57 protein-coding genes (1 of these 57 running past the window's edge) are annotated in these 56891 nt (G+C 68.6%); 40 read left to right on the forward strand and 17 right to left on the reverse strand.

The features are described 5' to 3' along the window. Window positions 1-112: 112 nt before the first annotated feature. On the reverse strand, window positions 113-1030 hold the full coding sequence (locus NA8_RS24155) for a universal stress protein (protein WP_245663976.1): 918 nt from the start codon (window positions 1028-1030) through the stop codon (window positions 113-115). A 301-nt stretch (window positions 1031-1331) separates the two neighbouring features. Here NA8_RS24155 and NA8_RS24160 point away from each other — a divergent pair, with 301 nt between their 5' ends. Then, window positions 1332-2198, forward strand: a complete 867-nt coding sequence (locus NA8_RS24160) for a universal stress protein (RefSeq protein ID WP_063052646.1) — start codon at window positions 1332-1334, stop codon at window positions 2196-2198. A gap of 144 nt (window positions 2199-2342) precedes the next feature. Here NA8_RS24160 and NA8_RS24165 read toward each other — a convergent pair whose 3' ends face one another. Then, the gene (locus NA8_RS24165) at window positions 2343-3383 is read right to left on the reverse strand and encodes a fatty acid desaturase family protein (RefSeq protein ID WP_245663977.1); all 1041 of its coding nucleotides are present in this window, start codon (window positions 3381-3383) and stop codon (window positions 2343-2345) included. Window positions 3384-3633: 250 nt separating this feature from the next. Here NA8_RS24165 and NA8_RS24170 point away from each other — a divergent pair, with 250 nt between their 5' ends. The 7 genes from NA8_RS24170 (at window position 3634) to lipB (ending at window position 9239) form a co-directional block, all read left to right on the forward strand. Beyond that, entirely contained in the window at window positions 3634-4389 is a 756-nt protein-coding gene (locus NA8_RS24170) for a ZIP family metal transporter (protein ID WP_157106886.1), read from the forward strand. 85 nt (window positions 4390-4474) lie between these two features. Continuing rightward, the gene (locus tag NA8_RS24175; protein WP_063052714.1) at window positions 4475-5185 is read left to right on the forward strand and encodes an SDR family NAD(P)-dependent oxidoreductase; all 711 of its coding nucleotides are present in this window, start codon (window positions 4475-4477) and stop codon (window positions 5183-5185) included. Beyond that, entirely contained in the window at window positions 5182-5529 is a 348-nt protein-coding gene (locus NA8_RS34015; protein WP_157106887.1) for a hypothetical protein, read from the forward strand. Before NA8_RS24175 ends, NA8_RS34015 begins: the two co-directional genes overlap by 4 nt. Before the next feature lie 20 nt (window positions 5530-5549). Then, window positions 5550-6008, forward strand: a complete 459-nt coding sequence (locus NA8_RS34020) for a hypothetical protein (protein WP_157106888.1) — start codon at window positions 5550-5552, stop codon at window positions 6006-6008. Window positions 6009-6138: 130 nt separating this feature from the next. Beyond that, complete coding sequence (locus NA8_RS24185; protein WP_245663978.1) at window positions 6139-7545, forward strand: MFS transporter; 1407 nt, start codon at window positions 6139-6141, stop codon at window positions 7543-7545. 9 nt (window positions 7546-7554) lie between these two features. Beyond that, a complete protein-coding gene (locus NA8_RS24190) occupies window positions 7555-8520 on the forward strand; it encodes a sigma-70 family RNA polymerase sigma factor (RefSeq protein WP_063052648.1) in 966 nt (321 codons plus the stop codon). 83 nt (window positions 8521-8603) lie between these two features. Next, complete coding sequence (gene lipB / locus NA8_RS24195; protein WP_063052649.1) at window positions 8604-9239, forward strand: lipoyl(octanoyl) transferase LipB; 636 nt, start codon at window positions 8604-8606, stop codon at window positions 9237-9239. Here the strand turns inward: lipB and NA8_RS35300 are convergent. Continuing rightward, window positions 9187-9828, reverse strand: coding sequence for an oxygenase MpaB family protein (locus tag NA8_RS35300; protein WP_063052650.1), 642 nt, complete (start codon window positions 9826-9828; stop codon window positions 9187-9189). The genes lipB and NA8_RS35300 overlap by 53 nt on opposite strands. A gap of 651 nt (window positions 9829-10479) precedes the next feature. Between NA8_RS35300 and NA8_RS24205 the strand changes: the two genes are divergently transcribed. Both NA8_RS24205 and NA8_RS24210 read left to right on the forward strand, forming a co-directional pair. Then, the gene (locus NA8_RS24205; protein WP_063052651.1) at window positions 10480-11415 is read left to right on the forward strand and encodes a DUF5996 family protein; all 936 of its coding nucleotides are present in this window, start codon (window positions 10480-10482) and stop codon (window positions 11413-11415) included. 413 nt (window positions 11416-11828) lie between these two features. Further along, window positions 11829-12071, forward strand: coding sequence for a hypothetical protein (locus NA8_RS24210; protein WP_157106889.1), 243 nt, complete (start codon window positions 11829-11831; stop codon window positions 12069-12071). 74 nt (window positions 12072-12145) lie between these two features. Here NA8_RS24210 and NA8_RS24215 read toward each other — a convergent pair whose 3' ends face one another. Both NA8_RS24215 and NA8_RS24220 read right to left on the reverse strand, forming a co-directional pair. Beyond that, window positions 12146-12697 (reverse strand): dihydrofolate reductase family protein, encoded by a 552-nt coding sequence (locus NA8_RS24215; RefSeq protein ID WP_063052653.1) that lies wholly within the window; start codon window positions 12695-12697, stop codon window positions 12146-12148. 546 nt (window positions 12698-13243) lie between these two features. After that, complete coding sequence (locus tag NA8_RS24220; protein WP_063052654.1) at window positions 13244-13531, reverse strand: hypothetical protein; 288 nt, start codon at window positions 13529-13531, stop codon at window positions 13244-13246. Window positions 13532-13908: 377 nt separating this feature from the next. Between NA8_RS24220 and NA8_RS34025 the strand changes: the two genes are divergently transcribed. The 3 genes from NA8_RS34025 to NA8_RS24230 all read left to right on the forward strand — a co-directional run bounded on the left by NA8_RS34025 (window position 13909) and on the right by NA8_RS24230 (window position 15749). After that, a complete protein-coding gene (locus tag NA8_RS34025) occupies window positions 13909-14064 on the forward strand; it encodes a hypothetical protein (RefSeq protein ID WP_157106890.1) in 156 nt (51 codons plus the stop codon). A gap of 427 nt (window positions 14065-14491) precedes the next feature. Further along, the gene (locus NA8_RS24225; protein ID WP_063052655.1) at window positions 14492-15319 is read left to right on the forward strand and encodes an SAM-dependent methyltransferase; all 828 of its coding nucleotides are present in this window, start codon (window positions 14492-14494) and stop codon (window positions 15317-15319) included. A 76-nt stretch (window positions 15320-15395) separates the two neighbouring features. Next, the gene (locus NA8_RS24230) at window positions 15396-15749 is read left to right on the forward strand and encodes a hypothetical protein (protein ID WP_063052717.1); all 354 of its coding nucleotides are present in this window, start codon (window positions 15396-15398) and stop codon (window positions 15747-15749) included. On the opposite strand, the gene curA is transcribed toward NA8_RS24230, so the two are convergent. Together curA and NA8_RS24240 are read right to left on the reverse strand one after the other, a co-directional pair. After that, window positions 15750-16766, reverse strand: a complete 1017-nt coding sequence (gene curA / locus NA8_RS24235) for an NADPH-dependent curcumin/dihydrocurcumin reductase (RefSeq protein ID WP_063052656.1) — start codon at window positions 16764-16766, stop codon at window positions 15750-15752. A gap of 59 nt (window positions 16767-16825) precedes the next feature. Continuing rightward, window positions 16826-17599: an SDR family NAD(P)-dependent oxidoreductase gene (locus NA8_RS24240; RefSeq protein ID WP_063052657.1), complete on the reverse strand. Its 774-nt coding sequence runs from the start codon at window positions 17597-17599 to the stop codon at window positions 16826-16828. 66 nt (window positions 17600-17665) lie between these two features. Here NA8_RS24240 and NA8_RS24245 point away from each other — a divergent pair, with 66 nt between their 5' ends. The 4 genes from NA8_RS24245 (at window position 17666) to NA8_RS34030 (ending at window position 20540) form a co-directional block, all read left to right on the forward strand. Next, window positions 17666-18256: a TetR/AcrR family transcriptional regulator gene (locus NA8_RS24245; protein ID WP_063052658.1), complete on the forward strand. Its 591-nt coding sequence runs from the start codon at window positions 17666-17668 to the stop codon at window positions 18254-18256. 69 nt (window positions 18257-18325) lie between these two features. Next, window positions 18326-19132: an LLM class flavin-dependent oxidoreductase gene (locus NA8_RS24250; RefSeq protein WP_063052718.1), complete on the forward strand. Its 807-nt coding sequence runs from the start codon at window positions 18326-18328 to the stop codon at window positions 19130-19132. Between the two features lie 310 nt (window positions 19133-19442). Next, window positions 19443-20192, forward strand: coding sequence for an LGFP repeat-containing protein (locus NA8_RS24255; RefSeq protein WP_369690268.1), 750 nt, complete (start codon window positions 19443-19445; stop codon window positions 20190-20192). A 210-nt stretch (window positions 20193-20402) separates the two neighbouring features. Further along, window positions 20403-20540 carry a hypothetical protein gene (locus NA8_RS34030; RefSeq protein ID WP_157106891.1) on the forward strand — a complete coding sequence of 46 codons (138 nt, stop codon included), beginning with the start codon at window positions 20403-20405 and terminating at the stop codon, window positions 20538-20540. A 557-nt stretch (window positions 20541-21097) separates the two neighbouring features. On the opposite strand, the gene NA8_RS24260 is transcribed toward NA8_RS34030, so the two are convergent. Continuing rightward, the gene (locus NA8_RS24260; RefSeq protein ID WP_063052659.1) at window positions 21098-21994 is read right to left on the reverse strand and encodes a Sco1979 family transcriptional regulator; all 897 of its coding nucleotides are present in this window, start codon (window positions 21992-21994) and stop codon (window positions 21098-21100) included. Between the two features lie 255 nt (window positions 21995-22249). Between NA8_RS24260 and NA8_RS24265 the strand changes: the two genes are divergently transcribed. From NA8_RS24265 to NA8_RS24275, 3 genes are all read left to right on the forward strand, one after another. Beyond that, window positions 22250-23083 (forward strand): SAM-dependent methyltransferase, encoded by an 834-nt coding sequence (locus NA8_RS24265; RefSeq protein WP_063052660.1) that lies wholly within the window; start codon window positions 22250-22252, stop codon window positions 23081-23083. A gap of 318 nt (window positions 23084-23401) precedes the next feature. Beyond that, on the forward strand, window positions 23402-24325 hold the full coding sequence (locus tag NA8_RS24270; RefSeq protein WP_084467056.1) for an SAM-dependent methyltransferase: 924 nt from the start codon (window positions 23402-23404) through the stop codon (window positions 24323-24325). A 15-nt stretch (window positions 24326-24340) separates the two neighbouring features. Continuing rightward, window positions 24341-25045 (forward strand): DUF6081 family protein, encoded by a 705-nt coding sequence (locus NA8_RS24275; RefSeq protein ID WP_063052661.1) that lies wholly within the window; start codon window positions 24341-24343, stop codon window positions 25043-25045. 106 nt (window positions 25046-25151) lie between these two features. Here NA8_RS24275 and NA8_RS24280 read toward each other — a convergent pair whose 3' ends face one another. Continuing rightward, window positions 25152-25403 carry a DUF1634 domain-containing protein gene (locus tag NA8_RS24280; RefSeq protein ID WP_157106892.1) on the reverse strand — a complete coding sequence of 84 codons (252 nt, stop codon included), beginning with the start codon at window positions 25401-25403 and terminating at the stop codon, window positions 25152-25154. Between the two features lie 352 nt (window positions 25404-25755). On the opposite strand from NA8_RS24280, the gene NA8_RS24285 reads away from it, so the two are divergent. Together NA8_RS24285 and NA8_RS24290 are read left to right on the forward strand one after the other, a co-directional pair. Continuing rightward, a complete protein-coding gene (locus tag NA8_RS24285) occupies window positions 25756-26052 on the forward strand; it encodes a hypothetical protein (protein WP_063052663.1) in 297 nt (98 codons plus the stop codon). A 372-nt stretch (window positions 26053-26424) separates the two neighbouring features. Continuing rightward, window positions 26425-27894 carry an AIM24 family protein gene (locus NA8_RS24290; protein WP_063052664.1) on the forward strand — a complete coding sequence of 490 codons (1470 nt, stop codon included), beginning with the start codon at window positions 26425-26427 and terminating at the stop codon, window positions 27892-27894. A gap of 15 nt (window positions 27895-27909) precedes the next feature. Here the strand turns inward: NA8_RS24290 and NA8_RS24295 are convergent, their stop codons facing one another. Together NA8_RS24295 and NA8_RS24300 are read right to left on the reverse strand one after the other, a co-directional pair. After that, a complete protein-coding gene (locus NA8_RS24295; protein ID WP_245663979.1) occupies window positions 27910-29241 on the reverse strand; it encodes a metallophosphoesterase in 1332 nt (443 codons plus the stop codon). A gap of 90 nt (window positions 29242-29331) precedes the next feature. Then, a complete protein-coding gene (locus NA8_RS24300) occupies window positions 29332-29844 on the reverse strand; it encodes a mycothiol transferase (RefSeq protein ID WP_063052666.1) in 513 nt (170 codons plus the stop codon). A 217-nt stretch (window positions 29845-30061) separates the two neighbouring features. On the opposite strand from NA8_RS24300, the gene NA8_RS34625 reads away from it, so the two are divergent. The 7 genes from NA8_RS34625 to NA8_RS24335 all read left to right on the forward strand — a co-directional run bounded on the left by NA8_RS34625 (window position 30062) and on the right by NA8_RS24335 (window position 37099). Then, complete coding sequence (locus NA8_RS34625) at window positions 30062-30403, forward strand: hypothetical protein (protein WP_176579702.1); 342 nt, start codon at window positions 30062-30064, stop codon at window positions 30401-30403. 600 nt (window positions 30404-31003) lie between these two features. Continuing rightward, entirely contained in the window at window positions 31004-31558 is a 555-nt protein-coding gene (locus NA8_RS24310) for a DUF8020 domain-containing protein (protein ID WP_063052720.1), read from the forward strand. A gap of 236 nt (window positions 31559-31794) precedes the next feature. Next, complete coding sequence (locus NA8_RS24315; RefSeq protein WP_084467057.1) at window positions 31795-32997, forward strand: helix-turn-helix domain-containing protein; 1203 nt, start codon at window positions 31795-31797, stop codon at window positions 32995-32997. Between the two features lie 106 nt (window positions 32998-33103). Next, a complete protein-coding gene (gene exaC / locus NA8_RS24320) occupies window positions 33104-34621 on the forward strand; it encodes an acetaldehyde dehydrogenase ExaC (RefSeq protein WP_063052668.1) in 1518 nt (505 codons plus the stop codon). Then, the gene (locus NA8_RS24325; protein ID WP_063052669.1) at window positions 34621-35022 is read left to right on the forward strand and encodes a DUF779 domain-containing protein; all 402 of its coding nucleotides are present in this window, start codon (window positions 34621-34623) and stop codon (window positions 35020-35022) included. The genes exaC and NA8_RS24325 overlap by 1 nt, the downstream gene beginning before the upstream one ends. Before the next feature lie 173 nt (window positions 35023-35195). Then, window positions 35196-36605, forward strand: a complete 1410-nt coding sequence (locus NA8_RS24330) for an MDR family MFS transporter (RefSeq protein ID WP_063052670.1) — start codon at window positions 35196-35198, stop codon at window positions 36603-36605. 128 nt (window positions 36606-36733) lie between these two features. Beyond that, complete coding sequence (locus NA8_RS24335) at window positions 36734-37099, forward strand: DUF4345 family protein (protein WP_084467063.1); 366 nt, start codon at window positions 36734-36736, stop codon at window positions 37097-37099. Window positions 37100-37112: 13 nt separating this feature from the next. Here NA8_RS24335 and NA8_RS24340 read toward each other — a convergent pair whose 3' ends face one another. Beyond that, on the reverse strand, window positions 37113-38549 hold the full coding sequence (locus NA8_RS24340; protein ID WP_063052672.1) for an amino acid permease: 1437 nt from the start codon (window positions 38547-38549) through the stop codon (window positions 37113-37115). Window positions 38550-38763: 214 nt separating this feature from the next. Here NA8_RS24340 and NA8_RS24345 point away from each other — a divergent pair, with 214 nt between their 5' ends. Both NA8_RS24345 and NA8_RS24350 read left to right on the forward strand, forming a co-directional pair. Beyond that, window positions 38764-39951: a serine hydrolase domain-containing protein gene (locus NA8_RS24345; RefSeq protein ID WP_063052673.1), complete on the forward strand. Its 1188-nt coding sequence runs from the start codon at window positions 38764-38766 to the stop codon at window positions 39949-39951. Between the two features lie 67 nt (window positions 39952-40018). Next, window positions 40019-41011, forward strand: a complete 993-nt coding sequence (locus tag NA8_RS24350) for an LLM class flavin-dependent oxidoreductase (RefSeq protein ID WP_063052674.1) — start codon at window positions 40019-40021, stop codon at window positions 41009-41011. A gap of 6 nt (window positions 41012-41017) precedes the next feature. Here the strand turns inward: NA8_RS24350 and NA8_RS24355 are convergent, their stop codons facing one another. Then, entirely contained in the window at window positions 41018-41845 is an 828-nt protein-coding gene (locus NA8_RS24355; protein ID WP_084467064.1) for an NADPH-dependent oxidoreductase, read from the reverse strand. 110 nt (window positions 41846-41955) lie between these two features. On the opposite strand from NA8_RS24355, the gene NA8_RS24360 reads away from it, so the two are divergent. Continuing rightward, window positions 41956-42711, forward strand: a complete 756-nt coding sequence (locus tag NA8_RS24360) for a siderophore-interacting protein (protein ID WP_063052675.1) — start codon at window positions 41956-41958, stop codon at window positions 42709-42711. Between the two features lie 686 nt (window positions 42712-43397). Further along, on the forward strand, window positions 43398-44507 hold the full coding sequence (locus NA8_RS24365; protein ID WP_169810552.1) for a fatty acid desaturase family protein: 1110 nt from the start codon (window positions 43398-43400) through the stop codon (window positions 44505-44507). Window positions 44508-44536: 29 nt separating this feature from the next. Here the strand turns inward: NA8_RS24365 and NA8_RS24370 are convergent, their stop codons facing one another. From NA8_RS24370 to NA8_RS24385, 4 genes are all read right to left on the reverse strand, one after another. Then, the gene (locus NA8_RS24370; RefSeq protein WP_063052723.1) at window positions 44537-45748 is read right to left on the reverse strand and encodes a NupC/NupG family nucleoside CNT transporter; all 1212 of its coding nucleotides are present in this window, start codon (window positions 45746-45748) and stop codon (window positions 44537-44539) included. 252 nt (window positions 45749-46000) lie between these two features. Next, a complete protein-coding gene (locus tag NA8_RS24375; protein ID WP_063052724.1) occupies window positions 46001-47050 on the reverse strand; it encodes an ABC transporter substrate-binding protein in 1050 nt (349 codons plus the stop codon). A 2-nt stretch (window positions 47051-47052) separates the two neighbouring features. Then, window positions 47053-47937, reverse strand: a complete 885-nt coding sequence (locus tag NA8_RS24380; RefSeq protein WP_063052677.1) for an ABC transporter permease — start codon at window positions 47935-47937, stop codon at window positions 47053-47055. Beyond that, window positions 47927-48733 carry an ABC transporter ATP-binding protein gene (locus NA8_RS24385; RefSeq protein ID WP_063052678.1) on the reverse strand — a complete coding sequence of 269 codons (807 nt, stop codon included), beginning with the start codon at window positions 48731-48733 and terminating at the stop codon, window positions 47927-47929. The genes NA8_RS24380 and NA8_RS24385 overlap by 11 nt, the downstream gene beginning before the upstream one ends. A gap of 156 nt (window positions 48734-48889) precedes the next feature. Here NA8_RS24385 and NA8_RS24390 point away from each other — a divergent pair, with 156 nt between their 5' ends. The 7 genes from NA8_RS24390 to NA8_RS24420 all read left to right on the forward strand — a co-directional run. Continuing rightward, complete coding sequence (locus NA8_RS24390) at window positions 48890-50578, forward strand: ATP-binding protein (RefSeq protein ID WP_174550132.1); 1689 nt, start codon at window positions 48890-48892, stop codon at window positions 50576-50578. Then, window positions 50560-51231, forward strand: a complete 672-nt coding sequence (locus NA8_RS24395) for a response regulator transcription factor (RefSeq protein WP_063052679.1) — start codon at window positions 50560-50562, stop codon at window positions 51229-51231. The genes NA8_RS24390 and NA8_RS24395 overlap by 19 nt, the downstream gene beginning before the upstream one ends. A gap of 34 nt (window positions 51232-51265) precedes the next feature. Then, entirely contained in the window at window positions 51266-52318 is a 1053-nt protein-coding gene (locus tag NA8_RS24400) for a Gfo/Idh/MocA family protein (protein WP_063052680.1), read from the forward strand. Window positions 52319-52403: 85 nt separating this feature from the next. Continuing rightward, window positions 52404-53294: a bile acid:sodium symporter family protein gene (locus tag NA8_RS24405; RefSeq protein ID WP_063052681.1), complete on the forward strand. Its 891-nt coding sequence runs from the start codon at window positions 52404-52406 to the stop codon at window positions 53292-53294. A gap of 87 nt (window positions 53295-53381) precedes the next feature. Further along, window positions 53382-55055 carry a serine/threonine-protein kinase gene (locus NA8_RS24410; RefSeq protein WP_063052682.1) on the forward strand — a complete coding sequence of 558 codons (1674 nt, stop codon included), beginning with the start codon at window positions 53382-53384 and terminating at the stop codon, window positions 55053-55055. A 124-nt stretch (window positions 55056-55179) separates the two neighbouring features. Beyond that, window positions 55180-55974: a M50 family metallopeptidase gene (locus NA8_RS24415; RefSeq protein ID WP_063052683.1), complete on the forward strand. Its 795-nt coding sequence runs from the start codon at window positions 55180-55182 to the stop codon at window positions 55972-55974. Between the two features lie 134 nt (window positions 55975-56108). After that, window positions 56109-56891: the 5' portion of a DUF5995 family protein gene (locus NA8_RS24420; RefSeq protein WP_063052684.1), read on the forward strand. It continues 144 nt past the right edge of the window; 783 of the gene's 927 nt are visible here — the first part of the coding sequence; it begins with the start codon at window positions 56109-56111; its stop codon lies off the right edge, out of view.

Raw genomic sequence — 56891 nt, forward strand, 5'->3', positions numbered from 1 at the left:
TGGGCGCGAATGCGGCTGATGGTCCACAGGATTCGGGCCGAAAGACCTCGAGTGACGAGGCCGTGGACAGGACGCGACTGCGCACCCCGCCCGAACGTCGATCGCATCTACCTCACCGCGAACGGACGACGATCATCGGCACCTCCACCGAGTGCAGCAACGCGTTGCTGGTCGACCCCAGCACGGTGCTCACGAATCCGCCTCGACCGCGCGTACCCACGATCAACAATTGCGCATCTGCTGACTGCTCCAGCAGGGACCGCACCGGCCGATCCGCGGTGACGACGCGCCGCACGGTGACATCCGGATAGCGCTCCCCCCAGCCCACCAGGCTCTCGGCCAAGACGGCCTCCGCCGACTCGCGGGCAGCGTCCCACCCCCGGGCAGGCATGTCCGTACCGCTGGTGTCGCTCCATGCGTGCAGCGCGACCAAGTCGACCTTCCGCCGCGATGCCTCCTCGAATGCGAGTTCGACGGCGGGCACGCTGTTGCCGGTGCCGTCGACGCCGACGAGCACCGGTTGGCGGGCCGACACCGCGTCGATCGCGGAGATGCCATGGATCACCGCGACCGGGCAGTGCGCGTGATGGGTGGTCGCGATACTCACCGAACCGAGCAGGCCACGCTGGAACGCCCCGCGTCCACGGCTGCCGACCACCAGCATCCGCGCCTGCGCGGACCGTTCGATGAGCAGCGGGATGGCCAGTTCGAAGCTCACTTCGGTGGTGATCGGGAGCTCCTCGCCGGGCGCGGCTGTCCGCGCCACCCGTGCGGCCTCGGTGAGGATGCGGTCGCCGTCCCTGCGCAGCCACTCCAGGTCGGCCTCCCCCAGCGAGATGCCCGGCCCGAAACCGGTGGGTATGGCCATGGAGGTGATGATGTGCAGCGCGCGACGGTGCAGCGCCGCTTCGGCGGCCGCCCAGGCCACCGCTTGATACGAACTGGCCGATCCGTCCACCGCCGCCAGGATCGGAGAGTTCGATTGTGTTGCGCGCGAGATCTTGTCGGTGACCATGCCGTCTTCGACCATGCCGTCTTCCTTTCCACTCCGCGTGTACCGCGGCCACTTCGAGCATCGAGCCTCGGGCGGGTCATCGGCAGAGACGAAGGTCCTTCCCCGGAGGGGGCCTCGGACCCTGGATCACGGTTCTCGTGGTGGGTCGGCAGCGCCGGATACCGCTGCTCCTCTCCGGCCGGGTCCCACTGCCGAAGGACCTTCGCATCCGGGACCAACGCCAGGCGTGGGCGGCCTCTCCGATCCCTACTCTTCGAATACACAACATGCCCACTGCCCGGTCACGGCCGCCAACCAGGTTCAGAAAGCGAAAGTCATGTCTGCCGACCTCGAGAATCCCCCCGTCCTCGTCGGCGTCGACGGGTCGGAGTCCGCGCTCGCCGCCGTACGCTTCGCAGCGGCCGCCGCGGCCCACCGCCACGCACCGCTGCACATCATCGACTCGATTCCCGCGCCGGCCGATTTCGGACCCGGCGTCGCACTGGAGCAGATCGACTACGACAGCTACCGCGCGCAAGCAACCACGGCACTCGAGGCCGCGCGGGAAGCCGCCGCGACAGCGGCCGCCCCGATCGACGCAATCGACATCACCACGGAATTGGCCGAAGCACCGCCGATCCCGGTTTTACGCGACCGATCCAAGAACGCGCGGCTGCTCGTGGTCGGCACCCATGGGCTGGGCGTCTTCAGCCGCAGCATTCTCGGTTCGGTGAGCACCGCGCTGGCCAGGCACGCCGCATGCCCGGTCGCCGTGGTACCCGTCGATGTCGAGCATGCGGACGGGCCGGTGGTAGTGGGCGTGGACGGCTCGCCGTGCAGTGTGCGCGCCGTCGAGATCGCCTTCGACGAAGCCGCCCACCGTGGCGCCGAGCTGGTCGCGGTCCACACCTGGTCGGAGTTCTTCCGCTACGACTCGCGCGCCGAGATGCAGCAGGAGGCGGAGGAATTGCTGGCCGAGAGCCTGGCCGGGTACGGCGAGCAATATCCGGAGGTGCCGGTGCGACGAGTGGTAGTCGAAGACCGCCCCGCCAGGCGACTGCTCGAAGTGGGCGCGAACGCGCGGCTGATCGTCGTAGGCAGCCACGGGCGCGGCGGTTTCGCCGGAATGACCCTCGGTTCGGTAAGTCAGGCGGTGCTGCACGGGGCTACGGTGCCCGTGATCATCGCCAGGTCGCAGAGCTGACCGACGCGTTCCACGCGACCGGGTCATCCCGCGGAGGCAGGAGTCGGCGACGTGCCCTGATCAGAGCTGATCTTCACGCCGTCGCCGCTGGAGCGCACGGTCACTCGGCGTAGCCGCGGCGAAAACGTCGGTGCGGCGCGGGGTTCACCCGACCCGATCGGTTTCCGAGTGCTCGATCGGACCAACAGTGGTGAGCGGCCGAGCGCGACCGACGCTGTGCAGGTGGCGCAGCGCGTGAAGGTAGGAATTCAGAAGGCTGGTCTGGCAATAGGGCAGCCCGAGTTCGGCACAGAAGTCCGTGACCAGCGGCTGGGCTCGGCGCAGGTTGGGCCGGGGCATGGACGGGAACAGGTGATGCTCGATCTGATAGTTCAGGCCACCCAGAGCCGTATCGATGAGCAGGCTGCCGCGGACGTTGCGGGAGGTGAGCACTTGACGTCGCAGAAAGTCCTTCGAGTCGTCGGCCGTCAGCACTTCCATCCCTTTGTGGTTGGGCGCGAAGGTGCAGCCCATGTACAGCCCGAACAGGCCCTGCTGCACGAGGATGAAAACCACGGCCTTGGCTGGGGACAGGACCAGGAAAACCGCGCAGAGGTACCCGGCGGCGTGCGCGGCGAGCAACAGTCCCTCCCAGGCGCGGTGCGGGATCTCCCAGCGCAGCACCGCACGGGCACTCGCGTAGTGCAGGCTCCAGCCCTCCAGCAGCAGCATCGGAAAGAACAGCCAGGCCTGGTTCCGGAAAATCAGCCGCCGCAAGCCCCGGCCCGCGCGTGCTCGATCGCGGGAATGCGCCAGCACACCCATGACGTCGGGGTCGGCGCCCTCGGTGTTCGGGTGCGCGTGGTGCCGGTTGTGATTGCTGGTCCACCAGCCGATGCTCACCCCGATACCGAGGTTGCCGAACAGCACGCCGTACAGGTAGTCGGCGCGCCGGGTGCCGAAGATCTGCCGGTGTCCGGCATCGTGGCCCAGGAAGGCGATCTGGGCGAACACCGCGGCTAGGAACGCGGCGACGCCCAGCTGCCACCAGGAGTCGCCGACCACCACGAATACCGTCCACCCGGCCGCGAAGGACACGGCGGTGAGCGCACTCTTCCAGACGTAATAGCGCCGCCGCCGTCCCAGCAGTCCTGCGCCCCGCACCCGGCGCAGCAACACCGCGTACTCGCTGCCGCGCGCAGACACAGCACCTTCCATCACCACGGGCCGCCTACCGTCCTGCTCTCGTCGTTGTCCGCCGGACCTCATCCGCCCATTGGTGTTCGATCGCAAGTCAAGCACAGAACAGCTCGACCTCTCGGGAGAACAGGATGCCGCGCTCACAGGCGCACCGGCGGCGCCTCGTTTCCGACCTCGGCAGTGCGGGTAGCTCGGACAGGAAGTCAGCGATGATCCGCGCTGGTTTCCGCGGTTCGAGCAGTGAGGAGGCGGTCGGGTGGCAGGGTTGTGGGCTGCGGGCGGGTGGGGGTTGCTGGCCGGATCCGCGCTGTTGATAGGGGCTTTGGTGGGATTCTTGGCGCGGGTCCCGAGGAAGATCGTGGCGAGCGTGATGGGGTTCGGCAGCGGGGTGTTGCTGTCGGCGGTGTCGTTCGAGTTGATCACCGACGCGCACGAACGTGCCGGGTTGCCGCCGACCGCCGTCGGCGCGGTGGCCGGTGCGGTGATCTATACCCTGGCCAACCTCGCTCTGGCCCGCCGCGGCGCTCGCCACCGCAAGCGTTCGGGAGACCAGCAACCCAGCGAGGCCGAACAGTCCGGCTCCGGCACGGCCATCGCCTTGGGCGCGCTACTGGACGGTGTGCCCGAGTCCATCGTTATCGGGACCACCTTGCTCGGCGGCAAGGCCGTCAGCGCCGTCACCGTGGCCGCGGTGTTCATCAGCAACATTCCCGAAGGCCTGTCCAGCGCGGCCGGTATGCGCCGCGCCCACCGGCACCCGCGCTACGTGTTCGGCTTGTGGGGCGGGATAGCGGTGATCAGCGGTGTGTCCGCCATGGCGGGTTACGGACTGCTCGGTGACGCCGCACCCGCCATGCTTGCGGCGATCACCGCCCTGGCCGCGGGCGCGATCCTGGCCATGATCACCGACACCATGATCCCGGAGGCGTTCGAGGACGCTCATCTGTGGGTCGGGTTGATCACGGTGGCGGGTTTCCTCACCGCCTTCGCGCTGTCCCAGCTCGACCGATAAGGGCTGGGTCATCGGTTCGAGGTCGCCATGCGACTCGGCGTGCGGCTTGACTTCGAGCGCACTCCAGCTCTTAACGTCGGTGATCATGACGACAACACTGATCACCGGCGCGAACAAGGGGCTCGGTTTCGAGTCCGCCCGCAGACTTCTCGCCGCGGGCCACACCGTCTACCTCGGCAGCCGCGACGCCGAGCGCGGGCGCCGGGCCGCCGAGCAGTTGGGCGCGTGCCCGGTGCGTCTCGACGTCACCGACGACGCGTCCGTGGCGGCCGCCGTCGCGACCATCGAAGCAGGCGGCGGCCTGGACGTGCTGGTCAACAACGCCGGCATCGCACCGGAATGGGGCGCCACCGATACCGTCACCGGCGCGGCGGACCTCACCGCCGAACTGATGCGGCAGACATTCGAGACGAACGTCTTCGGCACGGTGCGCGTGCTGCACGCGTTCCTGCCGCTGTTGCGGCGTTCCACGGCCCCGGTCGTGGTCAATGTCAGCAGCGGCCTGGCCTCGCTGAGCAGGGTTACCACCCCGGGCACCCCGGCGTATGCCTACCCGGGCATCGCCTATCCGGCGTCGAAAACCGCGGTCAACGTCATCACCGTGCAGTACGCGAAGGCGTTTCCGGAAATGCGGATCAACGCGGTGGAGCCCGGATTCACCAAGACCGACCTGAACCGCGGTACCGGCCACCAGACCGTGGAGCGCGGCGCGGAGATCATCGTGCGAATGGCGCAGGTGGGTCCCGACGGGCCCACCGGGGGTTACTTCGACGCCGAAGGCACCCTTCCGTGGTGATCGGATCGGTCACCGAAGCCTGGTCGTTCCGCATCGGCCGGCCGTTCAGGCGTGCAGCCCTCTCCGGACGGCGCGGCATAGGCGCGGCGCGGCCGCTGCTTTGTCGACAAGCTGTGATCGGCATCGGCGATGGCGAAGACCTTGATCACCGGGAGGCGAGCGCCGCCGCTCCCAGCGGATTCGGCCAAACGCTGATCTTGCATGAGTCATGCATACCCATGCCCGCAGAGGTCACCGAGAGAAGTTCTGAGAACGATCAGGATTCGAGAAGCGCTGGTCATCGAACCGGAATTACCGTCATCGGCACGGAGGTCCGTCCGGTACATCGCCGGGACGCGGGTTGATCGCAGACAGAGGAGGACACATGACTTGGAACGAGCGGGTTCGACGGGCACACCGGTGGCTTGCCATCGTCTTCACGGTGACGATCGTGGTCACCGTCGTCGTCTTGGCGCTGAAGGGTCCGGTCTGGGTGTCCTATGTGCCGCTGGCACCACTCGCCTTGCTGCTCTTGTCCGGTCTCGGCATCTTCGTGTCGTGGTATGCCGCTACCCGACGAAGCCGAGCAGCGAGCATCCCGCAGGCCGGGGCTGCCCGCGCTGCCGCACCACGGGTCCGGCGACTGCACCGTGGCTCGGGCATCGTCTTCGTCGCGACCGTCCTCGCCACCTTCGTCGCGTTGGCCCAGGAGCAGCCGGTCATCTGGGTGTCCTACCTGCCGCTGCTCCCGCTCGCCCTGCTCCTGTTCTCCGGTCTGTACATGCTGGTAGAGCCTTTTTCCGTCAGGCGGCGCGGCGCTCGACGAGCAGCGCAGCCGGGCTGAGGGCCAGTCGTGCCGACAGCTCGTCCGGCACGCGAACCATCGAAATCTCGGCGAATTTCCGCGCCCGCGATGAATCGCGGCCGTGGCGCCGGTAGGTACTGGCGAACCTATCGGAGGAGGACTTTCGCCCATGAACATGACCACGAGACAGCGCTGGGTACTCGCGCTGACATCGGTGGCCGCTCTGCTGATCTCGCTGGACGCGCTGGTCGTCACCACCGCGCTGCACGCGATCCAGCTCGACCTGCGCGCCTCGATCGCCGAACTGGAGTGGACCGTCAACGCCTACACCCTGAGCTTCGCGGTGTTGTTGATGGCGGGTGCGGCGCTGGGCGAGCGATACGGACGGCGCCGCGTGCTGGTCGCCGGGGTGCTGCTGTTCTCGGCGGCGTCGGCCGCGTGCGCGCTGGCGCCGAGCCTGGGCTGGCTGATCGCCGCCCGAGCGGTGCAGGGCGTGGGATCGGCGGCCGTCATGCCGGTGGGCATGGCACTGTTGTCGGCTGCCTTCCCGCCCGAACAGCGCACCCGCGCGCTCGGGCTGTTCGCGGCGGTGACCGGACTGGCCACGCTCGGCGGTCCCCTGGTCGGCGGCGCGGTGGTGGAGGGTGCGACTTGGCAGTGGATCTTCTGGCTGAACCTGCCGATCGCCGCACTGCTCGTGCCGCTGATGCTGACCCGGCTCCCCGAGAGCCGAGGCGAGGCACGCGGACTGGACTACCCGGGCATCGGGCTGGCCGGCGCCGCCGCGCTGGGATCGGTGTGGGCTCTGCTGCGCGGCAACGAATCAGGCTGGGGCAGTGCGGAAGTCCTCGCGGCATTCGTGCTCGGGGCGGCCGCGCTGGTCGCGTTCGTGCGCTGGGAGCGGCGGGCCGCCGCCCCACTGATCCCGATGCGGCTGTTCGCCGCGCGCGGCTTCTCGATCGGCAACGCGGTGGGGTTCCTGCTGTTCGGTTCCATCTTCAGCGGAGCGTTCTTCTTCGCGCAGTTCCTGCAGACGGTCCAGCACCACGGTCCGCTCGGCGCTGGGGTGCGGCTGGCGCCGTGGACGATCACATTGTTCCTCGTCGCCCCGGTAGCGGGCAGGCAGGTCAACCGCTTCGGTGAACGACCGCTCGTGGTCGCGGGACTGCTCATGCAGGCCGCGGGCTACGGCTGCCTCGCGATCCTGGCCGGGCCGCAGTTGTCCTACCCGGCCATGATCGCGCCCTTCGTGCTCAGCGGCGTCGGCGTCTCGATGGCCATTCCCGCGGCACAGAGCGCCGTGTTGCGTTCGGTGCCGCTGTCGGCGGTGGGCGCGGCGTCGGGCACGTTCAACACCTTGCGTCAACTCGGGGGCGCGTTCGGAATCGCGGTACCCGCAGCGGTTTTCGCGTCGTTCGGCGGTCTCGGATCCGCGGGCGCCTTCAGCACCGGGTTCGCCGCCGCCATCGGCACGGCGGCGCTGCTGGCGCTGACCGGCGCCTCGCTCGGCCTGTTGCTACCGGCCGGCGCGCCCGTCGCCGCGCCTACCGACGCACAGCCGGTCGCGGCTCGGTAGGTTGCGACGATGACCATCGGCGCCGATTTCGCGGCCGAGACCATGACCTACCGGCCGGAGCTGCTCGCACACTGCTACCGCATGCTCGGGTCCGTCCACGACGCCGAGGACCTGGTGCAGGAAACCCTGCTGCGGGCCTGGCGGGCCGCCGACCGGTTCGACGAGCGGCGTGCTTCGCTGCGCACGTGGCTGTACCGCATCGCCACCAACGCCTGCCTGACCGCGCTCGAACAGCGCGGCAGGCGGGCCTTGCCCACCGACCTGAACGGACCGGCCGCGACCGTCCAGCCCCGGCCGGTCCGGCATCCCGAAATCTCTTGGCTGGAACCGATTCCCGACGCCGTGCTCGGCAACTCGGCCGATGACCCGGCGACCGTGGTGGCCGCGCGCAGCGGCATCCGCCTCGCCTTCATCGCCGCGCTGCAATATCTGCCCGCCCGCCAGCGCGCGGTGCTCCTCCTGCGCGACGTGCTCGCCTGGTCCGCGGCGGAGGTCGCCGATCTGCTCGGCACCTCCCCGGCCGCGGTCAACAGCGCGCTGCAACGCGCCCGCGCCCAGCTCGACAAGGCCGCCCCCATGATCGATCGGATGTCCGAGTCCCTGAGCCCCGGTGAGCGCGCGATGATCGACCGCTACGTCACCGCCTTCGGCAACGGTGACATGAACGAACTCAGCAAGCTCCTGCGCGACGACGTGGTGCTCGAGATGCCGCCCGCCCTGGTCTGGTTCGCCGGCCGCGCCCACGTGGTCGCCTTCTACGCACACAGGGCGGACCAGGACAGCGACACCTGGCGGGCCGTGCCGACCGCCGCCAACACCCAGCCCGCCGTCGCCTACTACCTGCGCGACGCGGACGGGACCCACCGCGCGCACTCCATCCACGTTCTCACCACGACCGAGACCGCCATCGAACGCATCACCGTCTTCCTCGGCGAGGAGTTGTTCCGGCCCTTCGGTCTGCCGCCGACACTTTGACGGAGGTTGCGGCGCGGGGCCGCCGAGATGGACATCGGAAGGTGGCGCATTCCCCCCGTACGGGAGAGCGTTATCGTCGGAGCATGCGATCCAGGCCGCTGACGTTGATCCAGGACGACCTCGTCGACTACGACATGGCCATGGAGCGCATGGGTCAACTGGTCGACCAACGCCACAGTGGCGCGCTGCCGGACACTTTGTGGCTGCTGAGCCACCCGCCGGTCTACACCATCGGGCGCAGAACGCCGCAGGACCACCTGCCCGACCCGGCCCATGACATCCCGGTCGTGCAGACCACGCGCGGAGGCCAGCTCACTTATCACGGCCCCGGCCAGCTGGTCGGCTATCTCATCGTCCGGCTCGATCCCGGTGAAGGAGTGGTCGATTACATCCGCGAGGTCGAGTTCCGCCTGATCGAGGCGCTCGGCCGGCTGGGCATTGCCGCGGAACGCCGCGATACCCCGCCCGGCTCCGAGCTGCTCACGGGGGTGTGGACCAGGAACACCGGCCGCAAGATCGTCTCCATCGGCATGCGCCAGAGCCGCGGGATCACCAGTCACGGCTTCGCGCTCAACGTGAACGGCGACCTCGAACCCTGGCACTGGGCGGTTGCCTGCGGGCTCCCCGACGTCGACATGACCTCCGTGGCGCGCGAATCCGGCACGGTCACCATGGAACAAGTGCGCCCGATCGTCGCCACCGCGTTCGAGGCGAACTGAACCTCGGTGGCGAAAGCGTCTTCTTCTCGTCCGGACTCAGGGGACGGTCGAAGGTCTCGATGGCCGTGAAGCGGGTGTCGACACAGGTGGCGTGCTGGAAGAAGAACAACTCGGGGGTCAGGCCGCTGTAGCGTTTGCCCGGGCTGTCGACCCCGTGCACCACCCCGTGCCCGTACAGGATCGCCGGATGCGGATCGCGCAGCGTGTAGGCGAAGTAGATCATCCGCGACACCGTCCGCTTCTCGAGCGCCCACGAACTGCTCGGCGCGTGCGCGACGATGGCCGCCGCGACGGACGGGTGCAGGATCTGCAACCCGACCGCGCGCGGCAAGGTCAGGGCGAAGCGGCGGTCGCCGAGATAGCGGCCGAGAAGGGAATCGCGTTCCAGCGGAGCGGATTTCACACCCCCCGCCTCGCGCGTTCGACGAGCGGGGCCAGCCAGAGGAGGCCACCGGTTGGCGGTGCCCGCTATCCGCACGGCCGCGGGCACGAGGATGGTGCGAACCAAGGCGGCGTCGAGGACGACGGCCAGGGCCACCCCGAGGGTGCGCATGATCGACACCTCCCTGGTGGCGATGCCGGCGAACACGACGGCCAGGAGGAGGGCGGCGGCGGTGACGACCCCATCCTATGCGTTACCGGACGTATCCCAAACCTCGGCGTTCGTGGTGCTGTCACGCCACAGAATCCGCGCGCCGATTCGCGCCTTTCGCCTGCGGCGGGAAGAATGCCCGCAATTGCGAAATCAATTGTCCGCCTTAGAATAACGTGCCCTATGGAGCGGACGGGACGACTGGAGAAATAGCGGTGGTACTGCTGTGGGTGGCGATCGTCGCCATCGTCGTAATTCTTCTCGGCGGTGCGGCCGCGGCTATGGTGTGGGATCCGAATTCCCGCCGGCGAGCCCGGGCAACCGGTAGAAGGGCCGCGCTGCCATTGGCGAGCATGCCATCACCGCACGACAGTTGGCCCCGCCGACCTTGAGGCGCACCCGTCGCTTGCGGAGCCGCTCCTCGCTCTGAGTCATCGAGCTCAGACGCCACAGCCGAAATGTTGCCAGACAGTTGCCGATCGCAGCGCATGTCGGGCTTCCCGGTGCCTTACCAGCAAGTACGGTGACGATCGAATGCGCTGCGCTGCGCCTTCATGGGCGTCCGCGCACGGCACTGGCACCGAGAATCCCGAAGAAGACGGAGGTGGGGCAGTGACAGGCACGGAGACCACCCCTGGGCCGTGGCCGATGTTGCGCGTCGACGACTGGACGCCCACGCGCGAGACGCTGCACATGTGGACGCAGATCGTCGGCAAGATCAGGCTCTCGTACGCTCCTTTGGTCAACCACTGGTGGCAGGTCACCTTCTACCTCAGCCCGAGGGGGCTGACCACCTCCGCCGTGCCGCACCCGAGCGGGTGTTTCGATATCGAATTCGACTTCCTCGATCATCGGCTGCACATCCGGTCCAGCGACGGCCGAACCCGGCAGATCGCGCTCGAACCGAAGCCGGTAGCGACCTTCTACAGCGAAATCGTCACCGCGCTGGGCGAACTCGGCATTCCGGTACGGATCCAAGCCAAGCCCAACGAGGTCGAGCCCGCCATCCCGTTCGTCGAGGACTACGAGCATCGCTCCTACGACGCCGCTGCCGCCACCTTGTTCTGGCGGCAATTGCTCGCCGCCGATCGCGTCATGCACCAGTTCCGCTCCCGCTTCATCGGCAAGGTGAGCCCGGTGCACTTCTTCTGGGGCGCGATGGATCTGGCGTGCACCAGATTCTCCGGCCGAGCCGCTCCGCGACATCCGGGTGGCGCTCCCAACTGCGGCGACTGGGTGATGGTCGAGGGCTACTCGCACGAACTGAGCAGTTGCGGCTTCTGGCCGGGCGGCGGCGCGGAAGGCGCCTTCTACGCCTACGCGTACCCGGAGCCCGAGGGGTTCGCCGACTACCAGGTCGGTCCGCGAGAAGCCTTCTACAGCCAGGACTATCGCCAGTTCCTCCTGCCGTACGAGGCAGTGCGCACGGCCGACGCGCCGGAGCGGGCGCTGCTCGAGTTCCTCGACACGACCTACGCCGCCGCCGCCGACCTCGGCCATTGGGACCGCGCCGCCCTGGAGGCCGACCCGGAGCGCTGGCAGCACAAGCGCCGGACGCACGGCATGGACGGTTCACAATCGTGACCGGCCTGCCGCGCAAGTGAAGCGACGGGGACCGTCATACCCCACCGGTCGGCCAGGAGTGGCGCGCGTTCCGCACATCACCCTGCGTGTCGGTAACCTCTGCGGCTCGAACCCGGGGACATCGCGCCGCTCAATCGAGCACGGGACGAACATCCGTCGTATGTGCCCAGCTTCGGCGGTCCCGCGGCGGGCGCAGTAGCACCCGAAGACCTGATGAACGGCACGATGATCAGGTCAAGTCGTCTACCCTGCGGCCATCGCCCCTGGTCATCAGCAAAGCCCCACATCCCACCGGCAGCAAAGCTTCCCAATTTTGGGAAAAATGCCTCACTGGTGAATCACCGATCAATGTATCGTTATATGACGGCACGTTAATCGACGGGATGAATCTTATGCACAACACGAGCAAGCGCGTGACAGTGCGTCGAGTGGTGGCCTCGGCGCTGATCGGCGGGGCGGTCATCACGGCGGCGGCAGTCGCTTCGCCCGAACCTTCGGTGACCACCACAGCGGATCGGTATTCGCACAACCCGGCCGACAAGCGCGGTTCCGGGGTGGGCGAGCGCGCCCGCAGCAGCAACCACGGCGGATACCAGGGACGCAACGAGCGCCCGTGCCAGTACACCCCCGAGGGTTACTGCACCGGAGGGCGCTGACATCCGGCTCCGCTCGCCACACCGGCGGCGAGCAGGACCACCCGGGCGGCCCGGAAGGGCCGCCCTTCCGCGTTTCAGGCCTCGGCGGGGCCGTATCCGAGGTGGACGACGCCGTTGGCGTAGACCTCGTGCTCTTCGAGTGCCAGTTTGGTCGCGTCGACGCCGTCGCCCCACAGGCGCTTACCCTTGCCGAGCGCGATCGGATAGACGAACAGGTGCAGGTCGTCGACCAAGCCGTCCGCGAGCAGCGCCCGCACCAGTGTGCCGCTGCCGCTGACGTAGATGCTGCCGTCGACCTCGTTCTTGAGGTTGCGGATGACCTCCGGGTCATAGGCGCCGAGGCGGGTGCTGTTGGCCCATTCCACCCGCGGTTCCCGCGCGCCGACGACGTACTTCGTCGTGTCGTTGAAGAACGGCGCGCCCGGATCGTCGTCGACGGTGCGGGTCGACCAAGCGGGGGCGAACATCTCGAACGTGGTGCGGCCCAGCAGGATCGCCTTCGATGCCGAGGTGATCGCGCCGAGGGTCTCCCCCATCTTCGGGTCGAACCCGTACTCGAAAGTCCAAGACGGATCCTCGTATACCCCGTCGAGTGCGATGAACTCGTGAACTGCGATGGTGCCCATGGTGTTCCTTTTCTCCAGTGCGGCGGTCGTCGCCGCCTTACGGGTTTGTCTACGGTCGGGCCGTCACCGTCGGACGGACCCGGTTCGCGGTTGCTTTCTACCGCACGAACGGCGTCTCGGCTCGCGCCGCGCGCAAGGCGTGTGCCCCACCACCGCAGCTGGTCGAGTGCGGCGTCGGCAACCTCGTCCGGTGACAACCCCGACGATCGGGCGCGGTGGTCGTCTTATCCACACTCTTTCCGATCGCTGGGGCGGGCTCCAGGTCTCCGAATGGCTCGGCGGCCGGGTCGCACCCGCCGGCGACTCGACCTCCACCACCGACATACCCCCGAAGCGCTCGGCTTGGCGCGGGAGCTGTGGGGCAAGCTACCCATCTGGGCCGGCTGAGCTGATCGTCATGCAGCGCTTCGATTTCGGCCGGGCACGGGTGCTCGGCGTACAGACGTAGAGTCTCGCGGGCCGATCCTGCGAGCATCCTGCCGCCGAGACGCGAGCGCCGGCCCGACGATCGACGTCGGGCCGGCGCGTCACGAGTCCGGGCCCGCGTCAGCCGATGATCGAGTTCATGATCGTGCCCGCGCTGGTCGCCACCGCGCCCCCGGCCATCGCGCTGGCGACCATCTTCGGCGACTGGAGGCTGCCGCCGTTCCATTTCTCCCACGCGAACCGGCCGCCGCCGTAGGTGATCGCCGTGATCCCGGACAGCTGGACCAGCCAGGTGAAATAGCGGCCCATCTGCATCAGTTTGTCCGCAAGCGGCGGCTCTTCCGCGGTCGGATTTTCGAACTGCTGCGCCTGCGCGATCACGGTGTCGTGCAGCGCGGCCAGAATCATGCTCACGTTCGTGCTCCTTTTCGCATGCCGAGGTGATGCCGGAGACAGATTCGAGAGAAAGAGCTGCGCTACCGAGGATTCGGCGCGCCACAGGCACTGCGACGCTCACGGCCGCCGATCCGGCGGTCCCGTGTCGTGGTCGTGTCCTGTTTCCCGGTGGTTCGCCGGGAAACTCGTGACAAGATCGATTAGACCGTACAGCGCAGGTCTATTCCCGGCGACACACCGTTATCCCCATGATTCAACTCACAGCCTCCCGTCGTGCCGGACGACGCTGCGGCCTCTACGATTTCATTGAGTGCAGGGGCTGACATGATGTCGGTGCAGTGCGGCGCCGAACCTTCCGCTGAGATCACCGTGACCGCGGGGAGGGCACAATGCACACCGCTTTCTTGATTCCACTGCTCATCACGCTATTGATCGTCACCGCGACGGCCGTCGTCGCCGGTTACGCCACCGTTGTCGCAGCCTATTGGTTCGAGCTGCGCTCCACCGAAAGACACGGCGGGCGGCCGAGTATCTCGCCGCGCTGACATCTCCTCGGACACGATGAACGGGCCTTTTCCGACACCGGGCCCGCCGTTGCTCGGTCGCCACTCGCACGGCATACGCTTGCAACGACGAGGAAATCGACCCCGTTTCCGCGCCGTCGGCCCGCGTATCCTCGATCCTGCGGGCCGCTGCCGGTTCGCCCTCGGTCCGCGCGAGCCCACGACGCCGATGATCCCCGAACGCGTGGCGTTCTTCGTCGAGCTCGCAAGGTCACCGCACAAGAGACCTCGGCCAGGTTCGCGACCGCCGACCAGGTCCCCGGAAAATGGGACGATCCGGTCGAATAGCCGCCTGGCGCGGGTGCGCCAGCCTATTGTTGACGCGTAATCGATAGCGCGAGGTCGTCGTTCGGGAGGCGATAGCGGTGCCGCGCCGGGCACTGTCCGGCGTCGCCTGGGAAGGAGTCGCATGCCGAACGGTCACGCGCGGGTGCGCGCCGGGTCGTCGACCAAGCTCGATACCAGCCTCGCCCACGAGGCGCGCGTCTACGACTACTGGCTCGGCGGCAAGGACAACTACCCCGCCGATCGCGCCCTCGGCGACACGATCGCCATGCACATCCCGGCCATCCGCGACATGGCCCGCGCCAATCGCGCGTTCCTCGGCCGGGCGGTGCGCCATCTGGCCGGCGAGGCGGGGATCGATCAATTCCTCGACATCGGCGCCGGCCTGCCCACCGCGGGCAACACGCACGAGGTGGCCCAGCGGATCGATCCGGCCGCACGCGTGGTCTACGTCGACAACGACCCGCTCGTGCTCGCCCACGCCCGCGCCCTGATGGCGAGCACACCGCAGGGCAGGATCGATTTCCTCGAGGCCGACTTGCGCGATCCGCGCGCCGTCCTGGACGCGCCCGTCCTGGCCGACACCTTCGACCCGGACCGGCCCATCGCGATCTTGCTGGTCGCGATCATGATGTTCTTCCGCGACAGCGACGATCCGCACGGCGTAGTCGGCCGGCTGCTGGAGGCGGCGCCGTCCGGCAGCTATCTGGTGCTCACCCATTCCACCGGTGATTTCGACCAGCGGGCCATGGCGCGCGCGGCGGCCGCCGCCGAACAGGCCGGCATCTCGTTCCGTCCGCGCAGCCGCGAAGAGGTGGAATCCTTCTTCGCCGGAACGCAACTCGTCGAGCCGGGCATCGTTGCGGTCGACGCCTGGCGTCCGGACACGGATGCCGCTGCGGCCGGGGCACGGTCCGCCTGGTACTGGGCGGGCGTCGGGCGTAAACCCTGAGCGGAGTTTGAGCCGCCGCCGCGCGGCAATCACGTCGGAGGTAACCGGCGGCCGCCGGACGGGCGAGGTGGTGGACATGGTCGACGACGTCGAGAAGCGCTGGCACGATCCGCGCGGGTTCCGCCGCGCGGCGACCTACGTGGCCTCGGTGCTCGCCACCGCCACGCTGGTCTTCCTGCTGAGCCTGGCGTGGGCCGCCCAGCGCGAGTGCGCGGACGCGGACCGACTGTTGTGTGACAGCACCGCCCAGGTCGCCGTGGTACTCGGGCCCGCGGTGGTCCTGCTGATCGGCGGCATCGGCGCGTTCGTCGAAACCTACGTGCAGTGGCGCCACGGCCGGACCTGGCCCATCTGGCAGGGCGCGGGCTGGTTCCTGTTCATCCTGATGCTGATCTATCTCAGCATCGGCGGCGGCGCGGCGGCACGCTGATCAGTCGGCGACCCGCACGACCACCTTGCCGAAGTTGCGGCCCTCCAGCATCCCGATGAACGCCTCGGGAGCGGCGGCCAAGCCGGACACCACGTCCTCGAGGTAGCGCACACGCCCCTCGGCGACCCACTCACCCATCTCACGCAGGAAATCCGGGTACAGCTCGCGGACGAATTCGGTCTGGATGAATCCGCGCACGGTGAGGCTCTTGGTCAGGATGCGACCGTAGTAGGCGGGCAGCCGGTCCGGGCCGTCCGGAGCGCCTGCCGCGTTGTAGTTGGCGATCAGCCCGCAGACGGGCACGCGCGCGTAGGTGTTCAGCAGCGGATAGACCGCGTCGGCCACCGCACCACCGACGTTCTCGAAATACACGTCGATGCCGTCGGGGACCGCCGCCGCCAGCTGCTCGGCGAAATCGGGGGCGCGGTGATCGAGCGCGACGTCGAAGCCGAGTTCGTTCAGGTAGGCGACCTTGCGCGGGCCACCCGCGATGCCCACCGTGCGGGCGCCGCCGATCTTGGCGATCTGGCCGACGGCCGAGCCCACCGGCCCGGTGGCCGCGGCGACCACGAGCGTCTCACCCGGCTGCGGTTTGCCGATCTTGCGCAATCCCGCGTAGGCCGTGAATCCCGGCATGCCGAGCACGCCGAGGGCGGTCGAGACCGGAGCCTTCGCCGGGGCGAGCCTGCGGACACCGCGCGCGGGGGCGACATCGTGGCTCTGCCAGCCCGAATAGGCCAGCACCACATCGCCTTTCGCCACCGACGGGTCGCGCGATTCGAGTACTTCGGCCACGGTCGCGCCGACCATCACCGCGCCGATCCCCACAGGTTCGGCGTAAGACTCGGCCGAGCTCATCCGGCCGCGCATGTAGGGGTCGAGCGACAGGTACAGGGTGCGCAGCAGAACTTCACCCTCGGCCGGAGCGGGGAGCTGCGCGGTCTCTGTCCGGAAATTCTCCGGGGTGGGCGCACCCACGGGCCGGGAAGCAAGCACGATTCGCGTCGACTCGACCATCCGCCCACCCTAACCGCAAGCGCGGGCGCCCGGCGCCCGCGCTCGACCGTGTCCGGCGATCACCAGGACGGCGCTTTCGGCCCCAGGAACAAGCCGCCGTTCACTTCCAGCGTCTGCCCGGTGACCCAGCGCCCGTCATCGGAGGCGAAGAAGGCCACCGCGTCGGCAATGTCCGCGCCGCTGCCGACGCGCTCCAGCGCGGTCATGCCCGCGACGCCCGCGATCGCGCCGTCGTTGGTGTGCAGCCAGGAGTTCATGTCGGTGTCGGTAATGCCGGGCGAGACCGTGTTCACGGTGATCCCGCGCGGTCCGAGGGTGTTGGCCAGTGAGCGACTGAACACGTTGAGCGCGCCCTTGGTCATCCCGTAGACGACTTCAGGCGTGGCGAACCAGGTGACACCGGAGGAGATGTTGACGATGCGCCCGCCGTCGCGCAACAACGGCAACGCCCGCTGCACGATGAACAGCGGCGCCCGCACGTTGACCGCGAACAGCCGGTCGAAGTCCTCGGGCGTGGCCCGCTCGACGGTGGCCTCGTAGGCGATGATCGCGGCGTTGTTCACCAGGATGTCCAACGGCCGGTCGCCGAGCCCCGCGGTGAGTTCGCCGAACAGCTGGTCGATATCGCCGTCGACACCCAGTTCGGCCCGCACCGGGAACGCCCGGCCGCCCGCGCGCCGGATCGCCGACACCGTCTGCTCCGCCGCCTCCTCGTTGGTGCCGTAATGCACGGCCACCTCGACGCCGTCGGCGGCCAGCCGCTCGGCGACGGCCCGGCCTATCCCGCGCGAGGCGCCGGTCACCAGGGCGGTCTTTCCGTTCGGATCAGTCATGATGCACTCCCGCACTATAGTTAGGTAACGTTCCCTAACATCTTTGACAGCGGCTACTCTATTCCCGTGGAACCGAAACGTCGAGCCGCCGCGGAAACCAAGGAGCACATCCTGGTCGTCGCGCGGGAGTTGTTCTACGAACAAGGGATTCGGGCAACCGGCGTGGATCGCGTCGCGGCCGAGGCGAACGTCGCGCCGCCCACCCTGTACCGGCTGTTCGGTTCCAAGGACGATCTGGTCGCCGCGTACCTGGAGCGCGAGGACCGCCATTACCGCGAGTGGTTCACCACGGCGGCGAGCGGGGACGGCCCGCGCGAGCGCATTCTGGCCCTGTTCGAGGCCCTGGCCGAACAGGTGCGCCCCGAATCCTGTCGCGGCTGTCCGTTTCTCATCGCGCTCGGAGAATTCCCGGACCGCGACGTGCTCGGCCACAAACACGCCGTCGCGATGAAGAGCTGGGTGCGGGCTCAGTTCGGCACGCTGGTCGGCGAACTCGCGGCGACCGCGCCGGTCGCCGACCCGCAGGCGCTGGCCGATCAGCTGATGCTGGTGATGGAGGGCGTCTACGCCACGACACAGGCTTTCGGCGCGACCGGTCCGGCCGCCCGGTCCCGCGCCCTGGTCGAGGCACTGCTTCCGGCAGCAGCTTCGAGATGAGCGTCGGGGATATCGACTCGAGCGACCGGAACATTGGCGCGAGTGCCGCGGCTTCGTAGCGTCGTGACCATGACCTTGGAAATCGGCATCATCCTGCCCACCTCGACGCCCGATCCGGCGCGCCCCATCCTGGGCGACGTGCGCGCCGCCGCCCGTCTCGCCGAGCAGATCGGCCTGGACTCGGTGTGGTCCACCGATCATCTCGTGGCCAGCGCGCCGATCCTGGACAGCACCGTGGTACTGGCCACCGCCGCCGCCGTCACCGATCGTGTCCGCATCGGTTACGGCGTCCTGTTGCTCGCGTTGCGGCCGGTCGCGTGGGCCGCCAAGCAGATCGCCACACTGCAGTACGTCTCCGGCGACCGGTTGATCCTCGGCGTCGGCACCGGCAACCCGGCGCACGGGGATACCGGATGGCGGGCGGCGGGCTCGTCTTTCGCCGAGCGCGGCCGTCGCACGGACGAGGCGTTGCGTGTCCTGCCCGATCTGGTCGCCGGGCGGCCCGCGGTACTCCCCGATGGCACCGAGGCCACCTTGGCACCGGGTGCAACCATGCCGCCGGTGCTGGTCGCGGGTGACGGCGAACGGGCGCGACGGCGCGCCGCGGCATACGCCGAAGGCTGGATCGCCATCGGACTCGATCCGCGTCAGGTCGGCGCAAGCCTTGCCGAATTGACGACACTCGCAGAGGAATACGGCCGCCCACCGCTCGAAGTGACGATCGTGGCGCCCCCCTTGGCGACCGATCCCGGTCAGGCCGCCGAGCAACTGGCCGCCTACGCCGAGGCGGGCGCGGCGCGCGTCATCCTCGCCCCGTCCGTCGGCGAATGGCAGGTCGGCTACGAGTTCGCCGCGAAGATCAAGGCACAGCTCTGATCGCGACTCCCCTGGCCGGAAACCTTTTCGGGCTGGACACGCCGCCGGGTCAGAGGTGCGGGCACCCTGCCCCGGCGGCGCCGTATCCGAGAAGGCGCGACCGTGGGCACGGTAGCACCGCCAGTTTGTTCGGAGCCCCGGACGACTTGGATGGGCCGCTCACGGCAAACTGTCCGGCGGCACGACATCCGGCCATTCGACTACCTCGTATTCCTCCGTATCCGGACGCGGCGAGGTAATTTGATCTTCGCTACGCCGACCACAGCTTCAGCTCCATCCCGCACCCACCCGAGATGCACAGGAGTTCACTTTGGCACGGCACCGTCGCCCGAACCGCTCGATCACCCGCGGCGCTTTCGCCATCGCCGCCGCGCTCGGCACTCTGCTCACCGGCATCGGAACCGATGCGGCGGCACGCCCGATCGGCCCCTACGACGTCGGCGGGGCGATCGAGGTCGAATACGACGAGGCCGGTGGGCCCGCGTTCTTCGGCGACCCGGTCACACCCGACTCGCCCGCTGCACGCGGTGGCCGCTACCAGGCGTTCGAGCGCGGCTCCTCGATCTACTGGCACCCGGATACCGGAGCCCATCAAGTCGGCGGGGCGATCCGCGACAAATGGGGCAATCTCGGTTACGAGAACGGAGCGCTCGGCTATCCCGTGGCGCGGGAAGCGGCGACACCCTCGAAACCGGGCAGCTACAACGTCTTCCAGAACGGGTCCATCTACTGGTCGCTCGGCACCGCCGCGCATCAGATCGGTGGCGTGATCCGCGACAAATGGGGCTCCTACGGGTGGGAGAGCAGCCCGTTGGGGTTCCCCATCACCGACGAATCCCCCGCCCGCGCGGGCAACGGCCGCTACAACCTCTTCGGCGGCGGAGCCATCTATTCCTCCCCGCGCACCGGCACCCACGTCGTCTGGGGATCCATCCGTGAGGCCTGGGAGGCCGCGGCAGGCGAAGCCGGACGCTACGGCTATCCCACCAGCGACGAATACGACTTCGAGAACGGCAAAGCCCAGGACTTCGAGGGCGGCCGCATCACCTGGACGCCCTGACCGCACCGGCGAGCGCCGTAGAAGGAGTTGAGGACATGCTTGCTGGACGACTGTTCCCACATGCCGCCGACGGACAGCGGTTCCGCCTGGAGGAGGTGCCGGCGCCGACTCCAGGGCCCGGCCAGGTGTTGATCGAGGTCGATCTTCAGCTTCCGCCAGCAGCAGCTGCGTGGACACTACGGCTCCGAACCCGATCATGTGCTCGAACTTGTGCGCCTTCGTCGCGCCCATCTCATCGATTTCGCCAAGTCGGTGAGCGCCGTGCTCCCGCTGGCCGAAGCGGACAAAGCGGTTCACGCGTTGGCGAACAAGGAAGGCGATCCGATCCGGATTGTGCTGACACCGTGAACTTCCGGCAATCCGAATATCGGAGCGATTCGTAACGGCTCCGCCGGCGACCCCAACTCGCGTTGGGGCCGCCGTGGCCGAACCAGCCGCTGCCCGAGCCTATCCTCAGACCCCGACCTCGACAGGGATCCTGCCACATTACGGAGGCCGCGTCGCCTCGGTGATCTTCCATCGGTACGTACATGCGCGCGTGCATGTGCATTGGCGTTACCGGTCTCCAAATACTCGAAGATCGAGGTGAACGGACGCCGATCGATAACAGGTGAGCATCGGATGAAGTTCGGCGATGCCGAACCGTTATCCTCCGAGAATCTCATTTCGACGAGTTACCGCCGACGACAACAGAATTCACGCCTCCGGACGAGGATTCGATTCGGGTGCTCCACAATTCACCGCCACCCCCCGATTCGATCCGACCGCCCGGTTTTCAAACGGCAGGTATGGACCCGCCCCCGGAAGTGCGCAGTACCACCTGCGCGGAGAAGGACAATGCTCCGAGCAAACTCCCCGCGCAAGCCGCACGCGAGTACGGCCCGCTCGGCGCCGCCGATCGCGTCCTATTCGCCCGAGCGCATACCGCAGAGCAACTCGCGTAGGAAACCGACGCTCTCGGCCGGAGACAGCGCCTCCACGCTGATGCGGTTCATGACCGACATGTACAGCTCGACATCGCGCTGCTTGTCGAAATACAGCGAGCTGGTGAGCTGCTCGGTGTAGACGATGTCGGCCAGCTCGGGCTCCGGGAAACGAAGAATGCTGAACGGGCCACCCGCGGCGGAGTGCCCGCCCGCCGAGTACGGCAGTACTTGTATCCGGATGCTGGGGCGGTCGGCCATCGTGACCAGATGCTCGATCTGCTCGAGCAGCACCTCCACCCCGCCGACCGGCCTGTGCAGCGCGGCTTCGTCGATCACCGCCCAGAGCGTCGGGGCGTCCGCCCGGTAGAGGATCTGCTGGCGGCGCATGCGAATGGCGACGCGGCGTTCGGTCTCGTCGGTATTGCCCAGCTGGATCACCGCGCGCGCGTAATCGGCGGTCTGCAGCAGACCGGGCACGAATTGCGCCTCATAGGTGCGGATCGTGGTGGCGGCCTGTTCGAGCCCTATGTAGGTCTCGAACCACGCGGGAAGCAGATCGCTGTAGTGCTGCCACCAGCCCGGGTCGTTGGCCCGGCGAGCCAGTTCGAGATACGTTTCGCGTTCAGCGGGGTCGACAACGCCGTAGAGGCTCAGCAGGTCGCGCAGGTCACGTTCTTTGAAACCGGTCCGGCCCAGTTCCAGTCGGCTGATCTTGGCGTGCGACCCGCGGATGGCGTCGCCCGCGGCCTCCCTGGTGATTCCGCAGCCCTCGCGCAGCTGTCGCAACCGGCTGCCCAGCGCGATCCGGAGGACGGTCGGACCACGTTCTGCGGCAGGAAGATCCGCGTTGTCACCGGCGTCCTCGTCGTTGCTCATGCATGCCTCCGGCCGATCGGGGGTTAGACCGCGGGGCGTAGTGCCTCCACCATCACAGCAGTCTGAACGTCGGCTGCAAATCCTACTAGGCCGTTCCCGGGCGGCGGTCCAGGCGCGAGCGCGTGCCCGGAACGCCGGGGCGCAAACATGTATTCGCAAGAGTGCCAACGCAATATCTTGCCCACAATCCCGAGCGATCCCGCGGAGGTATGCGTAGAGTCGCCCCCGACGGTGGCCACGCGGAGGAGGAGCGCCATGACGTCGGCAGAGGGATCGACCCGCCTAGCGGGTGTGGACCCGGCGGTACCCAGCATCGCGCGCGTGTACGACTACGCCCTCGGCGGTACGGACTGGTACGAATCCGACCGGCAGGCCTACCGGCACTTGAAGCGGGCAGTGCCGCACCAGGACGACGTCGGCGCCGCGAATCGGCGCTGGCTCGAGCGGGTGGTCCGGTACGTCACCCAATCGGCGGGCATCGATCAGATCCTCGATCTGGGCAGCGGGCTGCCCACGCAGAAGAACACCCACGAGATCGCCCAGGAACTCGACGCCGCGGTCGCGGTGGTCTACGTGGACAACGACCCGGCCTGCGTCGCCCGGGGGCGGGAGGTACTCGAAGCCAACGAACGCACCCATTTCCTCGACCTGGACCTCACTCGGCCTGCGGATCTGTTCGACAGCCTCGCGGTCGACCGCTACCTCGACCTGTCCCGCCCGATGTTGCTGATGCAGTGCGGCACTTTGCACCACGTCGACGACGACCGGGACCCCGCCGGCATCATGCGGCGGTATATCGATCGTCTCGCACCGGGCTCCTACGTGATGATCAGCCACTTCTTCGATCCTGCCGACGAGAACGAGCATTTGCATGTCCTGGCCAGAAGGGCCGAGCGGGCCTTGCACGACGGGGGTCTGGGCACCGGCCGGTGGCGCACCCGCGCGCAGATCCAGGCGCTGTTCGACGGGCTGGAGATGGTTGCACCGGGATTGGTGGAGCTGCATCAATGGTGGCCCGGCGGCCCCGCGCTGCGCACGCCGTGGCCCGACGAACGGCTCATCCTCGGCGGCGTCGGCCGCAAAACCTGAACCCGTCCCCCACCACGGACCCCGATATGACAGCGAACGAGGCGCAGATCAACGAGCAGGACATCCAGGACGAGCCGACCGGCGTCCTCGGTGTCACCGGTATCGACCGCGCGACGACGAAAAAGGGCGTGAAACCCCAACGGTCACCACCGCGATCGGCCGATGAGTATCGACCGGTTCGTATGCTCGGTCGTGGTCGGCGAGACCGCCGTCGGTCCACGAAATCAGCACCCGCCGAACGCATCCGCACGCATTGCCCGCCGATTCGGCGGACTCTAGGCTGGTGAGCCAGGCGACGGAAACTACAGAGAGGTCTCCATGTCCGAGCACGCTCCCCGGACCGGTGTTCGCGCGCCGGTAGGCGTGGATACGACACGCGCGAGCATCGCCCGCGTCTACGACGCCACCCTCGGTGGCAAGGACAATTACGAAGTCGACCGCTACGTGCGCGACAAAGTCGCCGAAGTCGCGCCGCGGCAGAGCGATGTGGCCCGCATGAATCGCCGCTGGTTGCACCGCGTGGTGCGCTATCTGGCCGGGACCGTCGGCATCGACCAGTTCCTCGACATCGGCGCGGGGCTGCCGACCGTCGGCAATACCCATGAAATCGCCCAACAGCAGAATCCCACTGCGCGCGTGGTGTACGTCGACAACGACCCGGTGTGCAACATCCACGGCCGCGTCCTGCTCGAGCGCAACGAGTTCACGCATTTCGTGCCCGCGGATCTCACCGCGCCGAAGACCTTGCTGTCGCACTCCGACGTCACCCGGCACCTCGATCTCACCCGGCCGCTGGCGCTGATCCTGTGCGGCATCCTGCATCACGTCGACGACGACCTCGATCCGACCGGGATCATGCGTCAGTACATCGATGCGCTGCCCGCGGGCTCCTACGTCGCGATCACGCATTTCTACGATCCGGCCGACGGCGGCGAGGCGCACGAGATGGCCGTCGAGCTGCAGCGGCGTTTCACCGGAATGGGCTTGGGCTCCGGCTGGTACCGCACCCGCGAGCAGATCGCCTCGTACTTCGGCGATCTGGAACTGATCGAGCCCGGCCTGGTCGAACTCGACGACTGGTGGCCGATGGGCCCCGCGATACGCCCGCGGCTGACCGAGGAACGTCTGCTGCTGGGCGGCGTCGGCTACAAGTCCGGTTCGTCGAACGGCGTCGTGACCGCACTGCGCCGCCGCGCGACCGAGGACGACCTATCGGATGACGCCGCCGGACGACACGGCTGAAAGGTGACTGCCCCAATGACTTACGACGACCTGAACGGACCGGATCTCCGCGAGGACCGGTGGCGCTACCTGGAAGTCCCGCTCGGGCCCGGCCAGAGCTGGCGCTACGCCGACCCGGCCGCCCGCACCGAGGTCGGCGAGGGCGCCGTGTCGGTCCGGATCGACGCCTTCACCCGGTCACACGCCGACGTCCAGATCCTGGACAATCCGAAGCATCTGCTGGTGTCGACCGAAACGTTCGATCTCACCGGCGGTCCACGAACCTTCACGGTGGAGATGGCGGCGGAGAATATCGGCGCCACCGGCGAGGACTACCGGGACGGCTTCGCCGCGTTCAACGTCCTCGATATGAGCAGCGCCCAGGTCTTCGACCTGATCGCGACCAGCAAGCACGCCTACGCCATCCACGAGCGATTGTTCGTGCCGGGCGTCGTTCCCGCGGAAGAAGCGTTCACCCACGTGGTGCACGCGCCGCTGGCGGGGATCGACATCAAGCCCGGCGAGTTCCACCGCTACACCGTCACGATCGACCGGGCCGCCGGCACCGCAGGCTGGTACGTCGACGACGCCCCGGTGTACACCACCCGCGCGCCGCAGCTGCCCGAGACGGTGCAGATCGGTTTCGGCATCATCACCTTGCATCCGATCGAAGACGGACACAGCACATCCCTGCGCGGACAGGGACTGCACGCATCGTGGCGCGACTTCACGGTGGCGTGACCGGCCTCGCCGAACGGCCAGGAGTTCGCTGAAAATAGCTGGTGCCCAGCCATACTCGGCTGAGCACCAGCTACGTCACCGCCTTCCGGGCGGCCCTGACCGCCGGTCAGACACTTTCTTTGCGCGGCCATTCGACACTGCCCGACCGGGCATATTCGTCCGGCACGACGCCGTCCTCGTCCATGCCGTACTCGTAGTCGTACTCGTCCGACTCCGTACGACGGCGCGGATCCCACACCATCGCCACGGCCGACACGGCCAACAACGCGACGACAATGGCCGCGATGACTACGTAGAGCACGTCTTTTACCCTCCTGAAGGAAAAACCGAACAGCACACAGCCGTGCCGGATACTCAACGCGCACAGCTTCTTTGACGCCGCAGGCATAGTAAGCCGCCGCACCGGGAATCGGACATCCCGACGTCGGTTACCGGCCGGTCGCCACCGGATCCGGGCCGGGCGGCAACGTCCGCCGATTCCCCGGAAACGCCCCGCGAACGTTCAGCGTCGCTTAGGCTCGGCACAGTCCCGGTGGCTCCGGGACATCCGGCGCGGCATCGGTATGCCCAAGCCTGCCGCGATCGCTGGTGGTAGCGGTGGGGTTCACCCAATTCGATGAACCTCGCCGTCCGCCGCCTCCCGTGAAATAGCAGGGACATTCGCGTGGAATCACCCGCATCGGGCATCCTTCGAGCTACCGTCTTCGGTCATGGACGACATCGAACTGCAGCCACCGACCGTCGCCTCCGCCAAGCACACCGGCCTGGTCCTGGACATCGCCGCCCTCGACATCCACAACCCGCTCGCCCGGCCCGGCGAGACCACCTATCCGTACGTTCGCTGCACCGACCACCGGGTCCTGCGTCTACCCGAGCCGTTGCACCGGTGGGCCACCGAGACCATCGCGCTCAACCACACCCAGCACGCCACCGGCGCCCTGCCCCTGTTCCCGGGGCAGGTCGAATTCGGCATCCTCGACGGCACCATGTACGCCGAAGTCCTCTGACCCGCATCCATCACGTGAGCCCGGTCCACACGGCCGGGCTCTCACGCGTTCCGGGGCCCCGCCGCCGCAGTGGCCCGGACGCGTGTGAGCGCCCGACCGCGTGCACGTCGGCCGAGGCGGGCCCAACCACCGGTGTTCCGCCGCCGGAGTGGGCCCGGTCCCGACTCGGAGCCTCCGGCCGACATCTGTCGTCCGATCGCGCGAACACCATGTGTCCGCCGACGGCGCTGGACCGACCCGCGCACCGACTCGAAGCGCCTGGTCGATGCACGACCCGGTGTGCCTGTGGCGCGCTTTGCGGACGCACGACACACTGGAGCCCGTGAATCGCATGTCAACCCGACGGCGCCGCCGCGGATCGGACGGCCTGCCGTGACCGACCTCGCCCGCGGTGAGAACCGCCCCGCGCCCGGCGACCGGCTGACGGTGACCGTAACCTGCTCGGCCCCCGTCGACGTCTCGGCGCTGTTGCTGAACTCGGCGGGGCGGGTGCGCTCCGACGCCGATTTCGTGTTCTTCAATCAACCGGTCGCCCCCGGCGTCACCTACCGGCACGGCCAAGGCGCGGGCGACGTGGTAGAGATCCAGACCAGCGCGCTGCCCGGCGATGTGGACCGCGTCGTCGTCACCGCGAGCCTGGACGGCAACGGCCCGCCCACCTTCGCGTCCGCGGGGTCGCTGCGCGCGACCATCGCGTCCCCCTCGGGCACGCTCGCCTTCCCGATGACTGGGCTGAGCACCGAGACCGCCGTGGTGTGTGTGGAGATCTACCGTCGCGGCGGCGCGTGGAAGGTGCGCGCGGTCGGGCAGGGTTACGACAACGGACTGGCCGGAATCGCGACGGCCTTCGGCGTGAGCATCGACGACGAACCGGCCCCGGCGCCCGCTGCGGCTCCCCCACCGGCGAATCGGCCGGCCCCGCGAGTTCCGGCGCCCGCTCCCCCGCCCGCCTATCGACCTCCCCCGCCACCGGCGAATCAACCACCGCCACCGGCGTACCAGCCCGCGCCATCGCCTTCTTACCCACCGCCACCGGCCTATTCCGCGCCGGCCGCCGCGGTGCCGCCACCACCGATGCACTCACCTCAGCAAGGAGCGCTGCCGATGCAGAGCGAACTGTTCGCCCCCAGCCACGCCGAAGTCACCGGCGCGGGCATCCAGAAGCAGGGCGGCAAGATGATCAAGGTGGCCGTCAACGGCGAGGTCATGGCTCGCGCCGGATCGATGGTCGCCTACCAGGGCGACCTGCAATTCCAGGCGCTCGGCGCGGGCGGGATCGGCCGGGCGATCCAGCAGCGGCTGACCGGTGAGGGCGTTCCGCTGATGAAGGTGTCCGGGCGTGGTGACCTGTTCGTCGCCAACGGCGCCGCCGACGTGCACACCATCGACTTGGACGGCACCGACGGGCTCACCATCAACGGCGCCAACGTGCTGGCCTTCGATTCCACCCTGCGCTACGACATCCGAATGGTGCAGGGCGCCGCCGGATTCGCCAGCAACGCCGGGTTGTTCAACTGCGTCTTCACCGGCCGTGGCCGCATCGCCATCACCACCCACGGCACGCCGGTGGTACTCAACGTCGACCAGCCGACCTACGCCGACCCGCAGGCGGCGGTGGCCTGGTCATCGAGCCTGCAGACAGGCATCAAACGCAACGATTCGTTCGGATTGGGCAGGCTGATGGGCCGCAGCACCGGCGAGGGGATGACACTGTCGTTCTCCGGACACGGTTTCGTCATTGTGCAACCGTCGGAGCTGCCGCCGGGCGGCTTCGTCGGAGGCACCGGCGGCGGACAGGAGGCCGGTCAGAGCGGCGGTGTGCTGGGCGGACTGTTCGGCTGACCGCGACAGTCGCGGTCAAGCCCGGAGCGATACGAGTTCCACGACGGTGATGTCCGACGGCGCGCCCACCCGCACCGGTGGACCCCACGCCCCGGCTCCCCGGGAGACGTACAGCTGCGTGTCACCGTATCGCTCCAGCCCGGCGACGGTCGGATTCGCCAGCCCGGCAAGATAATCGCCGGGCCAGAGCTGGCCGCCGTGAGTATGGCCGGACAACTGGAGATCGACGCCGTGCGCTACCGCGTCCTCGATCAGCACGGGCTGATGCGCCAGCAGCACCGCGGTGCGCGCCCGGTCGCGGTCGCCGAGCGCCTTGCCGAAATCCGGTCCCTGCCCGATGCGTTCGCCCTGTAGGTCGTTCACCCCGGCCAGGTCGAACCCGGGCAGCTCGGTGCGGGCGTTCGCGAGCAGGTGCATCCCGAGTTCCTGAACGTGCTCCACCCACTGCTCGGCGCCGGAGAAGTACTCGTGGTTTCCGGTCACGAAGAACGCGCCGTAGCGGGCACGCAGCCCGGCCAGCGGCTCGACGGCCGAGCGCAGGTGCTCGACGCTGCCGTCCACCAGGTCGCCGACGACCGCGATGAGGTCGGGCTGGGTGTCGTTCACCCTCCGCACCACTCGCTGCGCGAAGCCGCGCCCCAGGATCGGGCCGAGATGCACGTCGCTGACCACCGCGATGCGGAACCCGTCGGCTCTGCGCGGCAACTTCGCCAGCGGCACGGCGACGCGCTTGACACTCGGTCCGTCCAGGACGCCGTAGGCGCCGATTCCGACGGTGGTCGCCGCGGCGGCGACCGCGGCGCCGCTCACCACACGCGAGACGAAGACGCGGCGCGGTAGGCGAGTCTTCGGGGACTCGGCGGCAACGGCGGAAGCGGCCGTGTCCGGCAGGGACGCCGGCGCGAAACCGCTTCCCACGGCAGAGGCGTCTTCGGAACCGGTCCCCACAGCAGACTCCGGGACAGAACCGATCTCCGCAGGAGACCCCTGGTCCGGTACCGCCCGGCACCGATCGAACCGGCGCAGCGCGAGGATCCGGATCGGCTCGCCGACCGCCAGCGCCAGCAGCAGGTACACGAACAACGCGCCCCACAGATAGCCGGGCCAGGCGATGATCCGGACCACCGCGAACGGAGCGGACGCCAGCTCCGCCACCGTCGCGCCCAACAGCAGCAATGGCCAGGCCAGCACGATGGCGGTGCCGACGCGCCGCGCGCGGGAACCCGCCGCGGTCGTGTCCCGCACGAGCCGCCGCCAGAGATACCAGTGGGCGCCGACGATCGTGAGCACAACGACAGCCACGAGAACGAGCACGGCGACACCGACCAGAACACTCTTCACGACCACGACGCCACTCTCTGTGAACATTCGGCTTGCGCGGCATCAACCTACGGCACGGCGAGCGCGGCGCACGGGTCGACGACTTCCCGGTGCCGGTTACTCCGTCCGTTCCAGCACGCCGCGCAGAAATGCCGCCTGGCCCGCGTGCTGCAGGTCATCGGAGATCACGCTGACCAGCCGCACACCCAGCGTCACCGGCGGATCCCACCGGACGTCGACGACGCGGTCCAGATCGCTGTCGGTCAATTTCCGGACGAAGCGCAGCGTCTGTTCGTGCACCGCGTCGTAGTAGCCCGTCAGCGATTCGGCCGACGCCCGGATGACCGCCACGTCGGCGGGGCGGTCACCGTAGCCGGTCGCTGCCGCGTCGATGGGCAGGTCGAAGCGGTCGTACCAACCCTGCGCCGTCCAGACCTGCTCGGTTCCGGCCACTTCCGCGAGGTGGTCGTCTTGCACGCGGGTCAGATGCCAGATCAGCCACGCGATCGAGTTGGCGCCCGGATCGATTCGGTGCACGAGGTCGTCCTCCGCCAGCCCGTACACCGCTTCGTGCACCATCTCCTTGATTCGCTCGTAGGCGTCGGTGAGCACATCGGCACTGGTAGCCATATCGGTCGACTCCTTCTCGGGTGGTCCGCTGCCCCGACGCTACCCAGCGCGACCACCCGGCACGAGCGGCGACGCTCCGTGGGGAGAATTCTCGCACGACCGAACCACATTGAATGTACCGTTGTTCAACGGTACGATATACATTGGTTAGATTGGGTCGATGGCCTCCGAATCGGTCACCGACCGGACGAAGACGTACCGAAGTGAGGGAGTACCGATGATTCACGACGTCGAGACCGGACGCGCCCGGCGAGCGGTTGTCCGCGTGGCGATGGTCGCCGCGCTCGCACTGACCCCCGTCGCCGCGGTCGCCGCGCCCGCGATGGCGCAGCAGCCGACCGTCGCGCAGGTGAGCCAGGCCCAGGAGATCCACGGCGGCTGGCACCGCCACGGCGGCTGGGGTCACCATGGCGGGTGGGGCGGTTACGGCGGCTGGGGCGGCTACGGTGGCTGGGGCGGTTACGGCTACGGGGGCAACCCGTTCGGCTTCTACGGCAGTCCGTTCGGTATCTGGCCCGGTATTGCCTGGATGCTGCCCGGCACCGGTAGCGCGTTCTGAGCGGAGCGCTCCCGCGGCACGCCAGATGATTCCGGCTCCGCGCCGCCGCCCCGGCGCCGTGATCGCGGCCGGGCTCGGCACCGGCGCGGCCCCGGAATCGTCTGGCACCTGGTGGAATCGATCCCCGAGCCCGGCGGCCACACCCACCGACGCGATCCCCATATCGAGTGCCGCAACCCCGCAGCGGCTTCGAATCGCGGCTTCGCGCCGAGCGACCACCCGAGCGGCGAAGTTCACCCTCCGATCTCGGACCGGGCCTCAGTAAACCCAGCACGCCGACAGCGCTCTGGCGACGAACTCGGCTCGATTCGGTTGCCAGGCCTGAATTTTTCCGGAGATATCAGGGTCCACCGCCCGAATTCCGCACCGCATCAAACGAATCAGCACACATTCTGCAATTCGGCCGAATCGAGCAGCGAAACAAGCACTACCCGTGCGTAATTCAGTAGCGCGCCGATGCGAGCGCGTCACCGATTCTTCGTGAAATTCGCAGAACGATTGCTTCGCGAAAGCCCTGCGGCCAGAATGGGTGGGGCCGAGAACCGGCATCTCGGGGATTCGTCGGCACTCGTGGCCGACACGACTATGTGGGGAAAAACGATGAGAGTCAACAGATTCGCCGCAACCGCCCTACTGGCGGTCGGAGCCACCGGAATAGCGACGGGTGTCGCGCACGCACAGCCCACGGCACCGGCGCAGGTCAGCGTGCACGGCGTCGAGCAAGGAATCGGTTTCACCTCGGCTCCCGCCGCCGACGGCACGGGGGTGGTCACCACCCTCGACGCGGGCACCTTCGCGCTGACGGCCGACGCAGGCGCCGTCGAACTGCGTAACGGGACGGGACAGGTCGTCGCGACCATGCCCTTGGCATTCCATGCCTCGGGCGCGGCGCACGGGCTGGCGCCCACGATCACCGATGCGGGCCGCACCCTCACGGTGACGCCGGTCGGGGCGCCCGCGACCTCCGAGCGCCTCACCCAGTTCGTCGGTGAGGACGACACGCTCGCGCGCAAGCAGTACAACGCCGGTATCGGCGCTCTCATCGGCGCGGGGATCGGCGCCGTGATCGGCTTCTTCCTCGGCGGGGTCGGCGCCCTGGTCACCGTTCCGATCGGGGCGGGCATCGGGGCGCTGATCGGTTTCTCCACGCCGTAATCGGCCGAGTCGGTGTGCGGCCGGAGGCCGGTCGCACACCGATCGCCGGTCGCGCCGCCGGGATTGCCTGGGTGTCCGCGCGCTTTCGCGCCGGTCGGCCCGAGGGGAACGCGGCGGTCCGACCGTCGTTGGTCCAGACCCGTGGACGTCGCGCCGAAACGGAATGCCCAGCCGTGTGCTGGGGCATGATGGGAGGGCACGGAGACGATCGGAGCGAAGACACAGGATCCGCGGAGATGGCACAGCGCAGTTCCCTCTCGCAGCGACGCGCTGCACTGGAACAAGAGTGGTCTCGATGGATACCCGCCGGGACACCGCAGGGCGATTCCGCGCTGCGCAGCGAGGTCGCGCAATCGTGGCTGCGATCGTTGCGCACCGTCGATCCGGCGTGCGAGCACGCACCCCACGCAGACGCCGATGTGGCCGCCCGCTGGGCCGAGTCCCCCCTGCGTACACCGGTATCCGAGCTGACCGACCAATTGCGCGACATCACCGAGGGCGCGGGCTATGTCGCGGCGATTACCGACGAGACCGGCACCATCCTGTGGTCGCACGGCGGTCCGGTGATGCGCCGCCGCGCCGAACAGGTCAACTTCGCGCCGGGCGGCCGATGGGACGAGGCGCACATGGGCACGAACGCGCTGTCGCTGGCGTTGCGCACCGCACGGCCGCATACCGTGTTCTCCGCCGAGCACTTGGTCGCCGCCCTGCACGGCTGGGTCTGCTACTGCGCGCCGATCCGCGCCGCGGACGGTCGCCAGCTCGGCGTGCTGGATCTGTCCACCACCTGGGATCGCGCGCACCCACTGGCCATGTCCACCGCCCGTACCCTGGTAACCGCCATCGAGACCAAGCTGCACCACCGCATGGCCACGCCGGGGGTCCGGCTGACCTGTCTCGGCGCCGCCCGCCTGATCCGTGACGGCGCCCCCGTGCGGCTACGCCCGAGGCACCTGGAGATCCTGACCCTGCTGGCGCTCGAACCCGAGGGGTTCACCCACGAGCGCCTGCACTTCGCGGTGTACGGCGACCGGCCGGTCGGGGCCAGCACGCTCAAATCCGAGATGTCCTACCTGCGGCGCGCCACCGGCGGCGACATCACCAGCCGGGTCTATCAGCTGGTGAGCCCACTGTCCTGTGACGCCGTGGACGTGCTCGCCGCGCTCGAAGCGGGCGACACCGCCACGGCGGTCGAGCTGTATCGCGGGCCGCTGCTGCCGGACTCGGACACCCCCGGCATCGTGCAGTGGCGCGAGTACCTGGCGGTCGGCCTGCGCACCGCGGTGCTGTCCAGCGGAAACGTCGAGTACGCGCTGCGCTACGGCGAGCGCGCACCGCACGACATCGAGATCCACGAATACGCGCTTCGCCTGCTTCCCGCGGGCGACGGACGGCGTGCGCTGGCGGCCGCCCGGCTGCACGGCGCGCTGCGCGACTGAGCTCGCGCGCCTCAACGTTTCGTCAACCCTCGCGGGGCATAGTGACCCGCATCACGGCCGCCGCGCCGTGTGCATCACGTCCGCAACCAGCGAGGAGTCACCCGCCATGAGCTACGCGAAGCCGGGAACCGAGGGCAGCGTCGTCGAATTCGCCACGCGCTACGACAATTTCATCGGCGGTGCGTGGACCGCCCCGGTGGAAGGCCGCTACTTCGAGAATCCCTCCCCGGTGGACGGCCAGACCTTCTGCGAGGTGGCGCGGTCCTCGGCCGCCGATATCGAGCTGGCCTTGGACGCCGCGCACCAGGCGGCCGACGCGTGGGGCGCGACGTCGACCACGGAACGAGCCAACATCCTCAACAAGATCGCCGACCGGATCGAGGACAACCTCGAGGCGCTGGCGGTGGCCGAGACCTGGGAGAACGGTAAGCCGGTCCGGGAAACGCTGGCAGCCGACCTGCCCCTGGCGGTCGATCACTTCCGCTACTTCGCCGGCGCGGTGCGCGCCCAGGAAGGCAGCATCAGCGAGATCGACGCCGACACCATCGCCTACCACTTCCACGAACCGCTCGGCGTCGTCGGGCAGATCATCCCGTGGAACTTCCCGATCCTCATGGCCACCTGGAAGCTCGCGCCGGCCCTAGCCGCGGGAAACGCCGTGGTGCTCAAGCCCGCCGAGCAGACCCCGGCCTCGATCCTGAAGGTCGTGGAGCTGATCGCCGATCTGCTGCCGCCGGGAGTACTCAACGTGGTCAACGGCTTCGGCGTCGAGGCAGGCAAGCCGCTGGCGGCCAGCCCGCGCGTGGCCAAGGTCGCCTTCACCGGCGAGACCACCACCGGCAGGCTGATCATGCAGTACGCCAGCGAGAACATCATCCCGGTCACGCTCGAACTGGGCGGTAAGAGTCCCAACATCTTCCTGCCCGACATCATGGCCGCCGACGACGCCTTCCTCGACAAAGCGGTGGAGGGCTTCGTGATGTTCGCGCTCAACCAGGGCGAGGTCTGCACCTGCCCGTCCCGCGCGCTGATCCACTCCTCGATCTACGACGAGTTCATCGCCCGGTGCATCGAACGCACCAAAGCCATCCGCAGCGGCAACCCGCTCGACGAGGCCACCATGATCGGCGCACAGGCCAGCAACGACCAGTTCGAAAAGATCCTGTCGTACATCGACATCGGCCGCCAGGAGGGCGCCGAGGTGCTCACCGGCGGCGGCCCGCGCAAGGTCGACGAGTTCCCCGGCGGTTTCTACGTCGAGCCGACGATCTTCTCCGGGCGCAACGACATGCGGATCTTCCAGGAGGAGATCTTCGGGCCGGTCGTGTCGGTGACCACGTTCGACTCCGTCGACGAGGCGCTGAAGATCGCCAACGACACCCTCTACGGACTCGGCGCGGGAGTGTGGACCCGCGACATCAACGCCGCCTACCGCCTCGGCCGTCAGATCAAGGCGGGCCGGGTGTGGACCAACTGCTATCACGCCTACCCCGCGCACGCCGCCTTCGGCGGCTACAAGAAGTCCGGCATCGGGCGCGAGAACCACCGCATGATGCTCGACCACTACCAGCAGACCAAGAACCTGCTGGTCAGCTACTCGCCGGACAAGCTCGGATTCTTCTGATGCCGGATCCGGCCGGCCGCGTGGAGTTCACCGGACCGGCGCACGCGCTGCTGCGCCGACTGATCGAGCAGCACGGCCCCGTGATGTTCCATCAGTCCGGCGGCTGCTGTGATGGCAGTGCGCCGATGTGCTATCCACGCGGCGAATTCCGGGTCGGCGCGTCGGACGTGCTGCTGGGGTACCCGGCGGCGGACACCCCGTTCTGGATGAGCGCCGACCAGTACGAGTATTGGCGGCACACCCATCTGACCGTCGACGTGGTGCCGGGCCGTGGCAGCGGATTCTCCCTGGAAGCGCCCGAAGGGGTGCGATTCCTGATCCGCTCGCGGCTGCTCACCGACGAGGAACTCGCCGTCCTCGACGCACAGCCGCCGCCGACCGGGGCGGATCTGCCCCAGTGATTCGGGGTGCCGGCCACCGACTACGGTCGCGCCGCCGCCTCGGCCGGGCTGCTCACCGGACCGCCGCCCCGGTGGGCAGCCCGCGCCGGGCAGGAGAAATCCGCATGCGGGAATAGTCGAAGGGCGGATACGGTCGTTCGAGGTGTTTAGACAGGCGAACGAGAGGGGCCGCGGTGGCGACCGAGACTGTGACCGCGTCGGTAGGGCTCCGATCCGAGCGCGGCGCCATCCTCGGCTCGCTGATGCTGGCGACCGCCCTGGTCGCGCTGGACTCGACGGTCATCGCCACGGCGGTGCTCACCATCACCGACAGCCTCGGCGGCTTCGCGCAGTTCCCCTGGTTGTTCTCCATCTATTTGCTGGCGCAGGCGGTGACGGTGCCGATCTACGGCAAGCTCGCCGACACCGTGGGCCGTAAACCCGTGATCCTGTTCGGGATCGCGATGTTCGCACTGGGTTCGCTGCTGTGCGGCGTGGCGACCAGCATGCTCGGGCTGATCGTCTTCCGCGCCGTCCAGGGCATCGGCGCCGGAGCGATCCAGCCGATGACGATGACGATCGCGGGCGACTTGTACACGCTGTCGGAGCGCGCCAAGGTCCAGGGATATCTGGCCAGCGTGTGGGCCATGTCGAGTGTGGCGGGCCCGTTGCTGGGCGGCCTGTTCGCCGAGTATGTCAGCTGGCGCTGGATCTTCCTGATCAATCTTCCGCTCTGCGCGCTGGCCGGATGGATGCTGGTGCGCAATTTCGCCGAAGCCGCGCCGCGACGCAGGCAGAGTGTCGACTACCTGGGTGCGGCGCTGCTGGCGGTGGGCGCGGGCGCGTTGATCCTCGGACTGCTCGAGGGCGGCCAGGCGTGGGCGTGGTCCTCGCCGGTGAGCGTCGCGATCTTCGCGGGCGGCGTGCTCCTGCTCGTGCTGTTCGGGCTGGTCGAACGCAGGGCGCGCAATCCGATCCTGCCGCTGTGGGTGTTCACCCGGCGGGTGGTGATCGCCAGCAGCCTGGTGTCGGTGCTGATCGGCGCCGTCCTGCTCGGAGCGACCTCCTATGTGCCGACCTTCACCCAGGGTGTACTCGGCACGGGTGCGCTGGTCGCGGGCCTGACGGTCGGCGCGCTCACGCTGGGCTGGCCGCTGGCCGCGTCCCAAGCCGGAAAGGTGTACCTGCGCATCGGCTTCCGCGCGACCGCCCTGATCGGCAGCGGCTTGGCGGCGCTCGGCGCCGCGAGCACGCTGCTGATCACCCAGCACTCGGCGCTGTGGCAGGTCGCCGCGTCGTGCTTCGTCATCGGCACCGGCATGGGCCTGGTCGCGACCCCGACCCTGATCGCGGCGCAGACCAGCGCCGAATGGACCGAACGGGGCGTGGTCACCTCCGCCAACATGTTCGCGCGCTCGCTCGGCAGCGCGGTGGGCGTCGCGGTGTTCGGCGCGATCGTGAACTCGCGCGTCGGCCACACCGACCACCCGCTGCCCACCGCACTGGCCTCGGCGGTGCATCTGGTCTTCGTCACGATCGCGGCGATGGCCGTGGTCATGGTCGTGGCCGCGGCCATGATGCCCCGGCGGTCGGCGACCGACTGACTCCCGAAGCAGGCCCGCAGGCCAGGCGAGCGCCGACACGACTCGAGGCAGCGGGTTTTCGGAAGCGTCTGGCCCTGCCCTGGCGCAAGCTGGGCTTTCCGAACCGAACCGGAGAGTTGGAGGTCGCAGTGGCACAGGCAGTGTGCGGAGTAGTCGGTGTTTTCTTCCTCGGCATGGGCGTGTACGCACTCGCCGCGCCCGCCGCGCTGATCCGGCCGTTCGGCGTCCGGCTCACCGAGGCGAGCGCCCGCTACGAAGTGCGCGCCGTCTACGGCGGTTTCGGGCTGGCGATGGCGGCCGTGCTCGCGGTGGCCGCTGTGGACCTCGGATCGCTGCGCGGCGGGATCATGGTCACGGTCGGCGCGGCGCTGGCGGGCATGGCTGTCGGCCGGGTGGTGTCCGCCGTGCTCGATGAGCGGACGGCCTTCTACCCGACCTGGTTCTACGGCGTGGTGGAGACGGTCGGCGCTGTCGCGCTCTTCGCGGCCGCCTAGCGAAGACCGCCCGTCAGCTGGTGTGCACGTGGTCGGTCACGGTGCTGGAGTCACCGATCTTGCGCAGCGCGAGGTACCCGGCCGACACCAGCACCGCCCACACCATGCCGACGACGAGCGCGGTGCGCCCGCTGTCGGTGAACAGCAGCAGCACGACCACCAGCCCGAGGAACGCCAGCGCCAGCACGGTGGTGTAGGGCGCGGCGGGCAGCCGGTAGTCGCTCGCGGGCAGCTCACCGCGGGCCACCTTGGCCCGGTAGAGCAGGTGGCAGACCAGGATGACGCCCCAGACGAAGATGATGCCGATGGTCGACACCGAGGTGATGTAGGCGAAGGCCTTGTCCGGGGAGATGATGTTGACCACGACGCCGATCACCATCGCCGCCGCGGACGCGGTGATCCCGGTGTGGGGCACCGCGTTCGCGCTCAGCTTGCTCAGCCGGGCGGGCGCCTCGCCGTGCAGCGACAGGGTGCGCAGCATCCGGCCGGTCGAGTAGATCCCCGAGTTGCACGACGACAGTGCCGCGGTGAGCAGCACGAAGTTGACGATGCCCGCCGCACCGGGGATGCCGATCTGCTCGAAGACCTCCACGAACGGGCTCTTGCCCGCGTGGAAGGTGCGCCAGCTGGACACCGCCATGATCACCACGAGCGCGCCGACGTAGAACAGGCCGATCCGGAAGGGGAGCGTGTTGATCGCCTTGCGCAGCGTCTTGCGGGGCTCGCGCGCCTCCCCGGCGGTGACGCCGACCAATTCCACACCGACGTAGGCGAACAGCACGATCTGCAGCACCAGCAGCGACTGGCCGAGGCCGTTGGGGAACACGCCACCGTCGGCCCACAGATTGGTGACGGTGGGGTCGGGCGCATGACCGAAACCGAACAGCAGCACGCCGATGCCGAGCAGGATCATGCCGACGATCGCGGTCACCTTGATGGTGGAGAACCAGAACTCGCCCTCGCCGAACAGCCGCACCGAGATCAAGTTGGCGCAGAACATCACCGCGAGCACGACCAGCGCGGTGAGCCACGGCGCGATGTCGAACCAGTACTCCACGTACTTGCCCGCCACGGTGATCTCGGCCATGCAGGTGGCCACCCACACCGCCCAGTACGACCAGCCGGTCACGAAACCGGCGAAGCGGCCGAGGAATTCGTGCGCGTACTCGGCGAAACTGCCCGAGATCGGCCGGTAGGTCAGCAATTCGCCGAGCGCCCGCATGATCACGAAGACGGCCAGGCCCGCCGCCAGATAGGCCAGGATGAGACCGGGACCGGCCTGCTCGATCGCGCCGCCCGCGCCGTAGAACAGGCCCGTGCCGATCGCGCCGCCGATGGCGATCATCTGAATGGTGCGCGGGCTCAGGCCGCGCGCGTAGCCCTCCGAGTCCCCGCCGTCCGCCGGATCCGAGGGTCCCGCGTCCTGAAGGTGACGGTCGGAGGCTGTCATACTGCGGTCCTTCCCTCGCTGGGCAGCGGCGCCGGTCGCCTGCCGGTACGCCGGAACACGATGTCGGATCATCGCACGGTCCGGCCCGGGGGGTCACGCTACCGCCCGGCCGGCGCGCGCGTCGGCTCCGGGCCGACCGCCGCGGCAAATGCGGACTTACCGGACCGGCGTCGGGCATGCCATCATCGGAACCCCTACCGATGGGGCCTTTGTCATGACCGAAGCAGCACCCCGACGCAGGCGACCCGGCCGCTTCGCGCCGCGCGCCGTCGTCGTCTTGTTCGTGATCGTCGCCGTCCTGGTCGGCGCGGCGTTCGCGACGACGACCGTCCTGCACATCCCGTCGCCGCCGACACTGCTGCGCCTGCTGACCGACCCGCCGTCGACGCAGGGCGCGCTGTTCGACAGCCGGACGGTGGCCGCTTCCCCCACCCCGCGTCCCCTGCCGATCGCACCGCGGCCGCTGCCCGACCGAGTGCCCTGGAAGGGCTCGAAGCTCTCGATAGCCGATTTCCTCAGCACCACGCACACCAATTCTTTCCTCGTTCTGCGCGACGGCGCTGTGACACACGAGTGGTACCGCGACGGCTTCACCGCGACCACCCGCCAGTCCTCGTGGTCGGTGGTGAAATCCATCGTGTCGCTGTTGACCGGCCGAGCCGTCGCTGCGGGGAAACTCACCGAGGACGACCGCTTGGTGCAGATCCTGCCCGAGCTGACCACCGGCGGCGAGTACGACAGCGTCACCATCCGCGACCTGCTGGACATGGCCTCCGGGGTAGACGTATCGGAGAACTACAACAAATATCTGCCGCTGACGGGGACCGCCCGGATGTACCTCACCGAGGATCTGGCCGGATTCGTCCGCGACCACCACGGCCTGCGGTTCCCTCCGGGCAGCGCGGGCGAGTATCGCAGCGTGGACACCCAATTGCTGGGCATGGCGCTGGCGCGGGTCGAAGGCCTGCCGCTGGCCGAGCTGCTGGAGCGCGACATCTGGGCGCCGATCGGCGCCGAGGACGACGCGCTGTGGAACCTCGATCGCCCCGGAGGCCAGGAGAAAGCGTTCTGCTGCTTGAACGCGACCGCCCGCGACTTCGCCAAGATCGGCCGGCTGGTGCTGGACGGCGGACGGGCCGGCGACGCGCAGATCGTGCCGCCTGCCTGGCTCGACCGCATCCGCACGCCGGCGCCGCACCAGGTGGGCGTCTGGCCCTACAGCGCGCAATGGTGGCACCCGACCGGCGGGGACGGCGCCGACCTCACCGCCGTCGGCGTGTACGGCCAGTACGTCTACGTGGACCCGCCCACTGGCACCGTCATCGTCAAGCTCAGCGACCACGGCACCACTCAGGACGAGCAGGAGACCATCGAGGTCTTCCGTACGATCGCACGCGGCTGAGGCGGCCGCGAAATACACCGAGGACGGGCGGCGTTGGCAGTGGAGATCGCCACTGTGGAGGAGACCCATGATCGACGTCCCGCTGTCCGTACTGGATCTGGCGCCGGTGCAGTCCGGCCGCACCGTCCGTGAGGGGCTGGACGCGACCACCGAATTGGCCAGGCGCACCGAGGCTTTGGGCTATCACCGCTTCTGGGTCGCCGAACACCACAATATGCCCGGCATCGCCAGCTCGGCGCCCAGCGTGCTGCTGGCCCACCTGGCCGCCGCCACCTCGACCATCCGGGTCGGCTCCGGCGGGGTGATGTTGCCCAATCACGCTCCGCTCGTGGTCGCCGAGCAGTTCGGCACCCTGCACGCGCTGCATCCCGGCCGGATCGACCTCGGCATCGGACGCGCGCCCGGCACCGACCAGGCGACCGCCCGCGCGCTGCGACGGACCGCGGATGGACTGTCGGCGGAATCGTTCCCCCAGGAGCTGGCCGCATTGCTGGGCTTCTTCCGCGGCGCCGATCCCGGCGGCATCACCGCGACGCCGGGTCGCGGCGAGGAACCGGAGATCTGGCTGCTGGGTTCCAGCGGCTACAGCGCCCAGGTGGCCGCGGTGCTCGGGCTCCCGTTCGCCTTCGCGCACCACATCAGCCCCGACAACACCGAGCCCGCGCTCGCGCTCTACCGCGAGCATTTCCGGCCTTCCGAGCGCCTGGAGCGCCCATACGCGATGGTGGCCGTCGCGGCGATCTGCGCGGACACCGACGAGCGCGCCGATACCCTCGCCGGTCCGCGCGACCTGGCGTTCCTGAACCTGGTGCGCGGCACGCCGCAGGCGCTGGCCACGCCGGAGGAGGCGGCCGCGTTCCGCCCGTCGGAGCACGAGCGCACGTTCATCCGGCAGCGCCGGGCCGGGCAATTGCTCGGCTCGCCGGAGACGGTGCGCGGCCAGCTCGCGGACCTGCTCGAGCGCACGCGAGCCGACGAGCTGATGATCAACACGCTGGTCTACGACATCGACGACCGCGCCCGATCGTTCGAGCTGCTCACCGAGAAGGTCGCGGCGTGAGGCGGGTCAGTGCAACCGGAAGCCGTGGTTGGTCAGCGATTCGCGCAGCCGGTGCCTGCCGTTGAGCGCCGCCGCGGAGGCCAGCCGGGCCAGCACACGGTCGGTCCAGGAATGCGCCAGCTGTTGCTCGGCATAGAATTCCGCGACCCGGGTCTCGTACTCGGCCACGTGCGCCCGCTGCGCGTCCAGATCGTAGGTTTCCCGGTGCAGCACGGCTTCCTGCGGAAGACGCGGCTTCACCCGCGTGTCCTCGGCGGGGTCGGGGTGGCCGACCACCAAGCCGAAGACGGCGAAGACCTGCGGCGGCAGGCCCAGCTCGGCGGCGACTTCTTCCGGCTTGTTGCGCAGCGCGCCGATGTAGACGGTGCCGAGTCCGAGCGATTCCGCCGCCACGACCGCGTTCTGCGCCGCGAGCGCGGCGTCGATGAAGCCGACGTAGCTCGACTCGAGGTAGTCCGCGCCCTCCAGCGGCGCGCTCCGGTCTTCGGCGAGCTGGCGCAAGCGGGCGAAGTCGGCCGTCCAGACCAGCAGCACCGGCGCCTGCCCGATGTGGGCCTGGTCGCCCGCGAGCGCGGCCAAGCGTGCCTTGCGCTGCGGGTCGCGCACCGCGATGACGCTCCAGACCTGGAGATTCGACGAGGTCGGCGCGGACTGCGCCGCGGAGATCAGCAGTCGCAGCGTGGCATCGGGCACCGGGTCGGACAGGTAGCGGCGCACCGAGCGGTGTTCGTGCAGCACTTGCAGGACCTGATTCCACTGCGCGGGTTCGACCGGTCGAGGATCGCGGTAGCGCTGTTGCACGGCGTGGGTCGGTGTCGGCACGGACTGCGTCATGGGCATCATCTTTTCGCCCGCGCGGCGCGCCGTCAGCGGTTGGCCGCACCCTGAGCCGAACACGAGTAGGGTAAGTAAGGCAATCCTAATAACATTTATCGGAGGTTCCCTTGGCACGTCCCCGCACCACCCTCACGGTGCAACGCACGGAATGGCTGACCCCGCACCTGATCAGGGTGCACCTCGGCGGCCCCGGCTTCGCCGCGTTCCGGCCCAGCGAGTTCACCGACTCGTATGTGAAGTTCATCTTCCCGCAGGACGGGAACGAGGTGTTGCGCACCTACACCGTCCGATCGGTGGACACCGTTGCCGGGGAGATCGCGGTGGATTTCGTCTACCACGGCGCGGAGGGCCTCGCGGGACCCTGGGCAGCAGCGGTCGAGCCCGGCGACACCATCGACCTGTACGGCCCGGGCGGCGCCTACTCCCCGCGCCCGGACGCCGACTGGCATCTACTGGCGGGTGACGAGGCGGCGCTGCCCGCCATCGCCGCCGCGCTCGAGGCGATGCCCGCCGAAGCGACCGGCCTGGCGTTCGTCGAGGTCGCCGGTCCCGACGACGAACTCCCGCTGAAGAAGCCGGACGGCATCGAGTTCACCTGGCTGCACCGCGGCGTCCGGTCCCCTGGCGAAGTGCTCGCCGAAACCGTCCGTGCCGCGTCGTGGGCGCCCGGGCAGGTTCAGGTGTTCATCCACGGCGAGGCCGAGGCGGTCATGAAGGATCTGCGGCGCTACATCCGCAGGGATCGAGGCGTTCCCGCCGAGTGGGCGGCGTCGATCTCCGGGTATTGGCGCCGCGGCCGCACCGAGGAAGGCTTCCGGGAATGGAAGGCCGAACTGCGGGCGACCGAGGAAGCCAACGCCTGAATCGTCGGTCGCCCCACCCGCCCGTCGCCACGATCGCGTCCCAGGTGAGCGTAGGGAGTTCGGGATGGCGCTGCCGCGCGCTGTCGGCCAAGCCGATGTCGTGCAATCGCCGGACACGGCGGCAGCCGGCGACGCAGTAGTGCGATGCCACGCCTCTCTCGAGCCACCCTCTGCCGGTCCCGCTTGTCGGACGACATCAGCCGACCCCATGATCGTGACTCCGGATTCTCCGGTGGGTCGGGCGGCTCGCGGGGATGACTGCGAGTGATCCCGGTCGGCGTGGGCGGGCTGTGGGCGCGGATGACGAAGCCGGCCGCGGAACCCGCGCTCGAGGGTAGGATGGAGAACCATTTTCGAACAAGCAAGCGCGCCAAGAGGATCGAGGGGTCCGCGGGCCTTCGACCGACGCTTGTTCGCCACCCGCCAGTCGACGAATCACCCAGAATGGAGACGAGTACACCGACGACAGGACAGACCCTCGATGTGGCTCCGTCACGCGACTCGGCATCGAAGGTGGTCTGATCGGTGATCAGTACCGGGCCCCCTCCGGCGGCGCCGAGTCACCGCTCACATCGCCGCGGCATCGAGGACTCCCGCACCCTTTCACCTCACGCGCCGATCCGGTCGTGTACGACCGATCGGCTGCGGATTCGTCAGCGGCGGGAAGCCGCAGCAAGGATGCAGTGTTGCCCGAGGAACGGCAAAGCGATGGCATCGCTCCACTTCCTGGTCGAGTACCTCGCTACAGGTTCGCCCCCGAGATCAACAATGAGATCAAAAAACTCCGGCAGCTCGACAATTGGCACGGGCCGTTGGCGTTGATCGGCGACTGGGCGGTCATCGCGGCTGTTGTCATCGTGTGCGAGCAGCTATCAGGGTGGATATGGTGGCTCGTTTATCTCACCGTGGGACTGACTGCCATCGCAACCAGGCAGCGCGCGCTCGCGACACTGGTTCATGAGGCGGTGCACGGGACGCTGGCCGCGAACGAGCGCGTCAACAGATTTTTGGGAACATGGTTCTCGGGGTATGTGATCCTGCAACCGTTCGACGCGTTCCGGCGGAGCCACATCCGCGATCATCACGGCAGTTTCGGCGATGTGCGCACAGATCCGGATTTTCGGGCACATATCACCGCGGGCTTGTACAAGCCGCAATCCGGCGCCGAGTTCGTATGGCGTCACATGGTGATGCCGCTCCTGGGCCGGGAGACGTCGGCCATCGTGAAGGAGTTGAGACTCTCCGGGACCCGGGACGAGGTCCGCCCCGGGTTGGCAGTGGTGTGCTATCTGGCAACGCTGGGCCTGCTCTGCTCGACAACCGGTTACGGAACCCAATTCCTGCTGTATTGGATCATCCCGCTGCTGTTCGTATTCCCACTGATCAACTGGTACATGGCATTGCTGGAACATTTCCCCCTGGTAGGAAATAACAGCATAGATCTACATACCACTCGCCATCGCGCGTTGGGGCCGATCTCCTACCATTTCCTGGGTATACACAACGAGGGATACCACCTGGATCACCATCTCTCGCCGATGATTCCGTATTGGAATCTGCCCAAAGCGCATGGAATTCGATTGCTCGACCCTGTTTACGCACGCACCATCGAGGATACCGCACCCCGGTCCGGAACCGTTTTATGGCAATTCCGCGATATTGTGCGTCAGGTTTCGGAGGGCAAGACCAGCGCGCGGCTCGGTGAATTCACCGGTATCGAGCTCATCGAGCGAAGGAATGATCTGCCTGGTTCACCGGAACCGAAGTCGTTGCCGCTGAAGGGAAAACGTCACTAGTGACGCAATCGGCGACTGCCGTTGCAATACTAACTCAGCAGACCGACGATGGTGGCGGACAGGAAGCTGACCAAGGTGGCGCCGTAGAGCAGGCGAAGGCCGTTGCGGGCGATGACGCTGCCCTGTTTCTCGCTGAGGCTGCGGACCGCGCCGGTGACGATGGCGATGGTGGAGAAGTTCGCGAACGACACCAGGTAGGTGGACACGATCGCGACGGTGCGGTCGGACAGTCCCCCGTGTTGCCGGTTCAACTCCTGCATGGCGACCACCTCGTTGGACACCAGCTTGGTGCCCATGAACCGGCCCGCGGCCGCCGCCTCGTCCCACGGGATGCCGGTCAGCCAGGCGGCGGGGGCGAAGATGTGCCCCATCAGATCCTGGAACGTGGTGCCGTGGAACAGGGCGGCGAAGATTCCGTTGATCATCGCCAGCAGAGCGATGAATCCGATCAGCATGGCCGCGACGGTGAAGGCCACCTTGAAACCCACCAAGATGTATTCGGTGAGCATCTCGAAGAACGATTGCGCCTTGCGGCTGTCGGAGATCTCCTCGCCGAGCAGCCGCGCGTCGTCGGCGGTGGTGACCGCGTAGGGGTTGATCAGCGAGCACACCACGAAAGCGCCGAGCATGTTCAGCACGATGGCCGCGATCACGTACTTCGGGTCGATCAGCTGCATGTAGGCGCCGAGGATGCCCGCCGAGACCGTCGACATCGCCGAGGCCGCCAGGGTGTACATCCGCTGCGGCGGGATGTCGTCGAGCATGGCGCGCAGCGAGATGAACACCTCGGACTGACCGAGGATGGCGGAGGCGACCGCGTTGAACGATTCGATCTTGCCGAAGCCGCTCACCCATGCCAGCAGCAGACCGAGGTACTTGATGATGAACGGCAGCACCCGCAGGTGCTGCAAGATCCCGATGAGCGCGGAGACGAGCACGATCGGCATCAGGACCGCGAAGAGGAAGGCGGGCCCGCTGCCGCCGACGCTCGGCAGGTCGCCGAACACGAACGCCGTACCCTGTGCGGCATAGCCGAGGATATGGGCGAAAGTGTCGCTGACCGCCCGGATCACGGTCCCCCCGATCCCTGTTTTCAGCAACAGGAACCCGAGCGCGATCTGCAGGAGCAACAGGACCGCGATCCGCGGCAGCCTTCCGACGGCGGCGCGGCGGTCGGTACTTGGCAACCATGCCAGCAGCAGGAAGCACGCCAGCCCGGCGAATCCGATCAGATAATGCACGCGCACCTCGTCCGCCGTGGCGTACACCGGCTTGTGGGACCAACTCTCATGTCGGTCTATGGTGGGGTGTCTCCACGGTTGAGAAGATCAGCAGCGGCTCCGGTCGCGGGCGGGTTGTCCTTCCTCGCGCTGCTCACCTTCGACCGGCAGGCGCTCGAAACCGAACCCGGTGACGTGAGCGTCTTCGAGCACCGACCGGCCGAGCCGCCCGAGCACAGCTGGGCTTCGGGCGGCTCTGCGGTGGTCACCGGCCTACTGGCGCGGCGCGCGCAACGCCTCCTCCACGAACTGCGTGGTGTAGGTCTCGGACAGATCGATGCGATCGCGCACGGGACGGACGTTCTTCGAGTACTTGCCGAGAATGTCCAGCACGTTCTGCGCGCCTTCGGGTTTCATCAGGCCGTCGCCGTTGAACATGCCGATGGAGTCGCGGATCGACTGGACGTAGAGGTCCTTGCCCGCGCTCGCGTACTGCGGCGGCATCTTCGCGGCGATCTCCTCGGGCGTGTGCGTCCGGATCCATTGCAGCGTCTGCACGAACGCGGCGGCGAGCTTGCGCACGATGTCCGGGTGGGCGTCGATCGTGGCGCAGTTCATGTACAGCGACGTCGCCGGGTACAGCCCGCCGAGCGCGGCCCGGGTGCCCGCCTCGGTGCGCATGTCGACCAGAATCCGCGCCTCCCCGGAGTTCACCATCTGCGCCACGGTGGGATCGGTGGTCATGCCCGCGTCGATGCCGTCGTGGTTCATGCCCGCGATGAAGGTCTGTCCCGCGCCGACTTTCACCCGGGTGTACTCGGCGGTCGTCATGCCCTCCTGGCCGGTGAGGGCCTGGGTGAGGAAGTCGGTCGAGGAACCGAGCGAGGTCACGCCCAGCTTCTTGCCGCGCAGGTCGGCGATCGAGGTGATGTCCGCGTCCGCCCTCGACACCAGCTCCACCTCGCCCGGCACATCGGACATCTGCACCACCGAGCGGATGCACTGGTCCTTGGCCTGCAGGTCGATGGTGTGGTCGTAGAACCCGACCACCCCCTGCACATCGCCGGTGAGCAGCGCGGTCTCGGCCGTGGCGCCGGACTGCTCGCCGAGCAATCTCACGTCGATGTCGTTGCGCTCGAAGAAGCCGAGTCGCTGGGTGAGCATGGCGGGCAGATAGATCACCTTCTCCAGGCCACCCACCATGATGGTGATCTGCGGCCGCCCGTCGGCCATCGGAATGGTGCGGGAGTCCCGGCATCCGGTGACGGTCAGCAGTGCCGCGATCGCGACGGCCACGAGCGCCAGCTGCTTGCGATACCTCATGATCAGATCCCGTGGTTCGAGGTCGTTTGCGAGGGCCGCCACTTCAGCAACCGGTTCTCCGCCATGCCGATCCCCCACTCGGCGATCAACGCGATCACCGTGATGACGATCATGCCCGCGTAGATGCCCGCCGAGTCGAATGTGCCTTGCGCGTTGCTGATCAACAGTCCCAAACCCTTGCTGGCACCGGCGTATTCACCCACGACCGCGCCGATCAGCGCGAAGCCGAAGGCGGTATGCAGGCTGGACAGGATCCAGGTGGTCGCGCTGGGCAGGACGATCGACACCAGCACTTGCCTGCGGCTCGCGCCGAGAATGCGGGCATTGTTGATCACGTTGCCGTCGACCTCGCGCGCCCCGGTGAACGCGTTGAAGAACACCGCGAAGAACACCAGCACCACCACGGTGGCGACCTTCGAGCTCAGGCCGAGCCCGAACCAGATGATGAACAGCGAGGCCAGCACGATGCGCGGAACGGCGTTGAGCGCCTTGATGAACGGCGCGAGCACTTCGGCCCAGTACCGGCTGCGGCCGAGCAGCACGCCCAGCACGACGCCGGCCACCGTGCCGATCACGAAACCGAGCACGGCTTCCTGCACGGTGGTGTAGATCTGCAGCCAGATCGAGCCGAATTGAGTTCCCTCGGTGAACCATTCCACCAACCGCGCCCAGATCAGCGACGGCTTGGAGTAGAAGAAGGGATCGATCCACGCCGTGGCGGTGAGTTCCCACGCGCCCAGCCACAGCGCCACCAGCGCGGCGCGCAGGCCCCAGGTGCGGATCCGTGCGCGCCGCGCGGTGGTGCGCACCCTGGCCAGGATCTGCTCTTCGGTCTCGTTCTCCACCACCGGTGTGGCGGCGTCGGGCGCCAGCACGTCATGCGACACGGGAGGCTCCCTTCGCGCGTGCGGCCTCGACCTCATCGCGCAGCGTCTGCCAGATCTCCTGGTAGATGTCGCGGAACTCGGTCGTCAGCCGAACTTCCTCGACACTGCGCGGCCGCGCCAAGCCGACGGGGAAGTCACCGCAGACGGTGGCCGGGCTCGCGGTCATCACGACCACCCGGTCGGCCAGCACGATCGCCTCCTCCAGATCGTGCGTGACGAAGATGACCGCCGCGTTGGTGCCCGCCCAGACCCGCAGCAGTTCGTCCTGCATGAGCTGGCGGGTCTGCACGTCCAGCGCGCTGAACGGCTCGTCCATCAGCAGGATCTCCGGCTCGTTGACCAGCGTCTGCGCCAGCGCCACGCGCTTGCGCATGCCGCCGGACAGCTGGTGGGGGTAGTAGCTTTCGAATCCGGCCAGGCCCACCTTGCGCACCCATCCCGACGCCTTCGCGCGCGCCTCGGCTTTCGACGCGCCGCGCAGGCGCGGGCCGAGCGCGACGTTGTCCAGCACGCTCTTCCACGGCAGCACCGCGTCCTGCTGGAACATGTAGCCGATGCCGTCCGGGATGCCGTCGACGTCCTCGCCGCGCACCAGCGTCCGGCCTGCCGAGGCCGGTTCCAGCCCGGACACCAGCGACAACGTGGTGGACTTGCCGCATCCGGTCGGGCCGACGACGGCGACGAATTCGCCGGGCCGCACCGTGAGGTTCAGATTGCGCACGGCGGTGTGGATGCCACCGCCGGTGCCGGGGAAGCGCTTGGTCGCGCTCCGCAGCTCGATGAGTGATTGCGTCATTGCTTCCTACTCCTGCGAGATCGGGTAGGGCGAACGTACGTGTCCCGGGTCACACCCCCGAGCTTGTGCGCACAAGCGCCACAAACGCGGGATTCGCAGGTTTTGTGCATTCTGCTCACGCTCCCGTGCGCGGTCATTCGCGCCTATGCTGCGCCCATGGCCACTGAGGGCGCGCGGGCCGTGCGATTGCGGACCCAGGTTCTGCTGTCGCAGATCCTGGTCGTCGCGCTGACCCTCGGTGTCGCGTTCGCGGTGTTCGGCTACCTCAGCGACCAGCGGCTGCGCGATGCCTACGGCCAGCGCGCGCTGGCTGTCGCGCGCACGGTCGCCGCCGATCCGGTGGTGCGCGCCGAGGTGGGGCGGTACGCCCCGGGGGCGGTCGCCGACGATCCCGCCGTGCGCCGGGAGCTGGCCGCCGGTCCGCTCGAGCGGCTCGCGGTGGACGCGACGCAGCGCAACGGTGCGCTGTTCGTCGTGATCACCGATGACGCGGGCATCCGCCTCGCGCATCCGGACGCCGGACGGCTCGCCGAGCACGTCAGCACCGATCCGTCCGAGGCGCTCGCGGGCCGCGAGGCGATCACCGAGGAACGCGGCACGCTCGGCGACTCGGTGCGCGCGAAGGTCCCGGTGCTCGCTCCCGGTTCCGGCCGGGTGGTCGGCGCGGTCAGCGTCGGCATCGCCACCGACGCGGTGCACGATCAACTGCTCGGCGACCTGCGCACCGCGGGCGGGCTGGTCGCGGTGGCGCTCGCGGTCGGCATCGCCGGCTCGATCCTGCTCGCCCGCCGGTGGCGCGGGCTCACGCTCGGGCTGGAACCGGACGAGCTGGCCGAACTGGTCCGCGGCCAAGCCGCGGTGCTGCACGGTATCGGCGGCGGTGTGCTCGCGGTCGACGCGTCGTGGCGCACCACCTTCGTCAACGACGAGGCCCGCAGGCTGCTCGGTGTCGCGCCGGACATCGGGCGTCCGGTGGACGAGCTCGGGCTGACGCCCCGCGTGCTGGAAGTTTTTCGCGACCTCGACGAGCAGCCCGCCTCGGCGACGGTCGGCGCGAACATCGTCATCGTCTCCGCGCGCCGGGTCGTCCGGGACGGGCGCGATCTCGGCGCGGTGCTCACGGTGCGCGACCGCACCGACGTGGAATCGCTGACCCGGCAACTGGACGCGGTGCAGTCGATGAGCACGGTGCTGCGCGCGCAGCGCCACGAGTTCTCCAACAAGATGCACCTGATCAGCGGACTGCTGCACGGCGGGCGGGTCGGGGAGGCGGCGCGGTCGGTCGACGAACTGATCGGTGCGGGACCGCTCGGCCCGGCGACACCGGGCATCGACGCCATCCACGACGCGTACCTGCAGGCATTCCTGGCCGCCAAGGCCGCGCACGCCAGGGAGAACGGCGTCGAACTCGTACTCGGCCCCAACACCTGGGTCGAGGGCAGTCTCACCGATCCGGTCGACGTGACGACCGTGCTCGGCAACCTGCTGGACAACGCCATGGAGGCCGTCCGCGCCGGAGACCGGGCGATTCGGCAGGTGGAAGTCGAACTGGTGCAGGAGGATTCGACTCTGCACATCACCGTCGCCGACACCGGCGACGGTGTCGCGCCCGGTCTGGTGGACACGCTGTTCACCGAAGGGGTCTCGACCCGCGACGACCGCGGCGTGCCCGGCGGGCGCGGCGTCGGCCTCACACTGATCCGCCAGATCGTCCGCGCCCACGGCGGCGACGTGCGCCTGTCGAGCCCCGGCGGCGGCGAGCCGCCGCTCACCGGGGCCGAATTCATCGCCCGCATCCCCGGCGTGCTCGTCGAAAGCGAGGTGGCATGGCCGCGCCGACCCTGACCGTCCTCGTCGTCGACGACGACTTCCGGGTGGCGAACCTGCACGCCGGAATCGTGCGGTCTATACCGGGCTTCACGGTGGCAGGCACGGCCAACACCCTCGCGGCCGCACGGGAACTGGTCGCGGCGGATCCGATCGACCTGGCGCTGGTGGACGTCTATCTGCCGGACGGATCCGGCATCGATTTCGTCCGCGAACTCCGCTGCGACGCGATGATGCTCACCGCGTCGACGGAGAGCGAGGCCGTGCGAGCCGCCATCGCGGCGGGCGCGCTGGCCTACCTCGTCAAGCCGTTTCCGCATACAGACCTGGCCGCCCGGCTGGCCGCCTATGCCCGGTACCGGCGCATTCTCGCGGTGCCGCAGGTCGACAACGCCCGCGTGTCCGCCGCGCTGCACGCACTGCGTCCGGCAGTCACCGCCGGACCGTCCGCGACGGTGTCATCACCGACCAAAGACGCTGTTCTGCAAGCAATTACGGATGCGAGGACGCCCCTGTCCGCAGGCGAGGTGGCGAGCGCCATCGGCGTCTCCCGGGCCACCGCCCAGCGCTACCTGGCCGGGCTCGTGGCCAGCGGCACGGTGCGCATGAGCCTGCGCTACGGCGCCACGGGACGGCCCGAACAGGAATACTCCGCCGCACCGCAGCGCTGAGCGGGCGGTATCCCATCGGCGGTACCGTCGGGGCATGAGCATCCTCGACGTCGCCGTGCTCGGCTACGGCTTGGCCGGGTCGGTCTTCCACGCTCCGCTGATCGCGGCGGAGCCGCGGATGCGAGTCGCGGCGGTGGTCACCTCCGCGGCCGAACGGGCCGAACGCGCACGCGCCGAGCACCCCGGTGTCCGCGTGGTGCCGCATGCCGAAGAGCTGTTCACCGCGCCGCGCGGCATAGATCTGGTCGTGATCGCGACGCCCAACCGCACCCACGCGCCGCTGGCCCGGCAAGCCCTCGAGGCCGGGTTGCCGGTGGTGGTCGACAAGCCGTTCGCGGTCACGGCAGACGATGCCGAGGACCTCGTCGCATGTGCGGAGCGCACCGGCTCGGCGCTGTCGGTCTTCCAGAACCGGCGCTGGGACGGCGACTTCCGGACGGTGCGCGAGCTGGTCGAGACCGGGAAGCTGGGCCGGGTGCGGCGGTTCGAGTCGCGGTTCGAGCGGTGGCGTCCGGTGCCGAAAGGCGGCTGGCGGGAGGTCGGCACGGACGAGGAGGGCGCGGGCATCCTGTTCGACCTCGGCAGCCACCTGGTGGACCAAGCCGTGAGCTTGTTCGGCCCGGTGGCTTCGGTGTACTGCGAGCTGGACCGGCGGCGCGAGGGGATCACCACCGACGACGACGCGTTCGTCGCGCTGACCCATACCGGCGGTGTCCGCTCCCACCTGTGGATGAGCGCCGTCGCTCCGCACCTCGGACCACGCTTCCGGGTGCTCGGGTCGGAAGCCGGGTATGTCACCTACGGATTGGACCCGCAGGAGGACGCGCTACGGTCCGGTCGCCGCCCGGACGGCGATTCACCCTGGGGCACAGTCGATGCCGACCGCTGGGGCGTACTCGGCGCGGAACCCGATTTCGTCCCGGTGCCGACCGCGCCCGGCGCATACCCAGCGTTCTACGCCGCCATGGCCGCCGCGCTCCTCGACGGCGCGCCCGTCCCCGTCGACCCGCGCGACGCCGTCACGACGCTGCGCCTGCTGACGAAGGCACGAGAGTCGGCGGCCCGGGGTGTGACCGTCACCGCTTGACCGGGGCTGGCCACCTTCGCCACGAGTCGATAACGTCGGTCCCCGGGATCGGCCCGTCCGGCCGCTCGTCGGAGAGGAGACCCCCTTGGGTGCAACGATTTTCGCGGTGTTGCTGCCGCTGGCACTGGCCTTGGTGATGTTCGGGCTCGGATTGACGCTGACGACCGAGGATTTCGCGCGCGTGCTGCGGTATCCGAAAGCGGCGGTGATCGCCCTGGTGTGCCAGATGGTTCTGCTGCCCGCGGTATGCCTGGGCCTGATCCGCCTGTTCGGACTCGACGGCGCGCTGGCCGCGGGCATGCTGCTGCTCGCCGCGTCGCCGGGCGGAGCGTCGGCGAACCTGTTCAGTCACATCGCCGGGGGCAACGTGGCGTTGAACATCACGCTCACCGCGATCAATTCGGTGCTCGCCGTGTTCACCATGCCGGTGGTGGTGGCGCTGTCCTACGCCTTGTTCCTGGACGGCGAGGGTTCGGTCGGGCTGCGGCCGGACAAATTCGCTCAGGTATTCGCCATCGTGCTCGTGCCCGTCGCGATCGGCATGGCGGTGCACCGGCGGTTCCCGGAGTGGTCGCGCCGGATGCGCGGCGCGGTCAAGGTCCTTTCCGTCGTGGTGCTCGCGCTGGTGATCGCGGCCGGAGTGGGATCGAATCTGGACACGCTGTCGGAGCACATCGGACAGCTGTCCGCGATCTGCCTGTCCTTCGCCGTGATCAGCCTGGCCGTCGGCTACTTCGTGCCCCGGCTCGCGCGAGTGGAAACCGATCAGGCCATCGCCTCGGCCATGGAGATCGGCGTGCACAACGCGGCGCTCGCGATCGCCGTCGCCGCTTCGGTACTCGACAACGAGACGATGGCCGTCCCCGGCGCGGTCTACGGGGTTCTGATGAACATTCCCGCGGCGCTCGCGGCATATCTGCTGGCCAGGCGGACGCGGCGGGACCAACCCGCGCCCGCGCCCAGCATGGCCGGTTAGCGGGGGCAGGCGCTGCGCGAACACGAGAGTGCCCGGTGAGTAGCCTCTCGGAGGGTCGTACGCCATGAGAAGGGAGCCAGCTGCGCGATGCAACCGCTCGGCATGAACGATCCGGCCAGGATCGGGGACTATCGCCTGCTCGGCGTCCTGGGCGTCGGTGGCATGGGCCGCGTCTACCTCGGACGGAACGCGGGCGGGCGCACCGTCGCGGTCAAGGTCATCCGCCCCGACATGATCGACGCGGAGTTCCGCACGCGCTTCCGGCGGGAGGTCGCGGCGGCGCGCCGGGTCGGCGGACGGTTCACCGCGCCGGTGCTCGACGCCGACGTGGACGCCGATCCGCCGTGGCTGGCCACCGGTTACGTGGCCGGGTTCTCGCTGGCCGACGCGGTCGACCGGTACGGGCCGTTCACCGAGCACGCGCTGCTCGTGCTGGCGCACGGGCTGATCGAGGCATTGACGGCTGTCCATGGCGCCGGGGTGGTGCACCGCGACCTCAAGCCGTCCAATGTCCTCCTGGCTCTCGACGGTCCCAAGGTCATCGACTTCGGCATCGCCCGCGCCGTCGACGACAGTCAGCTCACCACCACCGGAAAGGTCATCGGCTCTCCGGGATTCATGTGCCCGGAGCAGGTGACCGGCGACCCGATCGGCCCGTCCGTCGACGTGTTCGCCCTGGGCGGGGTCCTCGTGTTCGCGGCGACCGGCCACGGACCGTTCGGCGTCGGCGACACCGTGCAGATGCTGTGGCGGGTGGTGTACGAGGAGCCGCAGCTCGACGACGTCCCGCAGCGACTGCGCCCGCTGGTGTCGGCCTGCTTGACCAAGGACGCCGCGGCTCGCCCTACGCCGGACCAGTTGCTCACCCAGCTCACCGCTCTCGGCATCCCCGAGCGCGGCGGCTGGCTGCCCGCCCCGGTGCTCGAGGAGGTCAGCCACCGCGCAGTGGAGCTGCTGAACCTTGACTCCGGGCCGTTCGACCGCCCGGACCTTCCCGCGCCCCCGCATCCCGCGCGCACCGCCGACACCATGATCCATTCGGCTTCACCTGCGCACCCGCACAGCGACCCCGGGCGATCGGCGCCCACGCACCTGCGGCATCCGGGCCCGCCGCAGGCGTCTCCCACGTACACCGGACACCACACCTACCCGCCCGCACACCAGAGTTCGCCCCGGTTCGGCGCGGCCGCCGCCGCACCTCATCCTCGCCGCCCCGGCCGAGCCCTGCTCGTCGCGGGTGCGCTCGTCGTCTGCATCGCCGTCGCCGTAGCGGCGTTCGTGGTCGGCGCACAGCTACGGAACGACGATCCGAACGATTCGATCGCGCAAACCACCTCAGCAGCCAGCACACCTTCCACAGCTACCGCCACGCAGGCCGATGACACGACCCCGACGACCAGCAGCAGTCCCTCCGCTGCCAGCGTTCCGAATGCTTTTCTCGGCGAGTGGAAAGGTGTGGCGAAAGATCTTCTCGGCAGCTACGACATCATCCTGACACTCAATCCGGGCGACGTAGGTGAACAAGTCGGAGAATCGACCAATACCGGCCGAATCATCGGCTTGAAGTGCGGTCGCGCCGAGACACTCACCGCTGTCGCAGCGGAAAGCGTCACATTGAGGGCCGCACTCACTCAGAATCCCGGTGGATGTAACGACGAAGGCGCGTCCTCCCATCTGGAACTGCGGCCGGACGGGACCATTTCCTACCGAACACAGGGCGTGGCGGGGGATATGACCGGGATCCTCACGAGAACCAGCTGACCCGGGTTCCCAGTAGCAGCCCCCCGAGTCACACGTCATACGTGATGGCCGCGTCCGCCGGTGGCGTCCCAGCAAGGAACGCATGCCACGAGCACGGTCGTCCGCGGGCGGTTAAGGTGCGGCGGTGGACAGAGCGGAATTCTTCGAGCGCGGCGCCTCCATCGCCGATCGTCTGACGACGACGCAAGCGCAACCGCCGTGGTGGCTGGTGGTGGCGGCCGCGGTGGCGGCGCTCGTACTGGTGGGTTACACCCCGATCTGGCGGCTCACCCGCAACATCGTCACCATCGCGCACGAAGGCGGGCACGCTCTGGTCGCGCTGCTCACCGGCCGCAAGCTCAACAGCATCCGATTGCATTCGGACACCTCGGGACTCACGGTGTCGAGCGGAAAACCCTACGGCCTCGGGATGATTCTCACCACGATGGCGGGTTACCCCGCGCCGCCGCTGCTCGGTCTCGGGTTCGCCGCCCTGCTGGGCGCCAGCCGGATCACGCTGATGTTGTGGACCGCCATCGTCCTGCTCGCCGCGCTCCTGATCAAGATCAGGAATATCTACGGCGGCATCACCGTGCTCGGACTCGGCGCGGTGGTCTTCGTCGTCTCCTGGTTCGGCACCGACACGCTGCAAGCGGGTTTCGCGTATCTGGGCGCCTGGTTCCTGCTGTTCGCCGGGGCGCGGCCGGTGCTCGAGCTGCAGAGGGGGCGTTCCCGGCAGCAGCGCGCCCGCTATCACGAGGTCGACTCCGACGCTGATCAACTCGCCAGGCTCACGCGGCTGCCCGGCCTGCTGTGGGTGTTCGTGTTCGGCGCGATAGCCGTGGGTTCGCTGCTGATCGGCGCGTGGCTGCTCGTCGCCGCCATCGCCGAGATCTGCCTGCCGGGCGCGCCTTCCGGCTCCTGCTTCGCGTCGCACTGACGCCGCGCTGCGCGAGGCGATCGGCTCGGATAGGCTTCGATCCCGCCCTGCGCCACCTACCGCGTGCCGCATCGCCGAATTCGCCAATTCGGCCGTCCCGGCGCGGAATCGCGATTCACGACCCTGGAGCCAGCATGCCCGACATCCTCGCGCGTACGCCGAGTAGTACTGCTGCGCGGCAGCTTTTGTCAGCACTGACCTCGGCTGTGACGGCGCTGATCCTCACGATCTCGCTCGGTCCGGCGAACGCCTCCGCCGCACCGGCGGCCACGCCGTGCGGCACACCGTTGGCGCCCGCCGAAACGGCCGCGATCGCGGAACTGTCCGACACCGGGGCGCTGACCGGTTCCGCGCTGCGGCAATTGGAGCAAGCCGTCGACCGGCACCGGCGGATCACGGAGATCCTGGTCGCCCACCATGATCTGCGCGGGGTGTTCGCCCTCGGGCTCGACGCGGTCGAACGGGCCGCCGTCCTGCCGTTGCAGCGCGACCCCGCGTCGTTCGACGACCCGGAATGGGCGCATCGGATCAGTCTGGAACTGCTGTCGCGCTTCCTGCACACGGTGCACGCCGAATTCACCGGCGCACCCGTCGACCCGCACTGGGCGCACTATTTCGCTCTGACCAGCCGCTGCGAGCTGTCCCCCGCGCGCGTGGCGATGGCCGGGTACAACGCGCATCTGAGCGTCGACCTGTCCTATTCCGTCGCCGCGGTCGGCAGCACCGCCGCCAACGCGGGCGACTATTTCCGCATCGTCGACGCGATCGCCCAGCACGGTGCGCTGATCGTCGACGCCACCAAAGCGGTCTACGGCGGCGACCTCGGCCCGCTGTGGCGCTTTTACTTCGTCGGCGAGGGCTTGGACCTGGTGGTCGGTCGCGGGGTGGCGACCGGCCCCCTGCTCCGTCTGGCCGAC

The organism is Nocardia arthritidis NBRC 100137 (assembly GCF_001612765.1).
GTDB classification, from domain to species: domain Bacteria; phylum Actinomycetota; class Actinomycetes; order Mycobacteriales; family Mycobacteriaceae; genus Nocardia; species Nocardia arthritidis.

Coding starts and splice junctions, on each gene's coding strand:
- NA8_RS24355 (WP_084467064.1), bottom strand. CDS start 41,845: ATGACGCAGTCCGTGCCGACACCGACCCACGCCGTGCAACAGCGCTAC.
- NA8_RS24250 (WP_063052718.1), top strand. CDS start 18,326: ATGACCTTGGAAATCGGCATCATCCTGCCCACCTCGACGCCCGATCCG.
- curA (WP_063052656.1), bottom strand. CDS start 16,766: ATGGTCGAGTCGACGCGAATCGTGCTTGCTTCCCGGCCCGTGGGTGCG.
- NA8_RS24310 (WP_063052720.1), top strand. CDS start 31,004: ATGAGAGTCAACAGATTCGCCGCAACCGCCCTACTGGCGGTCGGAGCC.
- NA8_RS24410 (WP_063052682.1), top strand. CDS start 53,382: ATGCAACCGCTCGGCATGAACGATCCGGCCAGGATCGGGGACTATCGC.
- NA8_RS24345 (WP_063052673.1), top strand. CDS start 38,764: ATGACCGAAGCAGCACCCCGACGCAGGCGACCCGGCCGCTTCGCGCCG.
- NA8_RS24390 (WP_174550132.1), top strand. CDS start 48,890: ATGGCCACTGAGGGCGCGCGGGCCGTGCGATTGCGGACCCAGGTTCTG.
- NA8_RS34020 (WP_157106888.1), top strand. CDS start 5,550: ATGACTTGGAACGAGCGGGTTCGACGGGCACACCGGTGGCTTGCCATC.
- NA8_RS24185 (WP_245663978.1), top strand. CDS start 6,139: ATGAACATGACCACGAGACAGCGCTGGGTACTCGCGCTGACATCGGTG.
- NA8_RS24175 (WP_063052714.1), top strand. CDS start 4,475: ATGACGACAACACTGATCACCGGCGCGAACAAGGGGCTCGGTTTCGAG.
- NA8_RS24155 (WP_245663976.1), bottom strand. CDS start 1,030: ATGGTCGAAGACGGCATGGTCACCGACAAGATCTCGCGCGCAACACAA.
- NA8_RS24230 (WP_063052717.1), top strand. CDS start 15,396: ATGGTCGACGACGTCGAGAAGCGCTGGCACGATCCGCGCGGGTTCCGC.
- lipB (WP_063052649.1), top strand. CDS start 8,604: ATGCGATCCAGGCCGCTGACGTTGATCCAGGACGACCTCGTCGACTAC.
- NA8_RS24400 (WP_063052680.1), top strand. CDS start 51,266: ATGAGCATCCTCGACGTCGCCGTGCTCGGCTACGGCTTGGCCGGGTCG.
- NA8_RS24265 (WP_063052660.1), top strand. CDS start 22,250: ATGACGTCGGCAGAGGGATCGACCCGCCTAGCGGGTGTGGACCCGGCG.
- NA8_RS24395 (WP_063052679.1), top strand. CDS start 50,560: ATGGCCGCGCCGACCCTGACCGTCCTCGTCGTCGACGACGACTTCCGG.
- NA8_RS24300 (WP_063052666.1), bottom strand. CDS start 29,844: ATGGCTACCAGTGCCGATGTGCTCACCGACGCCTACGAGCGAATCAAG.
- NA8_RS24270 (WP_084467056.1), top strand. CDS start 23,402: ATGTCCGAGCACGCTCCCCGGACCGGTGTTCGCGCGCCGGTAGGCGTG.
- exaC (WP_063052668.1), top strand. CDS start 33,104: ATGAGCTACGCGAAGCCGGGAACCGAGGGCAGCGTCGTCGAATTCGCC.
- NA8_RS24225 (WP_063052655.1), top strand. CDS start 14,492: ATGCCGAACGGTCACGCGCGGGTGCGCGCCGGGTCGTCGACCAAGCTC.
- NA8_RS24275 (WP_063052661.1), top strand. CDS start 24,341: ATGACTTACGACGACCTGAACGGACCGGATCTCCGCGAGGACCGGTGG.
- NA8_RS24325 (WP_063052669.1), top strand. CDS start 34,621: ATGCCGGATCCGGCCGGCCGCGTGGAGTTCACCGGACCGGCGCACGCG.
- NA8_RS24375 (WP_063052724.1), bottom strand. CDS start 47,050: ATGAGGTATCGCAAGCAGCTGGCGCTCGTGGCCGTCGCGATCGCGGCA.
- NA8_RS24215 (WP_063052653.1), bottom strand. CDS start 12,697: ATGGGCACCATCGCAGTTCACGAGTTCATCGCACTCGACGGGGTATAC.
- NA8_RS24340 (WP_063052672.1), bottom strand. CDS start 38,549: ATGACAGCCTCCGACCGTCACCTTCAGGACGCGGGACCCTCGGATCCG.
- NA8_RS34025 (WP_157106890.1), top strand. CDS start 13,909: ATGCACACCGCTTTCTTGATTCCACTGCTCATCACGCTATTGATCGTC.
- NA8_RS24220 (WP_063052654.1), bottom strand. CDS start 13,531: ATGATTCTGGCCGCGCTGCACGACACCGTGATCGCGCAGGCGCAGCAG.
- NA8_RS24190 (WP_063052648.1), top strand. CDS start 7,555: ATGACCATCGGCGCCGATTTCGCGGCCGAGACCATGACCTACCGGCCG.
- NA8_RS24385 (WP_063052678.1), bottom strand. CDS start 48,733: ATGACGCAATCACTCATCGAGCTGCGGAGCGCGACCAAGCGCTTCCCC.
- NA8_RS24160 (WP_063052646.1), top strand. CDS start 1,332: ATGTCTGCCGACCTCGAGAATCCCCCCGTCCTCGTCGGCGTCGACGGG.
- NA8_RS34625 (WP_176579702.1), top strand. CDS start 30,062: ATGATTCACGACGTCGAGACCGGACGCGCCCGGCGAGCGGTTGTCCGC.
- NA8_RS24260 (WP_063052659.1), bottom strand. CDS start 21,994: ATGAGCAACGACGAGGACGCCGGTGACAACGCGGATCTTCCTGCCGCA.
- NA8_RS24315 (WP_084467057.1), top strand. CDS start 31,795: ATGGCACAGCGCAGTTCCCTCTCGCAGCGACGCGCTGCACTGGAACAA.
- NA8_RS24350 (WP_063052674.1), top strand. CDS start 40,019: ATGATCGACGTCCCGCTGTCCGTACTGGATCTGGCGCCGGTGCAGTCC.
- NA8_RS24205 (WP_063052651.1), top strand. CDS start 10,480: ATGTTGCGCGTCGACGACTGGACGCCCACGCGCGAGACGCTGCACATG.
- NA8_RS24240 (WP_063052657.1), bottom strand. CDS start 17,599: ATGACTGATCCGAACGGAAAGACCGCCCTGGTGACCGGCGCCTCGCGC.
- NA8_RS24285 (WP_063052663.1), top strand. CDS start 25,756: ATGGACGACATCGAACTGCAGCCACCGACCGTCGCCTCCGCCAAGCAC.